This window comes from Halomonas fontilapidosi, from assembly GCF_014192285.1.
GTDB classification, from domain to species: Bacteria; Pseudomonadota; Gammaproteobacteria; order Pseudomonadales; family Halomonadaceae; genus Halomonas; species Halomonas fontilapidosi.
Window position 1 is genome coordinate 1 of sequence record NZ_JACHXQ010000013.1, and the last position, 57671, is coordinate 57671.

At 63.5% G+C, this 57671-nt stretch carries 50 protein-coding genes, 2 tRNA genes and 1 other RNA gene (1 of these 53 running past the window's edge); 31 read left to right on the plus strand and 22 right to left on the minus strand.

All coding sequences use genetic code 11. The features are described from left to right. A partial coding sequence (pyk, locus tag FHR95_RS15200) for a pyruvate kinase (RefSeq protein WP_183315041.1) occupies window positions 1-1061 on the minus strand: 1061 nt, incomplete at its 3' end. 380 nt (window positions 1062-1441) lie between these two features. Here pyk and gap point away from each other — a divergent pair. After that, window positions 1442-2464, plus strand: a complete 1023-nt coding sequence (gap, locus tag FHR95_RS15205; RefSeq protein ID WP_183315042.1) for a type I glyceraldehyde-3-phosphate dehydrogenase — start codon at window positions 1442-1444, stop codon at window positions 2462-2464. Window positions 2465-2600: 136 nt separating this feature from the next. Here the strand turns inward: gap and FHR95_RS15210 are convergent, their stop codons facing one another. Then, window positions 2601-3896, minus strand: a complete 1296-nt coding sequence (locus tag FHR95_RS15210) for an aspartate kinase (RefSeq protein ID WP_183315043.1) — start codon at window positions 3894-3896, stop codon at window positions 2601-2603. A 138-nt stretch (window positions 3897-4034) separates the two neighbouring features. Between FHR95_RS15210 and FHR95_RS15215 the strand changes: the two genes are divergently transcribed. Then, a complete protein-coding gene (locus FHR95_RS15215) occupies window positions 4035-4769 on the plus strand; it encodes a ZIP family metal transporter (RefSeq protein ID WP_183315044.1) in 735 nt (244 codons plus the stop codon). A gap of 88 nt (window positions 4770-4857) precedes the next feature. Here the strand turns inward: FHR95_RS15215 and nspC are convergent, their stop codons facing one another. The 5 genes from nspC to smpB all read right to left on the minus strand — a co-directional run bounded on the left by nspC (window position 4858) and on the right by smpB (window position 9745). Further along, window positions 4858-6030, minus strand: coding sequence for a carboxynorspermidine decarboxylase (gene nspC, locus FHR95_RS15220; RefSeq protein ID WP_183315045.1), 1173 nt, complete (start codon window positions 6028-6030; stop codon window positions 4858-4860). A 7-nt stretch (window positions 6031-6037) separates the two neighbouring features. After that, a complete protein-coding gene (locus tag FHR95_RS15225) occupies window positions 6038-7237 on the minus strand; it encodes a saccharopine dehydrogenase family protein (protein ID WP_183315046.1) in 1200 nt (399 codons plus the stop codon). 213 nt (window positions 7238-7450) lie between these two features. Next, complete coding sequence (locus FHR95_RS15230) at window positions 7451-8620, minus strand: cation diffusion facilitator family transporter (RefSeq protein WP_183315047.1); 1170 nt, start codon at window positions 8618-8620, stop codon at window positions 7451-7453. Window positions 8621-8832: 212 nt separating this feature from the next. Then, window positions 8833-9213: a transfer-messenger RNA gene (ssrA, locus tag FHR95_RS15235) on the minus strand. A 40-nt stretch (window positions 9214-9253) separates the two neighbouring features. Further along, window positions 9254-9745, minus strand: coding sequence for an SsrA-binding protein SmpB (gene smpB / locus FHR95_RS15240; RefSeq protein ID WP_040183871.1), 492 nt, complete (start codon window positions 9743-9745; stop codon window positions 9254-9256). Window positions 9746-9873: 128 nt separating this feature from the next. On the opposite strand from smpB, the gene FHR95_RS15245 reads away from it, so the two are divergent. Further along, the gene (locus FHR95_RS15245) at window positions 9874-10308 is read left to right on the plus strand and encodes a type II toxin-antitoxin system RatA family toxin (RefSeq protein ID WP_040183872.1); all 435 of its coding nucleotides are present in this window, start codon (window positions 9874-9876) and stop codon (window positions 10306-10308) included. Further along, window positions 10298-10612 carry an RnfH family protein gene (locus FHR95_RS15250; protein ID WP_183315048.1) on the plus strand — a complete coding sequence of 105 codons (315 nt, stop codon included), beginning with the start codon at window positions 10298-10300 and terminating at the stop codon, window positions 10610-10612. The genes FHR95_RS15245 and FHR95_RS15250 overlap by 11 nt, the downstream gene beginning before the upstream one ends. Window positions 10613-10667: 55 nt before the next feature. Here the strand turns inward: FHR95_RS15250 and FHR95_RS15255 are convergent, their stop codons facing one another. After that, window positions 10668-11102, minus strand: a complete 435-nt coding sequence (locus tag FHR95_RS15255) for an outer membrane protein assembly factor BamE (protein ID WP_040183874.1) — start codon at window positions 11100-11102, stop codon at window positions 10668-10670. Between the two features lie 72 nt (window positions 11103-11174). Between FHR95_RS15255 and fur the strand changes: the two genes are divergently transcribed. Continuing rightward, window positions 11175-11621, plus strand: a complete 447-nt coding sequence (gene fur, locus FHR95_RS15260; protein ID WP_040183892.1) for a ferric iron uptake transcriptional regulator — start codon at window positions 11175-11177, stop codon at window positions 11619-11621. Here the strand turns inward: fur and recN are convergent. Then, window positions 11609-13426, minus strand: a complete 1818-nt coding sequence (recN, locus tag FHR95_RS15265) for a DNA repair protein RecN (protein ID WP_183315049.1) — start codon at window positions 13424-13426, stop codon at window positions 11609-11611. The two genes, fur and recN, sit on opposite strands and share 13 nt — an antisense overlap. 267 nt (window positions 13427-13693) lie before the next feature. Here recN and grpE point away from each other — a divergent pair, with 267 nt between their 5' ends. From grpE to FHR95_RS15290, 5 genes are all read left to right on the plus strand, one after another. Beyond that, window positions 13694-14335 carry a nucleotide exchange factor GrpE gene (gene grpE, locus FHR95_RS15270; protein ID WP_040183876.1) on the plus strand — a complete coding sequence of 214 codons (642 nt, stop codon included), beginning with the start codon at window positions 13694-13696 and terminating at the stop codon, window positions 14333-14335. A gap of 121 nt (window positions 14336-14456) precedes the next feature. Then, on the plus strand, window positions 14457-16379 hold the full coding sequence (dnaK, locus tag FHR95_RS15275) for a molecular chaperone DnaK (RefSeq protein WP_040183877.1): 1923 nt from the start codon (window positions 14457-14459) through the stop codon (window positions 16377-16379). Window positions 16380-16471: 92 nt separating this feature from the next. Then, a complete protein-coding gene (gene dnaJ, locus FHR95_RS15280) occupies window positions 16472-17623 on the plus strand; it encodes a molecular chaperone DnaJ (RefSeq protein ID WP_040183878.1) in 1152 nt (383 codons plus the stop codon). Between the two features lie 181 nt (window positions 17624-17804). Then, the gene (locus FHR95_RS15285) at window positions 17805-18593 is read left to right on the plus strand and encodes a putative phage abortive infection protein (RefSeq protein WP_183315050.1); all 789 of its coding nucleotides are present in this window, start codon (window positions 17805-17807) and stop codon (window positions 18591-18593) included. Continuing rightward, on the plus strand, window positions 18594-20396 hold the full coding sequence (locus FHR95_RS15290; RefSeq protein WP_183315051.1) for a DUF262 domain-containing protein: 1803 nt from the start codon (window positions 18594-18596) through the stop codon (window positions 20394-20396). 154 nt (window positions 20397-20550) lie between these two features. Here the strand turns inward: FHR95_RS15290 and FHR95_RS15295 are convergent, their stop codons facing one another. The 5 genes from FHR95_RS15295 to corA form a co-directional block, all read right to left on the minus strand. Beyond that, window positions 20551-20850: a DndE family protein gene (locus FHR95_RS15295; RefSeq protein ID WP_183315052.1), complete on the minus strand. Its 300-nt coding sequence runs from the start codon at window positions 20848-20850 to the stop codon at window positions 20551-20553. After that, on the minus strand, window positions 20850-22829 hold the full coding sequence (gene dndD, locus FHR95_RS15300) for a DNA sulfur modification protein DndD (protein ID WP_183315053.1): 1980 nt from the start codon (window positions 22827-22829) through the stop codon (window positions 20850-20852). Before dndD ends, FHR95_RS15295 begins: the two co-directional genes overlap by 1 nt. Further along, complete coding sequence (dndC, locus tag FHR95_RS15305; RefSeq protein WP_183315054.1) at window positions 22826-24433, minus strand: DNA phosphorothioation system sulfurtransferase DndC; 1608 nt, start codon at window positions 24431-24433, stop codon at window positions 22826-22828. Before dndC ends, dndD begins: the two co-directional genes overlap by 4 nt. Further along, on the minus strand, window positions 24430-25539 hold the full coding sequence (gene dndB / locus FHR95_RS15310) for a DNA sulfur modification protein DndB (protein ID WP_183315055.1): 1110 nt from the start codon (window positions 25537-25539) through the stop codon (window positions 24430-24432). Before dndB ends, dndC begins: the two co-directional genes overlap by 4 nt. Before the next feature lie 322 nt (window positions 25540-25861). Continuing rightward, complete coding sequence (corA, locus tag FHR95_RS15315) at window positions 25862-26827, minus strand: magnesium/cobalt transporter CorA (protein ID WP_183315056.1); 966 nt, start codon at window positions 26825-26827, stop codon at window positions 25862-25864. 178 nt (window positions 26828-27005) lie between these two features. On the opposite strand from corA, the gene FHR95_RS15320 reads away from it, so the two are divergent. Next, on the plus strand, window positions 27006-27284 hold the full coding sequence (locus tag FHR95_RS15320; RefSeq protein ID WP_040183881.1) for a DUF2218 domain-containing protein: 279 nt from the start codon (window positions 27006-27008) through the stop codon (window positions 27282-27284). After that, window positions 27281-28186, plus strand: coding sequence for a DMT family transporter (locus tag FHR95_RS15325; protein WP_246378638.1), 906 nt, complete (start codon window positions 27281-27283; stop codon window positions 28184-28186). Before FHR95_RS15320 ends, FHR95_RS15325 begins: the two co-directional genes overlap by 4 nt. Here the strand turns inward: FHR95_RS15325 and FHR95_RS15330 are convergent. Continuing rightward, window positions 28183-30117: an MBL fold metallo-hydrolase gene (locus FHR95_RS15330; RefSeq protein WP_183315057.1), complete on the minus strand. Its 1935-nt coding sequence runs from the start codon at window positions 30115-30117 to the stop codon at window positions 28183-28185. The two genes, FHR95_RS15325 and FHR95_RS15330, sit on opposite strands and share 4 nt — an antisense overlap. 123 nt (window positions 30118-30240) lie before the next feature. On the opposite strand from FHR95_RS15330, the gene dapB reads away from it, so the two are divergent. The 4 genes from dapB (at window position 30241) to greA (ending at window position 36237) form a co-directional block, all read left to right on the plus strand. Then, window positions 30241-31044, plus strand: a complete 804-nt coding sequence (gene dapB / locus FHR95_RS15335; RefSeq protein ID WP_183315058.1) for a 4-hydroxy-tetrahydrodipicolinate reductase — start codon at window positions 30241-30243, stop codon at window positions 31042-31044. A gap of 277 nt (window positions 31045-31321) precedes the next feature. Next, window positions 31322-32467, plus strand: coding sequence for a glutamine-hydrolyzing carbamoyl-phosphate synthase small subunit (gene carA, locus FHR95_RS15340; protein ID WP_183315059.1), 1146 nt, complete (start codon window positions 31322-31324; stop codon window positions 32465-32467). 51 nt (window positions 32468-32518) lie between these two features. Then, entirely contained in the window at window positions 32519-35764 is a 3246-nt protein-coding gene (gene carB, locus FHR95_RS15345) for a carbamoyl-phosphate synthase large subunit (protein ID WP_183315060.1), read from the plus strand. Continuing rightward, window positions 35761-36237, plus strand: coding sequence for a transcription elongation factor GreA (greA, locus tag FHR95_RS15350; protein ID WP_183315061.1), 477 nt, complete (start codon window positions 35761-35763; stop codon window positions 36235-36237). The genes carB and greA overlap by 4 nt, the downstream gene beginning before the upstream one ends. A gap of 124 nt (window positions 36238-36361) precedes the next feature. Here the strand turns inward: greA and FHR95_RS15355 are convergent, their stop codons facing one another. Further along, entirely contained in the window at window positions 36362-36688 is a 327-nt protein-coding gene (locus tag FHR95_RS15355; protein ID WP_183315078.1) for a YhbY family RNA-binding protein, read from the minus strand. Between the two features lie 194 nt (window positions 36689-36882). Between FHR95_RS15355 and rlmE the strand changes: the two genes are divergently transcribed. The 15 genes from rlmE to pnp all read left to right on the plus strand — a co-directional run bounded on the left by rlmE (window position 36883) and on the right by pnp (window position 52453). Beyond that, entirely contained in the window at window positions 36883-37548 is a 666-nt protein-coding gene (gene rlmE, locus FHR95_RS15360; protein WP_040183900.1) for a 23S rRNA (uridine(2552)-2'-O)-methyltransferase RlmE, read from the plus strand. Between the two features lie 193 nt (window positions 37549-37741). Beyond that, entirely contained in the window at window positions 37742-39706 is a 1965-nt protein-coding gene (ftsH, locus tag FHR95_RS15365) for an ATP-dependent zinc metalloprotease FtsH (protein WP_183315062.1), read from the plus strand. A 66-nt stretch (window positions 39707-39772) separates the two neighbouring features. Continuing rightward, on the plus strand, window positions 39773-40636 hold the full coding sequence (folP, locus tag FHR95_RS15370) for a dihydropteroate synthase (protein WP_484494482.1): 864 nt from the start codon (window positions 39773-39775) through the stop codon (window positions 40634-40636). After that, on the plus strand, window positions 40629-41978 hold the full coding sequence (gene glmM, locus FHR95_RS15375) for a phosphoglucosamine mutase (protein ID WP_183315064.1): 1350 nt from the start codon (window positions 40629-40631) through the stop codon (window positions 41976-41978). The genes folP and glmM overlap by 8 nt, the downstream gene beginning before the upstream one ends. 81 nt (window positions 41979-42059) lie before the next feature. Continuing rightward, the gene (tpiA, locus tag FHR95_RS15380; protein WP_183315065.1) at window positions 42060-42809 is read left to right on the plus strand and encodes a triose-phosphate isomerase; all 750 of its coding nucleotides are present in this window, start codon (window positions 42060-42062) and stop codon (window positions 42807-42809) included. A gap of 4 nt (window positions 42810-42813) precedes the next feature. Next, a complete protein-coding gene (gene secG, locus FHR95_RS15385) occupies window positions 42814-43173 on the plus strand; it encodes a preprotein translocase subunit SecG (protein WP_040183905.1) in 360 nt (119 codons plus the stop codon). Between the two features lie 23 nt (window positions 43174-43196). Beyond that, window positions 43197-43283, plus strand: a tRNA-Leu gene (locus FHR95_RS15390). A gap of 111 nt (window positions 43284-43394) precedes the next feature. Next, window positions 43395-43471 (plus strand) — tRNA-Met (locus FHR95_RS15395). Between the two features lie 215 nt (window positions 43472-43686). Further along, entirely contained in the window at window positions 43687-44145 is a 459-nt protein-coding gene (gene rimP, locus FHR95_RS15400; RefSeq protein WP_040183906.1) for a ribosome maturation factor RimP, read from the plus strand. Between the two features lie 43 nt (window positions 44146-44188). Next, window positions 44189-45682, plus strand: coding sequence for a transcription termination factor NusA (gene nusA / locus FHR95_RS15405; protein ID WP_040183907.1), 1494 nt, complete (start codon window positions 44189-44191; stop codon window positions 45680-45682). A gap of 27 nt (window positions 45683-45709) precedes the next feature. After that, window positions 45710-48238 (plus strand): translation initiation factor IF-2, encoded by a 2529-nt coding sequence (gene infB, locus FHR95_RS15410; RefSeq protein ID WP_183315066.1) that lies wholly within the window; start codon window positions 45710-45712, stop codon window positions 48236-48238. 18 nt (window positions 48239-48256) lie between these two features. Then, window positions 48257-48715, plus strand: a complete 459-nt coding sequence (rbfA, locus tag FHR95_RS15415) for a 30S ribosome-binding factor RbfA (RefSeq protein WP_183315067.1) — start codon at window positions 48257-48259, stop codon at window positions 48713-48715. Continuing rightward, window positions 48715-49632, plus strand: coding sequence for a tRNA pseudouridine(55) synthase TruB (truB, locus tag FHR95_RS15420; protein WP_183315068.1), 918 nt, complete (start codon window positions 48715-48717; stop codon window positions 49630-49632). The genes rbfA and truB overlap by 1 nt, the downstream gene beginning before the upstream one ends. Before the next feature lie 79 nt (window positions 49633-49711). Further along, complete coding sequence (gene rpsO, locus FHR95_RS15425) at window positions 49712-49981, plus strand: 30S ribosomal protein S15 (protein WP_040183911.1); 270 nt, start codon at window positions 49712-49714, stop codon at window positions 49979-49981. Between the two features lie 336 nt (window positions 49982-50317). Next, window positions 50318-52453: a polyribonucleotide nucleotidyltransferase gene (pnp, locus tag FHR95_RS15430; protein ID WP_183315069.1), complete on the plus strand. Its 2136-nt coding sequence runs from the start codon at window positions 50318-50320 to the stop codon at window positions 52451-52453. 165 nt (window positions 52454-52618) lie between these two features. Here pnp and FHR95_RS15435 read toward each other — a convergent pair whose 3' ends face one another. The 6 genes from FHR95_RS15435 to pcnB form a co-directional block, all read right to left on the minus strand. Then, complete coding sequence (locus FHR95_RS15435) at window positions 52619-53794, minus strand: acetyl-CoA C-acetyltransferase (protein WP_183315070.1); 1176 nt, start codon at window positions 53792-53794, stop codon at window positions 52619-52621. Window positions 53795-54008: 214 nt separating this feature from the next. After that, window positions 54009-54389: an aspartate 1-decarboxylase gene (panD, locus tag FHR95_RS15440; protein WP_040183914.1), complete on the minus strand. Its 381-nt coding sequence runs from the start codon at window positions 54387-54389 to the stop codon at window positions 54009-54011. Window positions 54390-54424: 35 nt separating this feature from the next. Next, window positions 54425-55273 (minus strand): pantoate--beta-alanine ligase, encoded by an 849-nt coding sequence (gene panC, locus FHR95_RS15445; RefSeq protein ID WP_183315071.1) that lies wholly within the window; start codon window positions 55271-55273, stop codon window positions 54425-54427. A 25-nt stretch (window positions 55274-55298) separates the two neighbouring features. Continuing rightward, window positions 55299-56090 (minus strand): 3-methyl-2-oxobutanoate hydroxymethyltransferase, encoded by a 792-nt coding sequence (panB, locus tag FHR95_RS15450; protein ID WP_040183916.1) that lies wholly within the window; start codon window positions 56088-56090, stop codon window positions 55299-55301. A gap of 116 nt (window positions 56091-56206) precedes the next feature. Continuing rightward, window positions 56207-56704, minus strand: a complete 498-nt coding sequence (gene folK, locus FHR95_RS15455) for a 2-amino-4-hydroxy-6-hydroxymethyldihydropteridine diphosphokinase (RefSeq protein WP_040183917.1) — start codon at window positions 56702-56704, stop codon at window positions 56207-56209. Next, window positions 56701-57671, minus strand: partial view of a polynucleotide adenylyltransferase PcnB gene (gene pcnB, locus FHR95_RS15460; protein WP_183315072.1) — the 3' portion only. It continues 427 nt past the right edge of the window; the window shows 971 of its 1398 coding nt (coding positions 428-1398); its start codon lies off the right edge, out of view — the gene reads right to left on this strand; it ends in the stop codon at window positions 56701-56703. Before pcnB ends, folK begins: the two co-directional genes overlap by 4 nt.

Here is a 57671-nt window from a genome sequence, read left to right on the forward strand (position 1 = left end):
TCCTGGATGCGCCGCTCGCGCTCGGCGCCCAGGCAGACCCGGTCCATGGCTTCCACCGTCTCCACCGGGAAGTCGCCGCTGGCGGTCTCGGCGGAAAGCATCACCGCGTCGGTGCCGTCGAGCACGGCGTTGGCGACGTCGAATACCTCGGCGCGCGTCGGCAGCGGGGCGTCGATCATCGACTCCATCATCTGGGTGGCGGTGATCACCGCGCGATTGAGCGTGCGGGCATGCTTGATGATGCGCTTCTGGGTGCCGATCAGCGCGGCATCGCCGATCTCCACGCCCAGGTCGCCGCGCGCCACCATCACCGCCTCGCTGGCGCGGATGATGGCGTCCAGGGTCTCGTCATCGGCCACCGCCTCGGCGCGCTCGAGCTTGGCCACCAGGCCGATCTCGGCGCCCGCCTCGCCGAGCAGCTCGCGGGCTTCGTGCATGTCGGCGGCGCTGCGCGGGAAGGAGATCGCCAGGTAGTCGACGCCGATCGCCACGGCGGTCTCCAGGTCGGCCTTGTCCTTCTCGGTGAGCGCCGGCGCCGAGAGGCCGCCGCCCTGCTTGTTGATGCCCTTGTTGTTGGAGAGCCTGCCGCCCACCACCACGCTGGTGTGGATCAGGTGGTCGGCGACGCGGTTGACGTCGACCACCACCCGACCGTCGTCGAGCAGCAGGCGGTCGCCGGGGGCGACGTCGTCGGCGAGGGTCTTGTAGTCGCAGCCGACCCGGCTGGCGTCACCCTCGTCGTTGCCCAGGCCCATGTCGAGGATGAAAGACTGCCCCTCCTCGAGTTCCACGGCCCCCGCCTTGAAGCGGGCGATGCGGATCTTGGGGCCCTGCAGGTCGCCCAGCGCGGCGACGCTCTTGCCCAGGCGCTCGGCGATCTCGCGCACCCGCGTGAGACGCTGGCGGTGATCGTCGGGGTTGCCGTGGGAGAAGTTGAGGCGCACCACATCGACGCCAGCCTCGAGCATTGCCTCCAGGGCGCCCTCCCGGTCGCTGGCAGGGCCCAGGGTGGCGACGATCTTGGTGCGACGGATAGGGGTGTGCAGAGGGGTGGTGGACATGTCGAGCTCCTTCGATGTGGACGCTGGTTGTTATTCACTCACGATACCGCTTTCAAGGTAAGTTTACTACATGACGCAGTACTTTCACCCGGCCGCGCTTCTAGCGGATGGTGGAGCCAATCACAGCCATTGGTGCGGCAACTGCGAAGACTGGAGTGGCGACCGAGAGGAAGGAAATAAGGCGTTATGTTGTAAAGTTACTAAAAAATGCTTGAGCCCCGGACGCGACTGGTCCACATTATGGATAGATGAAATGTGGCCATCGCGCAGCGATCGAGATCGCGCACGCAGAAGATGAGCCGGGTGCTCGCCAGGACATTCTCGCCCCCTTGGCTCCGCCACGCCCCCTAGAACGCTACTGGACCGAGGAGAACAACGCCATGACGCTCAAGATTGCCATCAACGGTTTCGGCCGCATCGGCCGCAACGTGCTGCGGGCCCTTTACGAGAACGGCTATCGCAATCGCATCCAGGTGGTCGCCATCAACGATCTCGGCGACCCCTCACTGAATGCGCATCTGTTGCGCCACGACACCGTGCACGGCCATTTTCCCTTCTCCGTCGAACACGACGACGAGAGCTTGAGCGTGGATGGCCAGCGGATTGCCATTCTTTCCGAACGGGACCCTTCAGCTCTCCCCTGGACGTCTCTGGGCGTAGACCTGGTGATGGAGTGCACCGGCCTGTTCACCAAGCGTGAGGCCGCCGCCAAGCACATTGCGGCGGGCGCCGAGCGTGTGCTGATCTCTGCGCCGAGCCCCGATGCCGACGCCACCGTGGTGTTCGGCGTCAATGAGGATGTGCTCACGCCCGAGCACCGGGTGGTCTCCAACGCGTCCTGCACCACCAACTGTCTGGCCCCTGTGGCCCAGGCGCTGCACGAGGCGGTGGGCATCGAGAACGGCCTGATGACCACGGTGCATGCCTACACCAATGATCAGAACCTCTCCGACGTCTACCACAAGGACCCCTACCGGGCCCGCAGCGCGACGCACTCGATGATCCCGACCAAGACTGGTGCCGCGGCGGCGGTGGGGCTGGTGCTGCCGGAACTGGCCGGCAAGTTCGATGGCCTGGCCGTGCGCGTGCCGGTGATCAACGTCTCGCTGGTCGACCTGGTGTTCACCGCCAGTCGCGAGACCACCAAGGAAGAGATCAACGAGATCGTGGCCAGCGCCGCCGAGGCCTCCCCGGTGCTGGCGGTCAACGCCCAGCCGCTGGTCTCCATCGATTTCAACCACGATGCCCACTCCTCGACCTTCGACGCCAACCACACCCGGGTGAACGGCCGCCTGGTCAAGGTGATGGCCTGGTACGACAACGAGTGGGGCTTCTCCAACCGCATGCTGGACACCGCCCTGGCCATGCACACGGCCGCCGGCGGCGAGCGCGACGCAGCCTGACGCGCGGCCATCGCCGATGGCCGACCCCGTCTCCCCTCGCAATACGAGATCGGGCCACTGCGGTGGCCCGAGCTCGTTTCGCGGCTGGTTGGGTGGCACCCAGGGCAGTTCCAGTTCGCTCCCCGGTGTGGCGAGCCTAGCGCGGAATATGCCAGGTCCCCCGGCACTGGCTGCCGGGGAAAAGCCGTTGAGCGGTATCGGCGTTGCGCCGTTCGGCAAGGCTGTCGCGTCCGGCGCTCAGGGCCGCCAGCAGGGCGTCGTCGGCATGGCGCACGTTGAGCAGGGTCAGGTCGTCACAGCGCTCCACTGCATAGTCTTCACACAGCGACGCAACCAGCGGTTCCAGGCGTTCGGGATGGCCATCCAGCGATAGAGAAAGACGCATCGCCCCGGCATCGATCAGGCCGGCATGCAGCCCGGCTTCCACCAGACGGCCGAGAATGTCGTGCTGGCGCGCCTCGTCCATGAAGGTAAAGTCTCGAGTACGTATTTCCAGCAGCGTCTGTGCCTCGCGCAGGATCAGTGACGGCGTCTGGGTGTCGAATCGCGTGTCCTGACCGATGGTGCTGGGCGGTGCCTCCAGGTCCTCGAAGGAGCGCACCGTCAGCGGTATCGATTTCTGCTGCAGCGGGCCCAGGGTCTTGGGGTGGATCACCTTGGCGCCGTGCCAGGCCAGCTCGACGGCCTCGTCGTAGGAGATCTGCTCGAGCTGTACCGCGTTGTCGACGCGTCGCGGATCGGCATTGAAGATCCCCGGCACGTCCTTCCAGATGGTGACCTCCTCCGCGTCCAGGCAGTGGGCGAGGATCGCTGCGCTGAAGTCGGAGCCCTCACGGCCCAAGGTGGTCGAGGTGCCCTCGACCGTGCCGCCGATGAAGCCCTGGGTGATGTGTATCCTGTCGTTGTCTGACGCCATGGCACGCACCCGCTCGGCGGTGGCCTGCCAGTCGACATTGGCCGCCTGGTAGCAGTCATCGGTGACCACCAGATCCCGGGCATCCTGCCACTCGGTCGCCATCCCGATCTCGTCCAGCCAGGCGCTGATGATGGTCGTGGAGAGCAGCTCGCCGAAGCAGACGGTCTGGTCATAGTGGAAGGGGCGCTCACGACGTGCATGGCGGCGATGACGCTGGTCGAGCTCGGTGAGTAGCGACTCGACACGCTTCTTGACCGGGCCGGCCCGGTCGCCGAACAGGGCCTCGACGGTGGTCAGATGCTCCCGGCGCAGAGTCTCGAGGCGCTCCTGGTAGTCGGCCGCTTCGCCTTCTCGGGCCGCGGCCAGCAGCGCCTCCAGGGCGTTGGTGGTCTTGCCCATGGCCGAGACCACCACGATCAGCGGGCGCGCCCGGAAACGGGCCAGCAGCTCGCCCACGCGACGAATGGCCGCGGCGTCCTGGACCGAGGCGCCGCCGAACTTGAAGACCTGGGTCATCGTGCATTCTCCCGCCGTTCGCTGTGGTTACCGGTGCTACCTTGCGTGAAATTTCCGCTCGGGGAAAGTGCGTCGCGCTGCTGCTACCCTGAAGGTTTTCGGCCTGCCTCCTCGGGGGCGTCTCGCTGGGAAGGCGCGATGGATAACACCTTCTGGACGGCTTTGGTCACCAGCCTGCTGGCGGCGCTTGTGACTTCGCTGGGCATCTACACCATCCGCCGTTTTGCTGACTGGGGGGAGCGCAACACTACCTACTTCATGTGCTTCGCCGCGGGGGTGCTGGTCGCCGCCTCCTTCCTGCACATCATTCCCCGCGCGCTGGCGATGAACCCCGACGCCTCGGCGTGGCTGCTGGTCGGGTTCCTCGGGCTGCACCTGTTCAACCGCTTTCTCACCGCCTTCGTCTGCGAGCGCCGGCCCGACGGTCGGGATGTCGCCATTGGCATAGTGCCGATGCTCGGTATCGGCTTCCACTCCTTCATCGACGGCTTCATCTACTCCATCGCCTTCACGGTCAGCGTCCTCACGGGCTACCTGGCAACCGTCGGCATGGTGCTGCACGAGTTTCCCGAGGGGATCATCACCTACCTGCTGCTGCTGCGCGGCGGGATCAAGGAGCGGCGGGCGATGTGGCTGGCCTTCCTGGCCGCGGCGGCGACCACCCCGCTGGGGATGCTGGTCTCCTATCCGCTGGTCAGCCGGATCGATCCCTCGACCCTGGGCGCGCTGCTAGGGCTCTCGGCTGGGGCCCTGGTCTATGTGGGAGCGACCCACCTGCTGCCCCGGGCGGAGCAGGAGCACCGCAAGTACAGCCTGGTGGCGCTGGCGGGCGGGGTGCTGGTGGCCGTGGTCATCGTCGCCTCCAAGGCGTGAGCCACGGTGGCCCGAAACGCGACAGGCACCCGAAGGTGCCTGTCGCGCTCTGCCTGTCATGGAGTGCCTGTCGTACCCGGCGCGGGCGTCAGCTCAGCCGCTGCCGGTAGTCCTCGTAGCCGAAGATCTTCACCGTGCGCACTTCGCGGCTGGCCTCGTCGATCCGGCAGATCGACGGTAGGCGCATGCCGTTGAAGGTGGTGGTCTTCACCATGGTGTAGTGGGCCATGTCGGTGAACACCAGCCGGTCGCCTATCTGAAGCGGTCGGTCGAAGCTGTATTCGCCCACCACGTCGCCGGCCAGGCAGGTCAGCCCGCCTAGCCGGTAGGTATGGGCCTTCTCGCCGGGCTCGCCAGCGCCGATGATCTCCGGCCGGTAGGGCATCTCCAGCACGTCGGGCATATGCGCCGTGGCCGAGGTGTCGAGGATGGCGATGGGGCCATCGTTCTCGACAACGTCCAGCACGCTGCACACCAGGTAGCCGGTGTTGAGCGCGATCGCCTCGCCGGGCTCCAGATACACTTCGAGATGCGGATGGCGCGCCTTGAAGTCGTGGATCAGCCTTACCAGGCGGTCGATATCGTAGTCCGGGCGGGTGATGTGGTGGCCACCGCCGAAGTTCACCCACTTGCGGCCGGCGAGGTGCCGGCCGAAGCGCTCCTCGAAGGCGGCCAGGGTGTGCTCCAGGGCGTCGCTGTTCTGCTCGCAAAGGGTATGGAAATGCAGGCCATCGAGGCCCGCAAGGTCCACGCCCTCCAGGTCCACGGCCCGGGTGCCGAGCCGAGAGCCTGGGGCGCAGGGGTCGTAGAGCGCCACCTTGCCTTCGGAGTACTCCGGGTTGACCCGCAGGCCGCAGGAGACCCGCCGCGGCGCCTGGGCCACATGCTCGCGGAAGCGCTGCCACTGGGCCGGGGAGTTGAAGCTGAGGTGGTCCGCGTACTGCAGCACCACCGCCATCTCCGCCTCGCTGAAGGCCGGCGAGTAGCAGTGCACCTCGCCCCCGAAGGTCTCGGCACCGAGGCGAGCCTCATCCTGCCCGCTCGCCGTGGTGCCTACCAGATACTGGCTGACCAGCGGGAAGGTGTCCCACATGGCGAAGCCCTTGAGTGCCAGCAGGATGCGTGCGCCGCTCTTTTCCTGGACCTGGCGCAGCAGTTCCAGGTTGCGGCGTAGCAGGGCATCGTCCACAACGTAGGCCGGCGACGGGCAGGCCTCAATGTCGAAGGGGTACGCATCGAACGGATCGGCAATCTGGCTCATGACGTGATCAGGCCAGCGGGTCGGCATCGGGGTCGAGCTCGACCATCTGCCAGGGCAGGCCCATGTCGCCAATGCGCTCCATGAAGGGGTCCGGATCGAGCTGTTCGACGTTGAACACGCCGTTGCCCTTCCACAGGCCCTCGAGCATCAGCATGGCGCCGGTGACCGCCGGTACGCCGGTGGTGTAGGAGATCGCCTGGGACTGCACCTCGGCGTAGCACTGCTGGTGGTCGCAGATGTTGTAGATGTGCACCTTACGCCGCTTGCCGTCCTTGATGCCGTCGAGGATCACGCCGATGTTGGTCTTGCCCTTGGTGCGCGGACCGAGCGATGCCGGGTCGGGCAGTACCGCCTTGAGGAACTGCAGCGGGGCGATCTCGCGGCCCTCGAACTCGATCGGCTCGATGCGGGTCATGCCGACGTTCTCGAGCACCTTGAGGTGGGTGATGTACTTCTCGGAGAAGGTCATCCAGAAGCGGATGCGCTTCAGCCCCTTGATGTTCTGGCTGAGGGACTCGAGCTCCTCGTGGTAGAGCAGGTAGAGGTCCTTCTCGCCGATGCCGTCGAAGTCGAAGGTGCGCTTCTCGGCCAGCGGCGCGGTCTCCTTCCACTCGCCCTCTTCCCAGTAGCGACCGTTGGCGGTGATCTCGCGGATGTTGATCTCGGGATTGAAGTTGGTGGCGAACGGGTAGCCATGGTCGCCGCCGTTGGCATCCAGGATGTCGATGCGATGAATCTCGTCGAACAGGTTCTTCTGGCCCCAAGCGCAGTAGATGTTGGTCATGCCCGGGTCGAAGCCGCAGCCCAGGGTGGCCATGTTGCCGGCCTTGGCATAGCGCTCCTGAAAGGCCCACTGCTCCTTGTACTCGAACTTGGCCTCGTCCGGATGCTCGTAGTTGGCGGTGTCCAGATAGGGCACGCCGGTGCGCAGGCAGGCCTCCATGATGGTCAGGTCCTGATAGGGTAGGGCCACGTGGATCAGCACATCGGGCTGGAACGACTCGATCAGTGCAACCAGTGCCTCGACGTCGTCGGCATCCACCTCGGCGGTCTGAATGGGGCGCTCCAGCTGGGCCGCAATGGCGCGGCACTTCGCCTGGTTGCGGCTGGCCAGGCAGATCTCACTGAAGACCTCGGGATGCTGGGCGCACTTGTGGGTGACGACACCGCCGACGCCGCCGGCGCCGATAATCAGGACTTTGCTCATGAGGGTTCGAATCCAGATCGGGAAAGTCAAAATGGTAGGGGATCATGCCACCCCGGTCTTGACCTCGCCCGGCCGCGGGGCCGGCGAGTGGGCGCTGATGATGGCTCCCCCTGAGGCTGGCCGCAAGAGGTTTTCGCGTCAAGGCTAAGACCAAGGTCGGGGGGCGTAGGCGACGTCACAGGTCCTCTCGGGACAAGGCGGCCACCGCGGGCGTCAGGCGGTTGAGGGATGAAACGGCTCGCCCGCCAGGCGGCGCACTTCAACGTGGGAGAGCCATTCGATGTCGCGAGCGGCCGCCTCGAGGCGGTGAATCACCGTATCGCTGTCGAAGGGTGACTGCTCGTCCAGGCAGATCACCACCGTGACCTTGCCGTCCAGATAGTGCAGTCCGATCTCGCGGATCTCCGGCCAGACGTCGAGCGACGCCCAGCGTTCCGCCAGGGCGGCCTCCACGTCGGGACGAAGCGGGAGTCCCGGGAAACGGCTGGGGTCGCCCTCTCCGGTATCGTCTTCGGGGTCGATGTGGAAGGTCAGGTCGGTGAGAGCCGGGAAAGCGTTGCGCAGGCGCCGGCTCACCTCGTTGCCGATCTCGTGGCCCTCGGAGACGCTGATCCGTGGCGACACCACCACGTGCAGGTCGAGCATGGTATGTCCGGCCGACTGGCGAGTGCGCAGGTCGTGGATGCCCTCGACACCGGACACGCTCATCGCCACCTGGCGCATGTCCTCCTGGGTGGACACGGGCAGGGCGGTATCCACCAGCTCGCGGCCCGACTCCCACAGCAGGTCCCAGCCCACCTTGCCGACCATCAGCCCGACGATCACCGCCGCCAGGGTGTCGACCCAGGTGGCGCCGAACTGGCTGCCCACCAGCGCGACCATCACCACGCCCGTGGAGAGCACGTCGCTGCGGTGGTGCCAGGCGTTGGCCTCGAGCATCTTCGAGCCGACACGCTGTGCCACGCGCCGTGTCAGGTGGAAGAGCCACTCTTTGGTCGCCAGTGCCAGGGCGGTCAGCAGAATCGCCCAGATGCCGGGCGGCGGAATCTCGGCAGCAGAGAACAGGCGCTGCAGGCTCGACCAGGCGATACCGCCGGCCACGAAGATCAGCACGCTGCCCAGGAACAGGGTGGCCAGGGTCTCGATGCGGCCGTGGCCGTAGTGATGGTCGTGGTCGGGCCCTTGATGCCCATAGTGTGACGCGGCAAGCACAAAGCCGTCGGTCACCAGATCAGAGAAGGAGTGGATGCCATCGGCGACCAGGGCCGCGGAGCCGACGATGCCGCCGACAATGATCTTGACCACGCCGAGCAGGGTGTTGACCGCCACCGACAACAGCGTGATGCGCTGGGTGGCGTGATGCTTGTTGGGGTTGCTCTGCATGGTCGTACCTCGTCACGCTCCCCGAGTCAGGTTGCCTGGTAAAGTCAGCTTAAATGGTACCGAACAGGTCCAGATTTGCACAAGGCATCACGTCGGCGGTGGCCTCGCACTCCAACGGCGTCGACATCGTTGTCTACCCACTGTGCGTGGTGGGGAGGTGATAGCCCAACAAACGAAAAAAGCGCCCGTAGGCGCTTGATTCGTCGACTGTTTGGTGGAGGCGGCGGGAATTGAACCCGCGTCCGCCGGCACTCACCCATTGGCTCTACATGCTTAGTTTCGTCTTTTGATTTAACGCGACTGGCTCCGACGAGCAGGATCCAGCCACGCGATTCCTCGTCAGTTTTAACGATCGGCGAGAGGACACCACCGATCGCGATCCCATCAGTCTTGGCTCGTATCCCGTCAGCGATGAATGGGCACATCGCCTTCGGGCCGGGCTAGAAGCTAGCGGCGTTTAAGCTGCCAGCGCGCCCTGAGCGTAGTTGTCGTCGTTTGCGACTATTTAATCGTGATGTTGGATTTACGAGATACATCACGCTCTCGGCATGCACCTCAGGGATTGTCACCGGCGTCGAAACCGTGTCGCCCCCGTAACGCGCATCCTAACAGGATGTGCAGTTCTGTGACACCTTAGCCCTTGATTTGTTCCCGCATGATGCGGCCCTTCTGCCGCTGCCAATCGCGGTCCTTCTCGGTGGCCCGCTTGTCATGCAGCTTCTTGCCGGTCACCAGGGCCAGCTCGCACTTCACCCGGTTGTTCTTCCAGTAGAGCTTGAGCGGCACGCAGGTGTGTCCCTTCTCCTGGGTGCGCGAGAAGATCTTGGCGATTTCCTTGCGATGCAGCAGCAGCTTGCGGGTGCGTGTGGGGTCTGCCAGCTCGTGGGTGCTCGCCGTGTTCAGCGGCATGATGTGACTGCCTAGCAGCCAGGCCTCGCCGTTCTTGACCAGAATATAGGTATCGGTCAGCTGCGCCTTGCCGGCCCGCAGGCTCTTGACCTCCCAGCCAGCGAGCACCAGGCCGGCCTCGAAGGTCTCGTCGATGTGATACTCGAAGCGAGCCTTCTTGTTCTGAGCGATGACGTTGTTGCCGGGCCCCTTGCTCTTTCCCTTCTTGTTGGCCATGAAACCTCGTGTCCTGTATCTGCCGATGGCGCTGCCCCTTCGATGTGGGGGGAAGCGTGGTACCATTCAAGGCCTGAAATAACCGCTCATGATACGCCCTGGGCACTGTGAAGTCAGCGGAGAGCTCAATGCCAACGGTCAATCGGTCCGCCATGGTGCGGCACACCCCCCAGGAAATGTTCGATCTGGTCAACGATTTCGAGCGCTATCCGGAGTTCCTGCCCGGATGCCGGCGCTCGCGCCTGCTGGAGCGTGACGAGGCGCACCTGATCGGTGAGATGACGCTGGGTCGGGCAGGCATCGAGCAGAGCTTCACCACCCGCAACGACCTGATCGCGCCCGAGCGCATCGAGATGTCGCTGGTCAGCGGTCCGTTCAAGCGCCTGCGGGGTCGCTGGCTGTTCCTGCCGATGGGCGAGAATGCCTGCAAGGTGAGCCTCGAGCTGGAATTTGAGTTCGCCAACCGCCTGCTGGGCATGGCCTTCGGCAAGCTCTTCCAGCAAGTGGCCGGTCAGCTGGTGGATTCCTTTACCCGTCGGGCAGACGAGCTATATGGCGCCTAGAGAGTCGGCCCTCCTCGATGTCGAGGTAGCCTTTGCGCTGCCCGAACGTCAGCGCATCATTCCGCTCGCGGTGCCCGACGGCACGACGGCCCGCCAGGCGGTGGAGATGGCAAGGCTGGAAGAGGCGTTTCCTGAGTTGCCCCCGGCCACGTTTCGGGAGGCCGATCTGGGGATCTTCGGTCGGCGCTTGCGCGACCAAGATTCCAGGGTGCTTCGCGCCGGGGATCGAGTAGAGGTCTATCGGCCGCTGCAGCTCGATCCCAAGGCGGCGCGCAGCGCGCGGGCCGGCCGCGGAAAGGATTGAACGCCTTGCCGGTATCTGGCCGGCAAGGGTATCGAGCAGGGCTTGTGGCCGTTCGCTACTCGCCGGGGCGATCCGGCGTGACGTTATCGATGGGGTCTTCCTGGACGTCTGAAATGCCTTCGACGCTGGGTCCCACTCCCTGATCATCGGGTAGCGAGATGTCGCGGGAGAAATTGCCGTGACGGTCGACAGCGGCCAGGCGGTTGCCCTGGAAAGTCAGGGTGATGCGTCGCTGCTCCACGCCGGCGTAGGCCTTGTCGAGGCGGTAGACGTAGTCCCACTCGCTGCTGTCAAAGGGCGCCTCGAGCAGGGGGCTGCCCATCAGGTTGACCACCTGCTGTCGACTCATGCCCGGTTGCAGCTGCTCGACCATGGCCTCGGTCACCAGGTTGCCCTGGGGCAGGTCGCGCTTGTATACCCCGAAGTAGCTGCAACCGCTGATCATCAGCAGGGCGACGGAAAGGGTGATGATTCTGGTCAGCTTTTGCATTTGCGCCTGTTCTTCACTATCGTGGTTTCGGTCGATCATAACCGACCCTACCTGATACTGCGAAGAGCGACCATGGCCGACCAGAACCATGAATTGCGCAAGGCCGGTCTAAAAGTGACCCTGCCGCGCGTCAAGATCCTGCAGATCCTCGAAAATGCTTCCGAGCAGCATCACCTGAGTGCCGAGGATGTCTACAAGACCCTGCTGGATGCAGGCGAGGACGTGGGCCTGGCCACCGTCTATCGCGTGCTGACCCAGTTCGAGACCGCCGGCCTGGTGATCCGCCACAACTTCGATGGCGGTCATGCGGTCTTCGAGCTTTCCCAAGAGGAGCATCATGACCACATGGTGTGCCTGGAGAGCGGCGAGATCATCGAATTTTTCGACGAGACCATCGAGCGGCGCCAGCAGGAGATCGCCGAGGAGCACGGCTTCGAACTGGTCGACCACGCCCTGGTGCTCTACGTCCGGCCCCGGGGGTCGCGAGCAACACGCCAGGAAGGCATTCAGAAGAAGTGATCGCTCTCCGCTGAATGTGACAGACAGCTGAACGCGGCCCCGCTCTTAGGAGCGGGGCCGCGTTGCGTCGGGGCGTGGCATTCGAGCACGGCGCGAGTGGCCGGATGCCCCGGTGCGTGTGGCTGGCTGCTTAAGTGGCGGGCGCGCTGGCTGGCGTCGAGCATCTCGCGAGCGTGGGCCAGGGTGCGGTCGGAGAGGTTCACCCCGCCCAGCATGCGGGCCAGTTCGCCGACTCGGCCGGCCTCGTCGAGCAGCGCCATGCGGGTCAGGGTGGAGGCCTCCTCGGCCTGCTTCTCGATGTGCAGGTGATGGTGCGCCTGGGCAGCGACCTGAGGGAGGTGGGTCACGGTCATCACCTGGCCGCTGCCGCCCAGCCGGCGCAGCAGCTGGCCGACGATCTCGGCGGTGGCGCCGGAGACCCCGACATCCACTTCATCGAACACCAGGCTGGCAATGGTGGAGTGCTGGGCCGCCACGACCTGGATCGCCAGGCTGATCCGCGAGAGTTCGCCGCCGGAAGCCACCCTGGCCAACGGCCGGGCCGGCTGGCCGGGATTGGCGCTGATCAGCATGCGCGCGACCTCCAGCCCCTCGGCGGCCGGGGCCTCGCGGGCCTCCAGTTCGACCTCGAAGCTCGCCTTGTCCATGGCCAGGAAGGCCAGCTGCTCCTGGACGGCCTCGCCGAAATGACGGGCGGCCTGCTGGCGGGCCTTGGAAATCACGCTGGCCTGCTCCTGCCAGTGATGCTTCAGTGTCTCGGCCTCGGCGGCTAGCGCTTCCAGGTCGCCGTCGCCACCTTCCAGGCTCTCGAGCTCTTCGCCCAGTCGGCGGTGCAGGGCGAGAAGCTCGTCGGGCAGGACATGGTGCTTGCGAGCGATGCGGTGCACCTCAGCCAGGCGTGTCTCGACCCAGGCCAGCCGTTCCGGGTCCAGCTCGATGCTGCCGGCGAAATGACCGAGCTCGCGGCTGGCCTCTTCGACCTGAATGCGTGCATCGCCGAGCATGGCAAGCGTATCGGCCAGGCTGCCTCGCTCGCTGCCCGGTAACGCCGAAAGGTGCTGGATTGCCTGATTGAGCAGCGACAGGGCACCGCCCTCGTCGCCGTCGCAGCACTCGGCAGCGAACTGGGCCTCGCGCAGCCGTTCCTCGGCATGCGCCAGCTCCTCCTGTTCCTGTTCTAGCCCCTTGAGCTCGTCCTCGGCCAGGGCCAGCTGGTCGAGTTCCTCGACCTGGTAGCGCAGCAGTTGGCGGCGGGCGCGGATCTCGTCGCCGTCCTCCGCCAGGCGTTCGAGGCGGCGGCGGGTGGCTTGCCACTCGCGGAAGGTCTGGCGCATCTGTGCTACCTGCTCGCGGTGGCCGGCGAAGTCGTCGAGCAGGCGCAGGTGGGTATCTTCGTGCAGCAGCGCCTGGTGGGCGTGCTGACCATGGATCTCGATCAGATGCTCGCCCAGCGCGCGCAGGTCGGCCACGGTGGCGGGCTGGCCGTTGATCCAGGCCTTGGAGCGCCCGGCCCGGGTGACGACCCGGCGCAGCAGGCAGTCGTCCGCAGGCAGCTCGCGGGTCTCGAGCCAGGCGCGGGCCGCGGGCAGCTGGTGAATATCGAAGCGGGCGCTGAGGTCGGCGCGTTCGCACCCGTGGCGCACGCTGGCGCTGTCGGCACGCTCCCCCAGGCAGAGCCCCAGGGCGCCCAGCAGGATGGACTTGCCGGCCCCCGTTTCGCCGGTGATGGCGGTCATGCCGCCGGCAAGCTCCAGCTCGAGGTGGTCAACGATGGCGAAGTCACGAATGGCAAGCTCTGTCAGCATGGTGCCTCCCGGGGCCTGTCTGGGACTCTCTGTCAGAATCCGCGCTGTCTGGGGTCACTCGGTGGGTGACGATGGGCGGAGTGACTACTGTCTATCCATACACGTGTTGTGTGTTTATACAGTAGTCAAGGTTTCCCCACAATGCACAGCTGATGACGCCTTGAGTTCGCCACGTCCAGCCCCATATACCCCGCAGATACGCACTCAAGCCATCATTCATGCCTTGCCAGCGGCCATCGCCGCTGATCGTCATTCAGGAGACCCACAATGGCCAAAGAGCCCCAGACGCCGCAGGAAGACGAACTCGCTCGCGAGCTCGCCCGCGAGGAGCAGGAAGCCGAGCCGCAGACCGAGCCCGACACTGTGGAGGGTGAGCTGGAGGACGCCATCGAGGGCGCCGAGCAGGCCGCCACCGACGCTCAGGCGGCGGACAACCCCGAAGCCGAGGTGCTGGCCGCTCGGGTCGAGGAGCTCGAGCAGAGTGTTGCCGACGCCAAGGAGCAGGCCATGCGCGCCGCCGCCGAGGCACAGAACGTGCGCCGCCGGGCCGAGCAGGAGGCCGAGAAGTCGCGCAAGTTCGCCCTCGAGAAGTTCGTCAAGGAACTGCTGCCGGTGGTCGATAGCCTGGAGAAGGCGTTGGAGACCATGCAGGACGGTGCCTCCGAGGCCCACCGCGAGGGTGTCTCCATGACCCTCAAGATGCAGCAGGACGTGCTGGCCAAGTTTGGTGTCGAGGTGATCGAGCCGCACGGCGAGCCCTTCGACCCCCAGTACCACGAAGCCATGACCATGGTGCCCAACCCCGAGATGGAGCCCAACACCGTCATGGAAGTGATGCAGAAGGGCTATCTGCTCAACGGGCGCCTGGTACGCCCGGCCATGGTGGTGGTCAGCCAGGCCGCCAGCTGAGGCCGGTCACACAAAAGCGGCTCTCGGGTCTTGAAAAGGTCGCGAGGGCCCCCAGATACACGGCAACCCCGCGGTGAAAGCCGCACACGACGAATTCAACTGCAAAATTTGAGGATTTCCTATGGGACGCATCATCGGTATTGACCTGGGGACCACCAACTCTTGCGTCGCCGTGCTCGACGGTGACCAGGCCAAGGTGATCGAGAACGCCGAAGGCGCGCGCACCACGCCCTCCATCATCGCCTACACCGAAGACGGCGAGATCCTGGTGGGGCAGGCGGCCAAGCGCCAAGCGGTGACCAACCCCGAGAACACCCTGTACGCCATCAAGCGCCTGATCGGCCGTCGCTTCAAGGACGACGTCGTCCAGAAGGACATCAAGATGGTGCCTTACAAGATCTCTGAGGCCGACAACGGCGATGCCTGGGTGGAAGTGAAGGGCAAGAAGCTCGCGCCGCCGCAGGTCAGCGCTGAAGTGCTCAAGAAGATGAAGAAGACCGCGGAAGACTACCTGGGTGAGGACGTCACCGAGGCAGTCATCACCGTGCCGGCCTACTTCAACGACAGCCAGCGTCAGGCCACCAAGGATGCCGGTCGCATTGCCGGCCTCGAGGTCAAGCGCATCATCAACGAGCCGACCGCAGCCGCACTGGCCTACGGCATGGACAAGGCCCGCGGCGACAAGACCATCGCGGTCTACGACCTGGGCGGCGGTACCTTCGATATCTCCATCATCGAGGTGGCCGATGTCGACGGCGAGACTCAGTTCGAGGTGCTGGCCACCAACGGCGACACCTTCCTGGGCGGCGAGGACTTCGACCTCAAGCTGATCAACTATCTGGTCGACCAGTTCAAGTCCGACAGCGGCATCGACCTGTCCGGCGACAACCTGGCCATGCAACGCCTCAAGGAAGCCGCCGAGAAGGCCAAGATCGAGCTGTCCAGCGCGCAGCAGACCGACGTCAACCTGCCGTACATCACGGCCGACAACACCGGTCCCAAGCACCTTAACGTCAAGGTGACCCGCGCCAAGCTCGAAGCGCTGGTCGAGGACTTGGTCAAGCGCTCCATGGAGCCGTGCAAGACCGCGCTCAAGGATGCCGGCATCTCGGCCTCCGAGGTGGACGACGTCATCCTGGTCGGCGGCCAGACCCGCATGCCCATGGTGCAGAAGTCCGTGGCCGACTTCTTCGGCAAGGACGCCCGCAAGGACGTCAACCCGGATGAAGCCGTGGCCGTGGGTGCTGCCATCCAGGGCGGCGTGCTCGGCGGCGACGTCAAGGACGTGCTGCTGCTCGACGTCACCCCGCTGACCCTGGGCATCGAGACCCTTGGCGGCGTGATGACCCCGCTGATCGAGAAGAACACCACCATCCCGACCAAGAAGACCCAGACCTTCTCGACCGCGGATGACAACCAGACAGCCGTGACCATCCACGTGCTGCAAGGTGAGCGCAAGCAGTCAACCGGCAACAAGTCGCTGGGTCGCTTCGACCTTGCCGACATTCCGCCGGCGCCGCGCGGTGTGCCGCAGATCGAGGTCGCCTTCGACCTGGACGCCAACGGCATCCTCAACGTGTCCGCCAAGGACAAGGCCACCGGCAAGGAGCAGTCGATCGTCATCAAGGCCTCCAGCGGTCTCTCCGAGGAAGAGGTCGAGCAGATGGTCCAGGATGCCGAGGCCCACGCCGACGAGGACAAGAAGTTCGAGGAGCTGGTGCAGCTGCGCAACCAGGCCGATGGCATGGTTCACGCCGCTCGCAAGACCCTCGAAGAGGCCGGCGACAAGGCCAGCGACGAGGAGAAGCAGGCCATCGAGAGCGCCGCGGCCGAGCTCGAAGAAGCGATCAAGGGCGACGACAAGGACGACATCCAGGCCAAGCTCGACAAGCTGACCGAAGCTTCCGGCAACCTGGCGCAGAAGATGTATGCCGAACAGGCCGATGCGGCGGGTGAAGCCGGCGGCGAGGCTGGCGCCAAGCAGGAAGATGACGTGGTCGACGCCGAGTACGAAGAAGTCAACGACGACCAGAAAAAGCAGTAAACCACGACATCTGAACGACGGATGACGCCAGCGCGGGGGCCTGACTCCCGCGTTGGTGTTTCTGCAGAGTCGCTACGGAGGCGGACAGACTCATGTCCAAGCGTGACTACTACGAAGTACTGGGCGTCGAGCGCGGGGCCGATCAGAAAGAGATCAAGAAGGCCTACCGACGCCTTGCCCAGAAATTCCACCCGGATCGCAATCCGGATGATGACAGCGCGGCGGAGAAGTTTCGCGAGGTCTCTGAGGCCTACGAGGTCCTGAGCGACAGCGAGAAACGCGCCGCTTACGACCAGTTCGGCCATGCCGGGGTCGACGAGCAGGCCGGCGGTTTCGGTGGCGGCGGCTTCGGCGGTGCCGGGGCTGGCGGCTTCAGCGACATCTTCGGCGATGTGTTCGGCGACATCTTTGGCGGTGGCGGTGGGCGTCGCCATCCCAATGCGCCGGCCCGTGGCTCCGACCTTCGCTACAACCTCGAGCTCGACCTCGAGGACGCTGTGGCCGGCACCAGCGTGGACATCCGCGTGCCGCGCCACATCGAGTGCGAACGCTGCGACGGCGGCGGTGCCGAGCCGGGCTCCAGCAAGGACACCTGCCCGACCTGTAACGGCATGGGTCAGGTGCGCATGCAGCAGGGCTTCTTCGCCGTGCAGCAGACCTGCCCGACCTGCCACGGCAGCGGCCAGCACATCAAGGTGCCGTGCCACAAGTGCAACGGTGAGGGCCGGGTGCGCGAGACCCGCACCCTCTCGGTGAAGATCCCGGCCGGCGTGGATACCGGCGACCGCATTCGCCTCAACGGCGAGGGCGAGGCCGGCATCAACGGTGGCCCACCGGGCGATCTCTATGTCCAGGTGGCGATCAAGCCGCACCACATCTTCGAACGCGACGGCCGCCACCTGCAGTGCGAGGTGCCGATCAACTTCGTCGATGCGGCACTCGGCGGTGAGCTGGAAGTGCCGACCCTCGACGGCCGGGTCAAGCTCAAGATCCCGCCCGAGACCCAGACCGGCAAGCTGTTCCGGCTCAAGGGCAAGGGCGTCAAGCCGGTGCGCGGCGGCCCGCCGGGCGACCTGCTGTGCAAGGTCGTGGTCGAGACCCCGGTCAAGCTCAACGAGGAGCAGAAGGAACTGCTGCGCAAGTTCCAGGACAGCCTGGGCGGCAGCCACGGCCATCACCACTCGCCGAAGAAGTCGAGCTTCTTCGACGGGGTGAAGAAGTTCTTCGAGGACATGAAGCCTTGAATTAAATCTACGGTGTGCAAAAAAACCCAAACCTCAGTTACAATGTAGCTGAGGTTTTTTGTGCTTTGAAAATAAATTCAATTGTGTCATGAGTTGTAGTTAATGAACTCATATATTTGCCATATGCCAAATGGATTTTTGCTTATTTCATGAGCGCGCAAAGTTTAAAGGAGCTATTGTTTTGAATAAAAAAAGCAATTCGTTTGAGAAGTTTGTAAAAACGGTTGGTATTTGGCTGATATCTGTCGCGTTGCTGATAGCTATTATTGCGTCTTCAGTATATATTTATTATTTTTCGTGGATGCCATCAAGCTCTCATGAAAAGTGGGCGCAGTTTGGCGACTTCATGGGCGGTACATTGAATCCTGTTTTTGGGTTTATTTCATTGCTGGCAATATTGATAACACTGTTTGTGCAAGCCAGAGAGTTGTCGCACTCAACAGAAGCACTTCAAGATCAAGGTGAAAGCTTGCGCGTGCAAGCTTTTGAGAACACTTTTTTTTCTCTGCTAAAGCTTTTTAATGAATCTATATACAACTTCTCGATTGCTGAGAATAACGAGCCTGATTTTAAAGGTTATGCAGTGTTTAGGAAGCTTGGCGAACGTTTGGATCATGCATACAAGCTTTCTAATTCCAGAATGCGGCAGTCAGATGAAATAGAAGTGATAAAGTCTGCGTATTCAAAGTTTTATTCTCATAACCATGAGTATGTAGATATTTACCTCAGGAATGTCAGGCAAATAATGCTTTTTGTTAAAGATAGGTGCCCGTACCATAAAAAGCAATATTTAGATATGTTTCTGGCGCAGCTTTCAAACCATCAGCTTTTGTTAGTTTTTTACCATGCCTATGTTAGCCCAGACTTTGTGTCAAAAGATTTTCTGAAGGAGAATGAATTTTTCTCACCACTCCCAAGCTCGATGTTGCTTAGCAAGCTTCACGCTAATATAAAAGATGAGGTATTTTGAATGGCTATTGATCCAAGCTCTCAGTTGCAAGCAAAGTCAGTTAGTGTCAAAGAGCTGATGAAGTCGGCTTACTTTGAAATCCCGCCTAACCAGCGGGAGTATAGGTGGCAATCGGAACAATTGGAAAAATTGTGGGCTGATCTCCATTCATGTGTTAAAAATGATTTTTCGGAGTCTGCATCAGATACACTTGGTCACTTCCTCGGCGCTGTTGTAGTCATTGGAGATGAGCACTCTCTACCACAGCGTAGATGGGAGGTCATTGATGGTCAGCAACGCCTTACAACTTTAACAATCTTGGCGTCTTCTATTCTTCCCTACGTTTATCTGCATAGCCAAAGGAAGGTACAGCAAAAACTACTTCATGTTCTTACTGATTGTATATACTCACCAGGTGCTGATGATGCAGTTAGGATGAAGCTCAACAGGGAAGATGAGTTTTATCAAGAGACTATTATGAACTATGACTCTATCCAGGAAAGGAAGCAGTTTTGGCAAGGCTCCTATAATAAAAAATCTGAAGTTCAGACTAACATAAGGCGTGCCTTTGAATACTTCGATGGTGAAGTTTGTGATTATGTGAGTGCCTTCGGGGAAGACGAAGTCGAGCAGCGTGATGAAGCCATTAGGGAGCTGGTTGAGGCCCTAACGGAGAACTTTTATATTCTCAATGTTAGAACGCAAAGCTTTATGTTGGCTTATCGTCTTTTTGAAACGCTAAATGAAAGGGGGCTAGACCTCTCACAAGCAGATCTGATTAGAAATGTTCTGCTAGAGAGCGCTAAGATATCAGGTGATAGATCCTTCAATAACGTTTTTTCTAACTGGACCTCTTTAATAGATAGTTATGAAGACCAGCCAACTAAAAAACTGACTATACCACAGATCATACAGTTTTCTTATACATTCAGGCATGAAATGGTCAAGGGCGAGGAGATATTTGATGATATTTCATCTGCTTTGGATGATGGCCAGCATACTCCCACAGAGCTAAGTAGGGAGTTTTCTATTGACTCCCAAAACTGGGTTTCATTCCTTTTAGGTGATTTGGTCAACTGGGATAGGAAACTTGCAGCACACCAGTATGCTATAATTGATCCATTGTGGAAAGCCCATGCAGCGCCGGTAATTTTTTCCGCAATGGATTTGTTCAAGGAAGATGACGACAATCTTAGAAGCTGCTTAATGTTAATCGAACATTATCTCTTCAGAAGAGGCTTGGTTGCACGAGATTCAGTTGGTAGCCTTCAAGAGGTATTTGCAGAAGCAGCATTTGTATTGAGGGTTTCTAAAAGCCCGGGGGATCTCTCAGATCTTCTGCTTAGCAAAAGTCCTGATAAAGTTTTTGTAGAAGATTTTAAGCAAGCATCTGTAAGGAACATGAAGCAAGCATATTATGCCATTTGGAAGATAGAGAATTATCTACAAAAGAGCTTTAATTTGGAGCTGGAAAGCCAGAGTGCTGCACAGCATCTTGAGCATATTATGCCGAGAAAGCCAGGCGCTGAATGGAATGGGGTTGAACAAGAGGACTCATTTAACGCTTATGTAAATAGGCTTGGAAACTTTCTCGTTCTTCCTAGGGAGGTTAATCAGCATATTAAAAACAAATCCATAAGTTATAAAATATCTAATAGTTCAGGAAATGATTACTCAAATACAGGCTATAAGCTAGTTGAAGAGTTTTTGGCTCAATACCCGAATTGGAGCCAAAGTGATACCTGGTCGTTTGACGCGATTGACTCTCGCCAAAAGTATATGGCGGAGAAGTATGCCTTAAATGTCTGGCCGTTAAAAATTTAACAACGTTTGGGGGCGTCCTTATGCCCCCTTTTTTGTCGCTATCATTCTGGTAGCCGTGCTCAATCCATATTGAATAAGTAAAGCTTCGTTAATGGATTGTGTGTTTATTCGCAATCTTACAAGACTCCTTTTTGGGATAAATTATTTGTTTTTCTTATATAGCAGATTGAACATGAAGAGCCCAAATTCTTGCAGCCCGGTTTTTTTCTAATTGGCCATAATAATGCTTAAGCATTTCTTCAGTTATTTTCTCAAGCTCTCCAAGCCACACTGTCTTTTCCAGCACCATTTTCCCAAACGTTATCTCATTGTTTGGCTCTGAGACTAGTCCTTTCTCAATAGATCTGAAGAATAATTCCCTAGCCAATATGTTAGGTGAAACGCCTGTCCGTAGCTTTTCTCGCTTTAGCTTTTCTTCTGTCTGCTGGGTTAGTGCGAATCTATTAGGCAGCATTAAAAGTAACCTCTTTGAACGGAAGTACCGCCATTTAGGCTATTGAAAGTCAATGCGTATAGCTTGGATACTGAGTCTTTGAAGTTTTGTGGTGTTTTCTCTAATTCTATTTCCGTGTCGGTGGAAAGAAGAACGACCTGATGGCTCGCATTGGTAAAGTAGTTATCTACTATGTTTGATCTGTGCTTTGAGTCTAAACGCCCAAGAGGTGTGTCAATGATGACAGGGAGGCGGAGGCCCGAGGCCTTCCCTAACGCTTCCAGCATTGCTGTGGCGTAAATTTGTTTCTCACCAGCCGATAATTGTTCCCGCTCTAGGACCTTTCCATCAGAGTAAGCCAGCTCAACGCCAAAAGTATTGGGATCAATTTTCGGTGTAAGTTCTTCATGGTCTTTACGCGAAAGTCGCTTGAATGACTCACTGAAGTGATTTTCAAGCTCGCTAATTTTGCTAGCTTTTGCTCTATTAGAGTAGCCTGTTAGCATTTCTCTGACTGTTTTGGCCATGCCGATTGCATGCACATTGTCGGATTGATGCTGGTGTTCAGCTTCTAGCTTGCGAAGTTTTCGAATGCAGTCCATGGCGGAGCGCAGCTCGCGTTTTGCATTTTCACGTTGTTCTTCAATTCGACTATTTAAGCGGCCTTGCTTGAGCTGTGCTTCGTGCAGCTTTTCATAGAGCGGCTTGATGCGTTGTTCATCCGGCGCTCGCTCCAGGTTTGCTGCACACTCACTGATCTCGTGCCGCAGGCCTTCGAGCCTCTTTTCTAGCTCATCGACTTCCTGCTTTTGTTTTGGTGCCTCTACGGTGATCTGATGGCGTAACTGTTCTATCTCGCTATCAGACAAGTCATGCACCATTTCCACCCTCTTGGGCGGCTTCAGGCTCTTGCCAAATGCTTTTTCGATAGCACCCTCAAGCAGTGCTTCCTGGCCCTGTAGAGCGCTTTCCAACTCCTTTCTCAGAGCTTTTGCTTGGCGTTTAGCAGCCTGGTGGGTTACTCGCTGCTTGCGATAGTTGCTCTCGGCATCGAGCTGAGCCAGTAAGCCATCTAACGCTGTCGGAGCCAGCGCTAACGGGTAGAGAGAGCCTTTCAATGATCGTATCCGCCCCCTGATAGCTTCCTGATCAGCCAGCTGGCGCTCCATTCGCTCCCTTTCGGCTGCCTGGTTTTCGTACCAGGCACCGCCGTGCGCTTCTATCTTCTGTTCCAGTTGGGCAATATCGGCTCTCAGGTTGTGTAGCTGGTCCTCCAGTGCCTCTTTTCCCTCGAGCTCATGCTGGTAACGCGAATAGCAGCGCTCATAGTCAGCCTCTAATGCTTCGGCTTCCCGGCGAATCGCCTCCGGTAACCTGCCCTTCGAGTGATTGCGAATATAGACACCCAGGTCAGCCCGCAACCTGTTGACCAGGTCCAGGCCCAGTAGCCGCTGGATGGCATCGGCAAGTGCTGCATTGCCTTTTGACTCCGCTAGCTCGGCGATCTTCTCTCCATCGAAGAAGAAAAGGTCAGCAATACCCAGGGGAATCAGGTCGTTCAGAAAGCTTTGGGCCTGATCATGCGAGAGGTGAGAGAGAACCTCGTCGTCACGCGTGATCTGCAGGTTTTCCGTGACAGCGCCACTCGTATCGCGGAACCAACTGCGCACCACATCGTACTCGTGCTGTCGGCCACCACGGCTATCGCTAAAGTTCAGCCGTACATAGGCGCTATTCGGAATGCGCTCCGAACCAGCCGGTTTGTGAATGCAATCACTCAGATAGCGGTGATACTCTTCACTTGGTACCTTAGCCCCCAGGATACGGCGACCATAGAGGGTTAGACGCACAGCCGTGAGGATTGACGTCTTGCCGGCACCATTCAGGCCACCAAACAGGATAATGGGTTTTGCCCCACTTGGCCCTTCTGGCCTGAGGTCGATCTCATGATCGCCCCGATAGACCCTGAAATTGCCCATCTTCAGCGTATTCAGGATCATTTGCTTAGCTCCTCGTACTGAATTTCTAGCCCTGCCAGCAGCTCGTCATAGACGCTTTTTGCGTTACGGGTCTTTCCCTGGTAGCCAATATTTTCCTGGAAGATATCCTGCATCTTTCCCTTGGCCGCCTGCATTCCCTCGAGTGCCATGCTGGCGTCCTGTTTCTTGGTATGAAGCGTATCGAGATCTCCCCAGTCTTGGTTCAAGAGGGAGTCAATCCGCTTGAAAACGCCATGGCGCTTGCTCAAGCCATCAAGCGACTGTTCAAGCTGGAGGAGTTTGACGGCCAGGTCGACGGGAGTGCCGTGCTCCAGGCAGGCGCTGTTCAGGGCAGCTGCGTCCTGTTGGCTCAAGACTCCCGCGGAGTCCTGCATCCACTCAAGCTTGTGGCCATATATGCTGGCGTAGATGGCAGGAAGCGCATCCAGGGCGTCTGGCTCATTGGGGTCACTCAACCACTCCAGGCGAATGTGCTTCAACTCGTCTTCATGGATGAGAACGATCGGGTTTCCGCCGTCGTTGAGATTCTTCTGAATTTCCAGAAGCTTTTTCAGCCAGGCTTGCCGATAAGCCATCCAGTAAGGGCCGGGGATATGCTTCTTTTCGACGTCGCTGTCATCGGTGATATGCCCACGAGCATAATGCACCTTCCCGGTGCGCCGCTTGTGGTTACGGTACTTTGTCTTGTTATGTGGCAGCGTTGTCCGGTAGAGCAGGTCACGAAAGGCCTTCAGGCGTTTCATCCACAGCTCGCCCGACTCGATCAACCCTTCCATCGCCCGGTCCTTGGTAACGACGGTGCAGGTCCAGCAGCCAAACCGCGAATTACCGCAAGAGGGTGTCTTCGTATCGATGACGACGGGGCACTCCCCGGCATTCGAGTCCTTGTAAAGGTCGAATAACTGGTGGTGTGTGCCTCCCCAGGGGGTAGGAGCACCCAGCAGGTACATCCACACTTCATCGAAGGTCCAGTCCTCGATGGGCATATAGGTGTAGGCGCCCGGCAGCGATGAGTGCTTGGAGAGCAGAGAGCCATCGACCTTGTGCTTGGCGATCACCTGGGCCCGTGAAGCGCTTTCCTGGCTCCTGGCACCAAGCACAACGACGACCTCACCGTGGCGTGTCACCTTGTCCAGGATGAAGCTGCTCACGGGGTCAATCTTCATTCGCTCGGTACACCAGCGAAAGCTCTGTGTCGGTGCGGGATAGCCCTTGCCGAGGAGGTTGACCCAGAACGTCTCGTTGGGCTTTGGCACTACCTGGTGACCGGAGAACGGCAACCCCTGCTCTTCGGCATTCTTGTTAATGCGTTCGAGCGTCGAGGACACCATGTCAACGACGATGGGCGTTTCCACGAGGGTATCCGAGCTGACGACATAGATGTGCTTGTGTCGCTGCGATGCGGGGAGCTTTTCGATCGCCGTGTAGATCAGCGACAGCACGGCTGTCGAATCCTTGCCACCGCTAAAGCCGATGACCCAAGGACGCTCATCTTCAAGGTAGAGCGACTGGACCTCGGAAAGCAGGTCCGGCAGTGGTCTGCCAGCGACACTTTGTTCCGCCAGCATCTCGTCTTGCGTCGCAAAAAGGGTGGCTTCGCTCATTGTGAGAACATGTCCTCGAGTTGGCGCTGGTCTTCGCTTAGAGAAATCCCCAGGCGCTGCTTGAGATAGCAAGCCAGTAGCTCTACTGATGTGTGTGACTTGGAGATCCGGGCATCGCGCAGGCAACGTCCTTCCCACTCGGGGTTGGAGCGCTGCCAATCGATCTCCATAAGGGGGGTCAGCCGGCCGATGTACCAGTCGATGTCGCGCTCGGCTGCTTCGCGACGCAGCGAGCTGCAGCTCACCGCCAGGGCCTGGAGAAAGACACCGTGGGCATGAATAGAGCCTTGGCGAAGCTGCATGGGCAGGCTGGGGTCGCGAAGCGATTCCAACCAATCCGGCATGACCTTGCAGACGGCCGCCCAAAAGGTGATGCATTCGACATGGTCATCGATGCTGGCGTCGTCGCGCTTGCGCTTCTCCAGGAACCGCCAGCTGGCGTTCTTGATCGCGCTCAGGGTGAACAGCTTCCTGGATTTCTGCGGTAACGAGCTCTTCTCGACCTCGGTAAGCTCCTGAAAGCAGGGTACCTCCTGCATGATGCAGCGGGCCAAGGTGGAGGCGGCATCGCGCTTATCGAAATAGGTGTTGAGCGAGGTGCTGGGGCGTATCGCATGCCGGTTCAAGTCGGCAAACATCTGCTGGCTGCGCTTCAGGCCTTCATCGATAAACAGCAGGACGGGAATGCTGTCATGGCCCAGCTCGCGCTTTCTGGTGACCGCGCGCTCAATAGCGGCGCGCCGGTGCTGCCCGTCGTTGATCAGCAATCGCGCCTCACGGGGGATGCGCAGCATGCCCACCAGCGGGACGAGCTCTTCGCCTGTTGGGACGAATTCGGCCTCCTGGTCGAGGGAGGCCGTGATGGCCGGCAGGATGTAGCTATCAGGGTTTTGTGTCAGGTAGTCCGCGATCTCGGGGATGCGGCCAGGGTTGATGGCGCGCTGGGCACGCTCCTCAGGCGGGAGCCCTGTATCGTCGTAGTGAAACAGCCTGGGGATCAGGCGCAGCGGGCACATGATCGTGTAGCATGCGCGTCCACCCTGCATCCCTCGCAGCGCGGGGAAGTCATGGGTGCTGTGGGCTGCCTGTTGCGTCGCTTGGGCCATCGGTACGTGTTCTTAGGCGTAAGGGTACGTTAATTTTAACGTAAGGGGCGCCTCAATGCAGTAGTGCGTTGTTGCATTAACGCCTCCGTTAGAGGCCGGAACGAGTCCGCGCAGGTGCTGTTCTTTTGTACAGTGTAGTGGCTCACTGCCTTTGGATGCCACCGGTTGCCATGCTTGCAGCCTGCTGACTCGCCTGCCATCCGGCGAAAGCGCCGGTGGTGCAGGCGGCGAGGGTGTATGGCGATTTGTGGGCTGTTTGAAAAATGCGGCGCCCTAGCCCCAGCAGTGAGAAGCATTTTGTGCTGGCTTTAGCAAGTCCTGGCTACAGCCACCCGGCGCGCCGGAAGCGCCAGAAGAGCCACCCGCAGGCACTGCCCATCACCAGCAGCGCCAGGGGGTAGCCCAGGCGCCAGTCGAGCTCGGGCATGTGGGTGAAGTTCATGCCCCAGACCCCGGCGAGGATGGTGGCCACCGCGAAGATGGCGGCCCAGGCGGCTAGCCGCTTGTGCACTTCGCCTTCGTCGATTGCTACCATGGAGAGGTTCACCTGGATCGCGGTGATGGTCATCTCGCGGATGGTATCCACCGCCGACTCGATGCGATTCAGGTGGTCGTACACGTCGCGGAAGTATTCCCGGGTCTTGCGGCACAGCGCCGGGACCCGGCCGCCGAACAGGTGGCTGGCGGCCTGGCCCAGGGGCATGGCGGCATGCTTGAGCCGCATGGTCTGGCGCTTGAGCTGGTAGAGGCGCTCCAGGCTCTGGCGGGCCGTTCCCCTGACGAAGATCTGGTCCTCGATGCTCTCGAGCTCGGCCTGCAGGGCCTCGACTACCGGGAAGTAGCGGTCGACGATGGTGTCCATCAGGGCATAAAGCACGAAAGCGGGGCCGTGCTTGAGCAGCTTCGGCTCGTGCTCACAGCGCTGGCGAACCTCGCTGAAGCCTCGGCCCGGGTGCAGCCGCACCGACAGGACATAGCCGGGGCCGGCAAACACCGCCACCTGACCGGTCTCCAGCTGCTCGTCACGCATGGTGACCATGTGCATGATCACGAACAGCGCATCGCCATACTCCTCGAGTTTGGGACGCTGGCGTCCGTTCAGGGCATCCTCTACGGCTAACTCATGCAGGCCGAAGATCTCCTGGAAGTGGATCATTTCCGTTTCGTCGGGCTCGTGGAGTGCCACCCACACGAAACGGTCGGGCTGCCCCAGGTAGTCGCCGATCTCATTGCTCTGGATGTCGCGTAGACGGTGTCCCTTTTCGTAGGCCACGCAGTTGATGATCATTGCCGAGCTCTCCCGTTCAGTCGTGGTGCACTGTGCAACAGCATAGTGCCTGGCGGTAAGCCTCTGCCGCCCCGCCGGGGATCGGCTTTCCGGTCGAGATGCACCGGGTGCGGGGGTAGCGTTCATCGGGGCGTCGTCATAGTCTGGGCGTTCACCCAATGAAGACGCGGAGGCCGCCATGCCGATTTCACGAGCCGAGATTCCCGCCGAGGATGCCAAGGGGCTGGTTGAGCGCCTTTGCCGGGACTGGGCCGACGCCCAGCCGATTGACCGCGAGGAGACCCAGGCGCGAGTGAAGTTCGACGAGGGCAGCTGCCTGCTCCAGGCCGAACCGGACCGGCTGGTGGTCGCCGTCGAGACCCTGGATGACGAGACGCTGGACCGCCTGGAAGGCAAGGTGAATGCTGCACTTGAGGGGCTGACGGGCGTGACACTGGAGATCGTCTGGGAAAATTGAGCGAGGGACTCTCGCCCCGTGCCGCCCACCTCGGCATGTTGCTGTGGGCGGTACTGGTGGGGCTCTCGTTTCCCGCGGTGAGGGTGATGAGTGAGCTGCCGCCGTTCTCGCTCACCTCGCTGCGTTTCTTTATCGCCTGCGGTGGGTTGTGGTGGCTGGCACGGCGTTCACCTTTCTTCCTGCCGCGCTGGCGCCAGCTTCCGCTCTATAGCCTGATGGGGCTCTGCCTGGCCGGCTTCTTCGGTGCCATGTTCTGGGCGGCGCACCATGCCACGGCGCTCTCCATGGCCACCCTCTTCGTCACGGTACCGCTGCTGGCCTTCCTGCTGGGTCTCGGGTTTGGCGTCGAGCGGCTGGCGTGGCGTCTGCCGGCGATTCTGGCGCTGGGCGCCACCGGGGCCCTTGGCCTGGCCTTCGCGGAATCCGTGGGGCAGGCCGGACGCCTGCAGTTTGGTATCGGCGAGGCGGTGTTCTTCCTGGGTTGTCTCTCCACGGCGCTCTACCCGGTGCTCAGCAAATGGGGACTGGCGACCGGCCGCCTGCCGGCGTCCGCGGCGGTACGCACTTTCTGGAGCCTGGGGCTGGGCGCCGTGCTGATCGGGCTGCTGGGGCTGGCCGTCGAGCCGGTGGCAGGCCTGGCCAGCATGACCGGCCGCGACCTGTGGCTGCTGCTTTTCCTGGGGCTGTTATCCACGGCCCTCACCTTCTGGCTACTGCAGCGTGCTACTGCCGTGCTGACGCCGGGCGCGGTCACCGCCTACAGCTACCTGGTGCCCTTCGTCTCGATGCTGCTGCTGTTCGTCCGCGAGCCCGAGCGGATCGGCTGGGTCTGGCTGCCGGGTAGCCTGCTGGTGATCGTAGCCATTGCGCTGCTGTTGCGTAACGGCCGGGCGGCCGGCTAACCGGTCTCGTCCGTCCCTGCGGGCTCGTCGGGAAAGGCCTGGCGGATTTCGTCATGCAGCTGAGCGGGGTCGCTGACGTGCCGACGCGAGAAGTGGAAGGGCACCAGTCGCGCCACGCCGGCCGCCGCGGCGATCTCGCCGCAGGCCCGGGCGGTTAGGTGGCCGGTACGCCGGGCCTGATCCGCCTCCGCCTCCAGAAAAGGCGCCTCGCAGAAGAGCAGCCGGGCGTCCCGCGCCAGCGCGACCAGGCGATGGCGGTTCTCTGCGGTGTCACCCAGGTCGGTGGCATAGACCAGCCGTTCTCCCGGCCGAATCATCAGCAGCAGCCCCGCCAGCTCCGACGCCCCCCGGGCGGTGCCGTCCGGCAAGCGGACCTGCGCCTCGCTCTCGCCCGCCAGCACACGACGCTTGAGCTCGCCAAGCCAGGGGCCCGGCGGCCAGCCGTGCGCGCCCAGTTGCTCCTTGCGCACCGCGACCTGGCGGTCGGGCTCCAGGGCAAAGGCCAGTACCGGCGTACCATGGTCGAGGGTCGTGGCGCGTACGCGAAAGCCGAGCTCGTGATGCAACAGGCCGTCGGGAGCCGCGCGCTCGGGCAGGGGCGCGGGGCGCGCCTTGCCGGCGACGATGCGCCAGCGCAGGAGGCGTTCGCCATGCAGCTCGCCGACCTCGAAGCGGGGCGCCTTGTCGCCGACGCGGTCCCAGAGGATGCCGCGCACCAGGCCTTGCAGGTGGTCTGCCAGCCCCGGTGGGCCGAAGACGCGGCAGGTCGGATAGTCGCCGATGCGTGAGCGCAGCAGCCAGGGAAAGCCGCCGATGTGGTCGAAGTGGGCGTGGCTGATGAAGACGTCGCTGACCTGATGGGCAAGACGCGCCGACAGCCGGCCGGGGTCGCCCAGGTCGAACAGCAGGCTGCGCGACTGATGGCGCAGCCGCAGGTGAAGCAGCGGGTCGCCGAAGACGCCGTTGACCAGGGTCGCGGTGAACGCGCCGAGGTTGGCTTGGGGCGGCGTGCCGTCACGGCTTTCCACAAGCGCGGCGGTGGCGTCCGGCTGGGCCGTCGCCCGGGCAGGCGAGGAGGGCCGGGCGGTGACCAGCTGGCCGTTGAGGTCGCGGCAGGCATCACGAACCACCAGGGTATGCGGTCTGCCGGTCGGTGCGGGCGTGCGAACCCGCAACTGATTGCCTTCCAGGGCCACGATCTCGCCCAGCCCCAGGGTGTCGCCCCGAGCGTCGAGCAGCCCGACCTGGCGCCTCGCCCAGGCATCGGGGGCGCAGCGTGGTGGAGCCGCGCCGATCAGCGCCAGCTCGGCCAGCGAGAACTCGGTCTCGCGGGCGGTGGCCAGCCAGGCGTTCCAGTCGTCGCGGCGGCGTTCGCGGCGTTGCGCCTTGCCGGGCGGACGGGCTCGCGGGTCCGGCGCCAGGGTAAGGGTCTCCAGGTGCAGGGCGCGACACTCCTCCTGCAGCGGAAAAGGGGCGTCCTCAGTGGCCAGCACCAGCAGGGCGCTGACGCTGCCGGCCTCGGCGAGTGCCGGCAGCAGTTCGGCCCCGGCAGCGCCACGCACCACCCCGGGGCTATCCAGCAGCAGCGGCCCGGCCGGGGCCTGTTCGGCCAGGCGTTGCACCGCCTGCACCAGTGGCAAGCGGAAGCGGGCGGCATCCAGGGTGGCCAGGGCGGCCAGGGCCTCGAGCTGCCAGCCCTCCGCCTGCCAGCGACCTAGACAGGCCGCGCCCGGTGGGCCGACGGCGGGCAGCCCCGGGTCGGCGCTCAGGCAGTGGCAGGCCTGGCCTCGGGCGGCCAGGCTCGCCGCGGTGGCGCGTATCAGGGTGGTCTTGCCGCTGCCCGGCACGCCGGCCACCAGCACGCGCTCGTGACGCTGCAGCAGGGCCAGCAGGGGGTGGTCGGCGGGGAGGTGCTCGCTCGGGTCTGGCATGGCGGAAGCCCTTGGCATTGACAGGCCCAGTGTGAGGGGAGTGGCCGGGAGGCGGCCACCCCCGGCGGTTGGCCTCTGGTATACTGCCGGTATTCTGTCGCCATCGAATTTGCAGGAGTCCGCATGACCCGTATCGCCATCGTCGGTGTCGCCGGCCGCATGGGCCGCACCCTGGTCAACGCCGTGCAGCAGGACGACAACGCTACCCTGGCCGGCGGCATCGTCGAGCCGGGCAGCTCGCTGGTGGGCGCCGATATCGGCGAGCTGGCGGGGGTCGGCAAGCTGGACGTGGCCGCCATGGATTCCCTCGAGGACCTTGCCGCGGACGTCGAGGTGCTGATCGATTTCACGACGCCGCAGGTGACCCTGGCCAACCTGGCGTTCTGCGCCGAGCATGGCAAGCGCATCGTGATTGGCACCACCGGCCTGAACGACGAGGAGCTCGGCGCCCTGGATGGCTATCGGGATCGCGTGCCGATGGTCTTCGCCCCCAACATGAGCGTGGGCGTCAACCTGACGCTCAAGCTGCTCGAGACCGCGGCCAAGGCGCTGGGCGACGAGGGCTACGACATCGAGGTGATCGAGGCCCACCACCGCCACAAGGTGGATGCGCCGTCCGGGACGGCGCTGAAGATGGGCGAGGTGGTGGCCGAGAGCCTGGACCGCTCCCTCAAGGAGCACGGTGTCTTCGCCCGCGAAGGCCAGTGCGGACCCCGCGACCCCAAGGAGATCGGCTTCGCCACCGTGCGCGCTGGCGACATCGTCGGCGAGCACACGGTGATGTTCGCCACCGAAGGCGAGCGCATCGAGATCACCCACAAGGCCTCGAGCCGCATGACCTTCGCCAAGGGCGCGGTCCGTGCCGCGCGCTGGGTGGCCGGGCAGGCCAACGGCCGCTACTCGATGCAGGATGTGCTCGGGCTCTGAATCCCCGGGGTAGCCGCAGGAGGTCATTTCCTGTAATATCCCCAAAATTTTGGCCGGGCGCGCGGGCACACAGCCCTCTCGAGCGCTTGTTGCTTCGGCCCAGGCATTCCGAGCGAATGACAACAAGCGGGATGAAACCGGTCTTACATCGGGTTTCGTCCCGCTTTTTTACGGGTCGGCCATGCGTGGGCCGGCCACTCGCAGCCCGGCCATGGCCCCGCAGTATTCCTTGACGAGCTGTCTCGATAGCTCTCTAAACACCTGGGAGGACGTTGCATTGAACAGACCCGCGATACTGGCCCTGGAAGACGGAAGTGTATTCCACGGCACGGCCATCGGTGCCGATGGACAAACCAGCGGTGAGGTGGTGTTCAATACGGCCATGACCGGTTACCAGGAAATCCTGACCGACCCCTCCTACACCCGTCAGATCGTCACCCTCACCTATCCGCATATCGGCAACACCGGCGTCAACGCTGAGGACGTCGAGTCCGGTGCCATCGCCGCCGCGGGTCTGGTGATCCGTGACCTCCCCCTGCTGGCCAGCAGTTTTCGTAGCGAGCAGACGCTCTCCGACTACCTCAAGGGCCAGAACGTGCTGGGTATCGCCGACATCGATACCCGCCGCCTGACGCGCATCCTGCGCGACAAGGGCGCCCAGAACGGCGCGATCCTCGCCGGTGCTGATGCCGAGGGCGACGATGCCGTGGAGCGGGCCCTGGCCGCGGCCCGCGGCTTTCCGGGTCTCAAGGGCATGGACCTGGCCAAGGTGGTCTCCTGCCAGACCCCTTACGAGTGGAGCGAGGGCGAGTGGGCGCTAGGCGCCGGCTATGCCGATACGGCGGCCGCCGAACGTCCCTTCCACGTGGTCGCCTACGACTACGGGGTTAAGCGCAACATCCTGCGCATGCTCGCCTCCCGCGGCTGCCGCCTGACCGTGGTGCCGGCCCAGACCCCGGCCGCCGAGGTGCTTGCCATGGCTCCCGATGGCGTCTTCCTGGCCAACGGCCCCGGCGACCCCGAGCCCTGCGACTACGCCATCAAGGCGATCCAGGCGCTCCTCGAGACCGAGATCCCGGTGTTCGGCATCTGCCTGGGCCACCAGCTGCTGGCGCTGGCCAGCGGAGCGAAGACGGTCAAGATGGGGCACGGCCACCATGGCGCCAACCACCCGGTGCAGGACCTCGACACCGGCAAGGTGATGATCACCAGCCAGAACCACGGTTTCGCCGCCGACGAAGCGAGCCTGCCGGCCAACCTGCGGGCCACCCATCGCTCGCTGTTCGACGGCACCCTGCAGGGCGTCGAGCGTACCGACCGCCCGGCCTTCAGCTTCCAGGGCCACCCCGAGGCCAGCCCGGGGCCGCGCGACGTGTCGCCTCTGTTCGACCGTTTCGTCGACATGATGAAGGCCCGCCGCTAGGCAGGCCCCCGATTCGTCGTCCTTCGTCACCCTCATTCTGCGGGAAGCACCATGCCCAAGCGTACCGACATCCAGAGCATCCTGATCATTGGCGCCGGCCCCATCGTCATCGGCCAGGCGTGCGAATTCGACTACTCCGGCGCCCAGGCCTGCAAGGCGCTGCGCGAGGAGGGCTACCGGGTCATCCTGGTCAACTCCAACCCGGCCACCATCATGACCGACCCGGTGATGGCCGACGCCACCTATATCGAGCCGATCACCTGGCAGGCGGTGGAAAAGATCATCGAGGCCGAGCGCCCGGATGCCATCCTGCCGACGATGGGCGGCCAGACCGCGCTCAACTGCGCCCTGGACCTGGACAAGCACGGCGTGCTCGCAAAGTACGGCGTAGAGATGATCGGCGCCAATGCCGATGCCATCAACAAGGCCGAGGATCGCGACCTCTTCGACCAGGCCATGAAGCGCATCGGCCTGGAGTGCCCCAAGGCCGAGGTGGCGCACAGCATGGAGGAGGCCTGGCGCATCCAGGCGTCGCTGGGCTTTCCGGTGATCATTCGTCCCTCCTACACCATGGGGGGCTCCGGCGGCGGCGTGGCCTACAACAAGGAGGAGTTCGAGGAGATCTGTACCCGCGGCTTCGAGCTCTCCAACAACCACGAGCTGCTGATCGACGAGTCGCTGCTGGGGTGGAAGGAGTATGAGATGGAGGTCGTTCGCGACAAGAACGACAACTGCATCATCGTCTGCGCCATCGAGAACTTCGACCCGATGGGCGTGCACACCGGCGACTCTATCACCGTGGCCCCGGCCCAGACGCTGACCGACAAGGAATACCAGATCATGCGCGACGCCTCGCTGGCGGTGCTGCGCGAGATCGGCGTCGAGACCGGCGGCTCCAACGTGCAGTTCGGCGTCGACCCCGACAGCGGGCGCGTGGTGGTGATCGAGATGAACCCGCGGGTGTCGCGCTCCTCGGCGCTGGCCTCCAAGGCCACCGGCTTTCCGATCGCCAAGATCGCCGCCAAGCTGGCGGTGGGTTACACCCTCGATGAGCTGCAGAACGACATCACCGGCGGACGTACCCCGGCCTCCTTCGAGCCGTCCATCGACTATGTCGTCACCAAGATCCCGCGCTTCACCTTCGAGAAGTTCCCCCAGGCCAACGACCGCCTGACCACCCAGATGAAGTCGGTGGGCGAGGTGATGGCCATCGGCCGCACCTTCCAGGAGTCGCTGCAGAAGGCGCTGCGTGGCCTGGAGACCGGCAACGACGGCCTCGACCCCAAGTTTCCCGAGTTCAAGCCCGGGGAGTTTTCTGACGAGGCCATGGCGCACCTCAAGGGCGAGCTGCAGGCTGCCGGCGCCGAGCGCATCTTCTTCGTCGCCGACGCCATGCGCGCGGGGATGAGCGTCGACAAGATCTTCGCGCTGACCAACATCGACCGCTGGTACCTGGTGCAGATCGAGGACCTGGTGAAGACCGAGCAGGCGGTGGCCAAGCGCTCGCTCTCCGAGTTCAGCCCCCGCGAACTGTTCGCCCTCAAGCGCAAGGGCTTCTCGGATGCTCGCCTGGCGAGCCTGCTGGGGGTCGCCGAGAAGGAGTTTCGCAAGACCCGTCAGCGGGCTGGCATCCGCCCGGTCTACAAGCGGGTGGATACCTGTGCCGCCGAGTTCGCCTCGGACACCGCCTACATGTACTCCACCTACGAGGAGGAGTGCGAGGCGGAGGTCTCCGACCGGAAGAAGATTATGGTGCTGGGCGGCGGACCCAATCGGATCGGCCAGGGCATCGAGTTTGACTACTGCTGCGTCCATGCCGCCTTCGCCATGCATGACGACGGCTATGAGACCATCATGGTCAACTGCAACCCGGAGACGGTCTCCACCGACTACGATACCTCGGACCGCCTCTACTTCGAGCCGGTGACCTTGGAGGACGTGCTGGAGATCGCCGACAAGGAGCAGCCGGTCGGCGTGATCGTGCAGTTCGGCGGCCAGACCCCGCTGAAGTTGGCCCGCGAGCTCGAGGCCGCCGGCGTGCCGATCATCGGCACCACCCCGGACGCCATCGACCGCGCCGAGGACCGCGAGCGCTTCCAGCAGATGATCGACAAGCTGGGCCTCAAGCAGCCGCCCAACGCCACCGCGCGTAGCTTCGAGGAGGCCTTCGCCAAGGCCGAGGCGATCGGCTATCCGCTGGTGGTGCGCCCCAGCTACGTGCTGGGCGGGCGCGCCATGGAGATCGTCTACGACGCCTCCGAGCTGGAGAACTACATGACCCATGCGGTCAAGGTCTCCAACGACTCCCCGGTGCTGCTCGACCACTTCCTCAACGCGGCCGTCGAGATCGACATCGATGCGGTCAGCGACGGCAGCCAGGTGATCATCGGCGGCATCATGCAGCATATCGAGCAGGCCGGCGTGCATTCCGGCGACTCGGCCTGCTCGCTGCCGCCCTACTCGCTGCCCGCCGAGGTGCAGGATGCGATGCGCGAGCAGGTCAAGAAGATGGCCGTGGAACTCGGCGTCAAGGGCCTGATGAACGTACAGCTGGCCTGGCAGGATGGCGAGATCTACGTCATCGAGGTCAACCCGCGCGCCTCGCGCACCGTGCCCTTCGTCTCCAAGTGCATCGGTACCTCACTGGCCCAGGTCGCCGCGCGCTGCATGGCCGGCACCACCCTGGCCGATCAGGGCTTCACTCGCGAGATCGTGCCGCACTTCTTCAGCGTCAAGGAGGCCGTCTTCCCGTTCAACAAGTTCCCGGGGGTCGACCCGATCCTCTCGCCGGAGATGAAGTCCACCGGCGAGGTGATGGGTAGTGGCGACACCTTCGCCGAGGCCTTCTATAAGGCGCAGCTGGGCGCCGGCGAGGCGATTCCGCCGCTCGAGGGCGAGCGCAAGGCGTTCCTTTCGGTGCGCGACCCGGACAAGGCGGGCGTTATCGAAGTGGCGCGTTCTCTGGTAACATTGGGCTTCACTCTGTGCGCGACCCGTGGCACGGCGGAGGCCCTGGAGGCCGCCGACCTGCCGGTGGAGATCGTCAACAAGGTCTATGAGGGCCGTCCGCATATCGTCGATCTGCTCAAGAACGACGAGGTCGCCTATATCGTCAACACCACCGAGGGCCGCCAGGCGATCAATGACTCCTCGGTGATCCGCCGCACCGCACTTGCCCGCAAGGTTCCCTATGCCACCACCCTGGCAGGGGCCAGTGCTGTTTGCATGGCACTCGAGTACGGCAATGCCATTACCGTGCGGCGGCTACAGGAACTGCATGCAGGAGCTACGCAATGAACAAGGTCCCGATGACCGTCGCCGGTGAAAAGCGGCTTCGCAAGGAGCTTGAGGAGCTTAAGGGCGAGGCGCGGCCGAGGGTGATTGCCGCCATCGCCGAGGCTCGCGAGCACGGCGACCTGAAGGAGAACGCCGAATACCATGCGGCCCGCGAGCAGCAGGGGTTCATTGAGGGGCGGATCCAGGAGATCGAGGGCAAGCTCTCGAATGCCCAGGTGATCGACGTCACCAAGCTGCCCCAGACCGGCAAGGTCATCTTCGGCGTGACCGTGGGGCTGATCAATCTGGAAACCGACGAGGAAGTGACCTATCGCATCGTTGGTGAGGACGAGGCCGACATCAAGTCCGGCCGTATCTCGGTGACTTCACCCATCGCCCGTGCCCTGATCGGCAAGGAGGAGGGCGATGTGGTGGTGGTACGCACCCCCGGCGGCGAGGTCGAGTACGAGATCTCCAGCGTCGAGCACCTGTGACCTTCGGTCAGCTGTAAGCCATAAGCTTTAAGCTGTAAGAAAACACCCCCGAGGCACAGCCTCGGGGGTGTTTCGGTTTGACTTATAGCTTACGGCTTAGCGCTTCCAGCTCGCGCGAAGCGCGTCAGTGCCGCCCGTGGTGGTTCTCGAAGCGCGTGATGTTGGAGAGCTTCGGGTTGGCCCGGGGGTTGTGGCGATAGAGCAGGGCCATCTTGCCGATCTTCTGCACCAGCTCGGCATTGCTCGCCGCGACCAGCTCATCGAGCATGGCGGCACGGTCATCACGGTCGGGCAGGGCGAACTTGACCTTGACCAGCTCATGGTCGCCCAGAGCGCGGTCGAGCTCGGCGAGGACGCCTTCGGAGGCGCCGTTCTCGGAGACGGTCACCACGGGGTCGAGGTGGTGTCCGATGCTGCGAAATGCTTTCTTTTGTGCCTGTGACAAGCTCATGGTATCTTGCTTCTTCCGGTTGGCGCGCAACGCATCATGGTACGGTGAATCGCCGCGCGGCGAAAGCTCGCCGCCGTGCTCCTGCCAGGTTTTCTCCGGCCGGTCCCGCAGGTCAGCACCCCGTCGCACCTCCACCAGGTCTTCCCGGAATCCGCTCGACTGCCTGTCATTCATGATCATTCACAGGTGATGCCGTGGCCCGTTCCAACGCTTCCCGCTCCAAGGGCGCTGCCGCCAAGGCGGCGGCCAGCAAGACCAGCAAGGGCTGGCTGAAGGAGCACTTCGACGACCGCTTCGTGCAGCAGAGCTGGCAGGATGGCTACCGCAGCCGCGCCAGTTACAAGCTGCTGGCGCTGGACGACAAGGACCGCCTGCTGCGCCGTGGCATGACGGTGATCGACCTGGGTGCCGCACCGGGCGGCTGGAGCCAGGTGGCGGCCGAGAAGGTCGGCTCCGAGGGCGCGGTGATCGCTTCCGATATTCTCGAGATGGATGCCTTGGCCGACGTCGACTTCATTCAGGGCGATTTCACCGAGGAGCCCGTGCTCGAGGCGATCCTCGCGGCCCTCGGCGATCGGCCGGTAGACCTTGTGATGTCCGACATGGCCCCCAATATGAGTGGTATGGCAGCCATCGACCAGCCACAGGCGATGTATCTTGTCGAGCTGGCGCTGGACCTGGCGCGGCAGACGCTCTCACCCGGGGGCACCTTCCTGGCCAAGGTGTTCCAGGGCGAGGGGTTTGATCCGTTCCTCAAGGAGCTGCGCAGTAGCTTTACGCGGGTGGTAACCCGCAAGCCGGAGGCCTCCCGGGCGCGGTCGCGCGAGGTCTACCTGCTGGCGGAAGGGTTTCGCGGCTGAAGGATGCCTTCGGTCGCACTGGAACGCGGCCGCGATAGGCCGCGGCTAATGAGCCGATTGCCGGACAGGGCGGTGCCACTGTGTCACAGTGGTAGCCGTCTCTGGTCCCAAGCTGGCTGAACATATGCCGCTCATGTAGTGTCGAATGACCAGGCATTTTCGGCCAACAGATTCTTGCAATGAGGGTAGTCCCTTGAACGACATGGCGAAGAACCTGATTCTGTGGTTGGTCATCGCGGCGGTATTGCTGACGGTGTTCAATAATTTCAGCGTCGACAGCTCCCCGCAGGCGATGAACTACTCTCAGTTCGTCCAGCAGGTGCAGAACGAACAGATCCGTAACGTCACCATCGATGGTTACACCATCACCGGTGAGCGTGCGGACGGTTCCCAGTTCCGGACCATCCGCCCCGCGGCGGAGGATCCCAAGTTGATGGACGACCTGCTCTCCAACAACGTCACCGTGGTGGGTAAGGAGCCCGAACAGCAGAGCCTGTGGATGCGCTTGCTGATCGCCAGTTTCCCGATCCTGCTGATCCTTGCGATCTTCATGTTCTTCATGCGTCAGATGCAGGGCGGTGGTGCCGGCAAGGGCGGTCCGATGAGCTTTGGCAAGTCCAAGGCCAAGCTGCTCTCCCAGGATCAGATCAAGACCACCTTCTCTGATGTGGCCGGCTGCGATGAGGCCAAGGAGGAGGTAGAGGAGCTGGTCGACTTCCTGCGCGACCCGACCAAGTTCCAGCGCCTGGGCGGCACCATTCCGCGCGGCGTGTTGATGGTCGGCCCGCCCGGTACAGGTAAAACGCTGCTGGCCAAGTCGATCGCCGGTGAGGCCAAGGTGCCGTTCTTCTCGATCTCCGGCTCCGACTTCGTCGAGATGTTCGTGGGTGTCGGTGCCTCGCGCGTGCGTGACATGTTCGAGCAGGCCAAGAAGCAGGCGCCCTGCATCATCTTTATCGACGAGATCGATGCGGTGGGCCGCTCGCGTGGTGCTGGCATGGGCGGCGGCAACGACGAGCGCGAGCAGACGCTCAACCAGCTGCTGGTAGAGATGGATGGCTTCGAGGCCAACGAGGGCATCATCGTCATCGCCGCGACGAACCGTCCTGACGTCCTCGACCCCGCGCTGCTGCGCCCGGGCCGCTTCGACCGCCAGGTGGTGGTGCCGCTGCCGGATATCCGCGGCCGCGAGCATATCCTCAACGTCCATCTGCGCAAGGTGCCGTTGGCCGACGACGTCAAGCCGTCGCTGATCGCCCGCGGCACGCCCGGTTTCTCGGGTGCCGACTTGGCCAATCTGGTCAACGAGGCCGCGCTGTTTGCTGCACGCCGCAACAAGCGTCTGGTGGGCATGGAAGAGCTCGACATGGCCAAGGACAAGATCATGATGGGCGCCGAGCGCAAGTCCATGGTCATGACCGACAAGGAGAAGCTCAATACGGCCTACCATGAGTCGGGCCACGCCATCATCGGTCTGGTGATGCCGGAACATGATCCGGTCTATAAGGTGACCATCATTCCCCGCGGCCGCGCGCTGGGGGTGACCATGTTCCTGCCGGAGGAGGATCGCTACAGCCTCTCGCGTCAGCAGATCATCAGTCAGATCTGTTCGCTGTTCGGCGGCCGGATTGCCGAGGAGATGACGCTCGGGCCGAACGGTGTCACGACCGGTGCCTCCAACGACATCAAGCGGGCCACTGAGCTGGCGCATAACATGGTCGCCAAGTGGGGTCTCTCCGAGGAGATGGGACCGATCATGTACGATGAGGACGAGTCGCACCAGTTCATGGGTGGCCCGGGTCAGGGTGGTAAGCTCAAGTCTGGCGAAACGACCTCCAAGCTGGACAAGGAGGTGCGCAAGATCATCGACGGCTGCTACGAGCAGGCCAAAACCATCCTCGAGGAGAACCGCGACAAGCTCGATGCCATGGCCGATGCGCTGATGAAGTACGAGACCATCGACTCTCATCAGCTCAAGGACATTATGAACGGACAGGATCCGCGTCCCCCCGAAGGCTGGGATGATCCGAGCAGTGGGGCGCCCTCGGGCGGTGAGCCGCGCGCCGAGTCTGCGCCTGAGTCGAGCGACGATGCCGAGGACGATGAGACGCCTACGCGCCGGCCCTCCGACCCGCTGGGTGGCCCGGCCGGCGGCTGATAACGGTTCGCTTGCAATTCTGGGCGCCCTGCGGGGCGCCCTTGCCGTTCGATCAACAGGAAGATGATGGATACCCGCACTCCGACGCCTCTGCCGTGTGGCCGACACCGGCTCGACCTCTCGTTCCCCCGCATCATGGGGGTTCTCAACGTCACCCCCGATTCCTTCTCCGATGGTGGTCGTCATGCGGTGCCGGATGACGCGTTGCGTCATGCCGAGCAGATGCTGGCCGAGGGGGCCGCGATCATCGACGTGGGCGGCGAGTCCACGCGCCCCGGCGCCGAGCCGGTCTCGGTCCAGCAGGAGCTGGATCGGGTGGTGCCGGTGGTGGAGGCGCTGGTGCGCGAGTTCGATGCCCTGGTGTCGGTCGACACCAGTACCCCCGAGGTAATGCAGGCGACGGCGCAGGCCGGTGCCGGCATGCTCAACGACGTGCGCAACCTGCGCCGCGAGGGCGCGCTCTCGGCGGCGGTCGCCAGCGGCCTCCCGGTGTGCCTGATGCACATGGTCGGGGAGCCCGGCGACATGCAGGACGACCCCCGCTACGACGTTCCGGTCGAGGAGGCCGTGGCGACGTTCCTGGCTGAGCGGGTGGCGGCCTGCGAGGCTGCCGGGCTGCATCGTGAGCGCATGCTGCTCGATCCGGGCTTCGGCTTTGCCAAGACGGTGGAGCATAACCTACGGTTGCTCAGGAACATGGACCGTCTTGAGGCGCTTGGCCTGCCGCTGCTGGTGGGCATGTCGCGCAAGAGCATGATCGGCAAGGTGCTGGGTCGGCCGGTGGAGGAGCGCCTCTCCGGTGGTCTGGCCCTCTCCGCACTGGCAGTGGAGCGCGGCGCGCGTATCCTGCGCGTCCACGATGTGGGGCCCCACGTGGATGCGGTGAACATGACCTGGGCTGTACTCGAGGAAGGCAGTACGCATGACTAGACGCTATTTCGGTACTGATGGCATCCGTGGCACCGTGGGAGAGCCCCCCATCACCGCCGACTTCATGCTCAAGCTGGGCTGGGCCACCGGCCGGGTGCTGACGCGAGACAAGGCGCACGCGAGGGTGATGATCGGCAAGGACACGCGGATCTCGGGCTACATGTTCGAGTCGGCCCTGGAGGCTGGCCTCTCTGCGGCTGGCGTCGATGTGATGCTGCTCGGCCCCATGCCCACGCCGGCGATCGCCTACCTGACGCGTACCTTCCGCGCCGATGCCGGTATCGTCATTTCGGCCTCTCACAACCCCTTTCAGGACAATGGCATCAAGTTCTTCTCCGCCACCGGCACCAAGCTTGCCGATGAGGTCGAGGCGCGTATCGAGGCCGCGCTGGAGGAGGCGCTGACTACCGTGGCGCCGGATCGCCTGGGCAAGGCGACGCGGGTCGATGATGCCCCCGGTCGTTATATCGAATTCTGCAAGTCGACCATCCCCGACCGGGTCAGCCTGCACGGCTTGAAGATGGTCGTCGACTGCGCCCACGGTGCCACCTACCACATCGCGCCCAGCGTGTTTCGCGAGCTGGGCGCCAGCGTCAGCCTGATCGGCGCCGCCCCGGACGGCCTGAACATCAATCAGGAGGTGGGTTCGACCCATCCGGCCGCGTTGCGTGCCGCCGTGATCCAGCAGGGCGCCGACCTCGGCGTCGCCTTCGACGGCGACGGCGACCGGGTGCTGCTGGTGGATGCCGACGGCCGAGAGATCGACGGCGATGACATCCTCTACCTGATCGCCAGGGATCGCCATGCGCGTGGTGATCTCGGCGGCGGCGTGGTGGGCACCCTGATGTCGAACTTCGGGCTGGCGGCCGCGATGGAAGCGCTCGACATTCCCTTCGAGCGGTCCAGGGTCGGCGATCGTTACGTGATGGAGCGCCTGGCGGCCAATGGCTGGCAGCTGGGCGGCGAGTCCTCCGGCCATATCGTCTGCGGCCACGTACAGACCACCGGTGACGGTATCGTCTCCGCGCTGCAGGTGCTGGCGATCATGGTTCGCGAGCAGCAGTCATTGGGACGCCTGCTGTCTGGCCTGCAGAAGGCACCCCAGGCGCTGGTCAACGTGCGCCTGACGCCGGGCAGCGATGCCAAGGCGCTGCTGGAGCGTGCCTCGCTCAAGCAGGCCGTCGACACCCTGGAGACGGAGCTTGGCGACCAGGGGCGTGTGCTGTTGCGGGCCTCGGGCACCGAGCCGCTGATCCGGGTCATGGTCGAGGGGCGTCCCCACCTGGATGTCGATGCGCTGGCGCGGCGCCTGGCCGATGACGTCGAGTCGCTGCTCGGCTGACGTGAGCAGGCGGTACGCGGCCGGTTGTCTTGGCTGAGCCCCTCCTATACCATTTCGCACCACCTTGAAAGAGGAACCTCCATGCGCATGCCGCTGATCGCCGGAAACTGGAAGATGAACGGCTCTCTGGCCCTGGTCGAGGAGTTCGGTCAGGCCTTTGCCGATGTTTCTCTGCCCGTCAACGTCGAAGTGGCGCTGATGGTGCCCTTCCCCTTCCTTGACGCGGCCGGCCGAGCGCTCGGCGAGACGTCGGTGACGGTCGGCGCCCAGACCCTCAGCGACCGTCCTTCGGGGGCCTTTACCGGCGAGGTCAGCGCAGCGATGCTGCGCGAGTGCGGTACCCGATTGGTGCTGGTCGGCCACTCGGAGCGGCGGACCCTCTTCGGGGAGGACGATGCCGCGGTCCTGGCGCGTGTGAAGGCGGCCTTGAGTGAGCGGCTCACCCCGGTGCTGTGTATCGGCGAGACGCTTGAAGAGCGCGAGGCCGAGCGCACCGAGTCAGTGGTGCTGGGCCAGCTCGAGTCGGTGCTCGATGCATTGGCCCCCGCGGAGCGCGCTCGGCTGGTGATCGCCTATGAGCCTGTCTGGGCGATCGGCACCGGGCGCACGGCGAGTCCCGAACAGGCGCAGGCGGTGCATGCGGCCATCCGCGAGCGCCTGGCGCGCTATGAACAGGCGCTGGCCGATGGCATGCGTCTGCTGTACGGCGGCAGCATGAAAGCGGATAATGCCGCCGAGCTGCTTGCCCAGCCCGATATCGACGGCGGCCTGGTGGGCGGTGCCTCGCTCAAGGTCGACGATTTCCTAGCCATTTGTCAGTCAGCAGGTTGAATCCATGCAAGTTGCCATTCTCATGACCCATGTGGCGATCGCCATCGCCCTGGTCGTCCTGATCCTGCTGCAGCAGGGCAAGGGCGCCGAAGCCGGTGCCGCCTTTGGTGGCGGTGCCTCTCAGACCGTATTCGGCTCGCAGGGTAGCGGTAGCTTCCTGGCGAAGTTCACCGGACTGCTGGCCGCTGCCTTTTTCGCCACCTCCCTGACCCTGGCGTGGTTTGCCTCCCAGGCCGGTGAAGCGCCCGAGGCTGGCATTCCCGATGCCGAGCTGATCGAGCAGCAGAATGCCGTGCCGACCCTTGACGATGGCGGTCGGGATGTGGATAATACTGCGCCAGCGCTGGAGGAAAGCGGCGACTGACGTCGTCATCCAGTCTCCCCTATGCCGAAGTGGTGGAATTGGTAGACACGCTATCTTGAGGGGGTAGTGGCCTTATGGCCGTGCGGGTTCAAGTCCCGCCTTCGGCACCATATGCGAAGTGGTCGACAGCGTCGTCGAGGCTTCGAAGCAGGATTGGCAGAATGCGGTGAAGCCGCTTGACGAAGCCGTCATGCGGGCTTAGAATCACCGACCTAGATTGATGCGGGGTGGAGCAGTCTGGTAGCTCGTCGGGCTCATAACCCGAAGGTCATCGGTTCAAATCCGGTCCCCGCTACCATCTTCCTGGCAGGCATGCAGATTTCAGGGGCATGCCAGAGAGCCGAAGTGGTATACAGGTTTCTTGTGAAAGCCCCTTCCTGTGAAGGGGCTTTTTGTTAGCAGCTTGCCAGCCGGCGACGGCGGCGCTGTTCCGGGCAACGCCAATCAGCCACCTGACTCTTCTCTTTACTCCCGGCCAGGTGCCTGATGCAACGGCTGTAGGAGCTTTCTTCCGTGGCAATCAAGGATGCTGCGCTACATGCGCTGATCGAGCCGGTGGTCTCCGCCATGGGGTTCGAGCTGTGGGGCATCGATCATCTGTCCCAGGGCAAACACTCGCGCCTGGTGATCTATATCGATCATGATGACGGAGTGAGCGTGGACGATTGCGCTGACGTCAGTCGACAGGTCAGCGCGGTGCTCGATGTCGAGGATCCGGTGCCCGGTGAGTATCGACTGGAAGTCTCCTCGCCGGGCATGGACCGGCCGCTGTTCACCCTTGAGCAGTTCGGTCGCTACGCTGGCCATGTGGTCGCCGTGAAGCTGCGCGTGCCGTTCGACGGACGGCGCAAGTTCCAGGGACTGCTGGCCGGCGTCGAGAGCGATGAAGTGCTGCTGCAGGTCGGCGAAGAGGAGTATTGCTTTCCCATCGAGAGCATCGATCAGGCGCGGGTCGTTCCGCAGTTCACATGATCAGCTCGGTGTATAAGGACAGGTTCACTGGCGAGGCTAAGGCATGAGTAAAGAAATTCTGGCGGTCGTCGACGCGATCTCCAACGAGAAGGGGGTCTCCCGCGAGGTGATCTTCGAGGCCGTCGAGGCGGCCCTGGCCAGTGCATCGCGCAAGCGCTTCGAGAACGAGGAAGCCAGCGTGCGCGTGCACATCGATCGTGAGACCGGCGACTACGAGACGTTCCGTCGCTGGGTCGTGGTCGAGGACGATGACTTCGACGGGCCCGATGCCCAGATCAAGCTCTCCTTTGCCGAGCGTCGCGACCCGCCCCTGGGGCTGGGCGACGTGGTCGAGGAGCGCATCGAGAATGCCGCCTTTGGCCGTATTGCCGCCCAGACTGCCAAGCAAGTGATCGTGCAGAAGGTGCGCGAGGCCGAGCGGGCCGAGGTGGTGCGCCAGTATGCCGAGCGTGAGGGTGAACTGGTCGCCGGCATCGTCAAGAAGACCACGCGCGACGGGCTGATCATCGACCTCGGCGATAATGCAGAGGCATTCCTGCCGCGCAGCGAGATGATTCCCGGCGAGCGCTACCGCATGAACGAGCGCGTCCGTGCGCTGCTGGTCAAGGTCGACCCCGAGGCACGCGGTGCCCAGCTGATCCTGTCGCGCACCTGCCCCGAGTTGATCATCGAGCTGTTCAGCATCGAAGTGCCGGAGATCGCCGAGCAGCTCATCGAGATCAAGGGCGCGGCACGCGATCCGGGCTCTCGCGCCAAGATCGCGGTCAAGACCAACGATCGCCGTATCGATCCGGTGGGTGCCTGTGTTGGCATGCGTGGTTCTCGGGTGCAGGCGGTGTCCACGGAGCTACAGAACGAGCGCGTGGACATCGTGCTGTGGGACGACAACCCGGCCCAGCTGGTGATCAACGCCATGGCGCCGGCCGACGTCGCCTCGATTCTTGTCGATGAGGAAGCCCACGCCATGGATGTGGCCGTCGCCGAGGATAATCTCGCCCAGGCTATCGGTCGCAGTGGCCAGAACGTGCGCCTGGCCTCTGAACTCACCGGCTGGCGTCTCAACGTCATGACCGAGGAGGAGGCCGAGGACAAGCGCGACCAGGAGATCGACAGCCTGGTCGAGCATTTCATCCAGCACCTGGAGGTCGACGAAGACGTGGCGCGCCTGCTGGTCGAAGAGGGCTTCACCTCACTGGAGGAAGTCGCCTACGTGCCGGTCGAGGAGATGCTGGAGATCGAGGAGTTCGACGAGGAGCTCATCGAGGAGCTGCGCGCTCGTGCCAAGGATGAACTACTGAACCTGGCCATCGCCTCCGAGGAGGAACTCGATGGCGCCCAGCCGGCCGACGACCTGCTGGAGATGGACGGTATGGACCGCCACCTGGCCTTTATCCTGGCCAGCCGAGGCATTGTCACCATGGAAGACCTGGCCGAGCAGTCCGTCGATGATCTGCTGGACATCGAGGGTATCGACGAGGAGCGCGCCGCGGCACTGATCATGACTGCCCGTGCGCCATGGTTCGAGAACGAACAGTAAACGGGTCACGGGCTGAGGAGGGTCGTAATGTCAGAAATGACCGTTAAGGATTTTGCAGCGAAGGTGGGGCGCGATGTGCCCCGCCTGCTGGAGCAGATGAAAGAAGCCGGGCTCGGCCAGAAGTCCGAGAGCGACGTGGTGTCCGAGGAGGACAAGCGTCAGCTGCTCGACTATCTCACCAAGAGCCACGGCGGCAGCGGCACAGGGGCGAAGAATCGCATCACCCTGACGCGCAAGACGCGCAGCCGCATCAAGACCGGCGAGCGCGGCAAGAGCATCGAGGTGCAGGTTCGCAAGAAGCGCACCTACGTCAAGCGCGCCGAGGAAGAAACCAAGCCCGAGCCGACAGAAGAGGCCGGACCCCGCCAGCTGGTGGGCGACATGGCCGATTCCCAGCAGGCCCAGGCTGCCAAGGATGCCCGCGAGGCCGAGGAAGCCAAGGCGCGCGCCGCCGAGGAGTCCGCTCGCGAGGCAGCCGCCAAGCTTGAGGCCGAGAAAGCGGCCGCCGAGCCTGAGATTCCGGTGCCGGAACTCGACACCGCACCGCCCGCGGAGGAGCCTCCGGCGCCGCCCAAGGAGGGTCGCCCCGAGCCGCGCCGTGCCGCGGTCAAGAAGGCTACGACCAAGTCCGGCGCTGGCAAGAAGGGCCGTGGCGAGCGGGATGACGACGATCGCGGTGATCGCGAGGAGCGTCGCCGTGGTGGCAAGAAGGCCAAGCGCGCCGAACGTCGTGGTGGTCGCCGCGGTGGCGTCGGCCAGGGCGGTGGCGGCAAGCACGGCTTCCAGAAGCCGACACAGCCGATCGTCCGTGAGGTCTCCATCCCCGAGTCGATCAGTGTCGCCGACCTGGCCGACAAGATGTCGATCAAGGCGAACGAGGTCATCAAGGCCATGTTCACCATGGGCGCGGCCGTGACCATCAACCAGACCATCGACCAGGATACCGCGGCCATCGTGGTCGAGGAGATGGGCCACAAGCCCAAGCTGGTCAAGGACGATGCGCTGGAGACCGAGGTCCTCGAGGGCATCTCCTACGAGGGCGACGAGATCACTCGCTCGCCGGTGGTGACGGTCATGGGTCACGTCGACCACGGCAAGACCTCGCTGCTCGACTACATCCGCAAGGCCAAGGTGGCCACTGGCGAAGCCGGCGGCATCACCCAGCATATCGGCGCCTACCATGTGGAAGATGACCACGGTGGGGTGACCTTCCTGGATACTCCGGGCCACGCGGCGTTTACCGCCATGCGTGCCCGCGGTGCCAAGGCCACCGACGTGGTCGTGCTGGTGGTGGCCGCCGATGACGGCGTCATGCCCCAGACCATCGAGGCGATTGAGCACTCGAAGGCTGCCGAGGTGCCGATGGTGGTCGCGGTCAACAAGATCGACAAGGCCGGCGCGGATCCGGACCGGGTCAAGAACGAGCTATCCCAGCACGGCGTGATCTCCGAGCAGTGGGGTGGCGACACCCAGTTCGTGCATGTGTCGGCGCACACTGGCGAAGGCATCGAGGAGCTGCTGGAATCCATCCAGCTGGTCTCCGAGGTGCTCGAGCTCAAGGCCGTGCCCGAGGCGCCCGGCAAGGGCGTGGTGGTCGAGTCGCGCCTGGACAAGGGACGCGGCCCGGTGGCCACGGTGCTGGTCCAGAACGGCACCCTCAAGAAGGGCGACATCGTGCTCGCCGGCCTGCACTACGGCCGTGTGCGAGCGCTGACCAACGAGCTGGGCAAGCAGGTCGATGAGGCCGGTCCCTCCACCCCGGTGGAGATCCAGGGTCTCGACGGCACCCCCGAGGCGGGTGACGACTTCATGGTGCTGGCCGACGAGAAGAAGGCCCGCGAGGTCGCCAACTTCCGTCAGGGCAAGTACCGCGAGGTGCGCCTGGCGCGTCAGCAGAAGGCCAAGCTGGAGAACATGTTCAGCCAGATGGGCCAGGATGTCGCCGCCAAGCTCAACATCGTGCTCAAGGCCGACGTCCAGGGTTCCCTGGAAGCGATCAAGGGCGCCCTGGAAGAGCTCTCCACCGACGAGGTGGAAGTGGCTGTGGTCTCCTCCGGCGTGGGCGGTATCACCGGTACCGATGCCAACCTGGCGCTGGCCAGTGATGCCATCGTGGTCGGCTTCAACGTGCGTGCCGATGCCGCGGCCCGCGAGATCATCGAGCGTGAAGGCCTGGATCTGCGCTACTACAGCGTCATCTACCAGCTGATCGACGAGGTCAAGCAGGCGATGAGCGGCATGCTGGCGCCGGAGTGGAAGGAAGAGATCGTCGGCGTGGCCGAAGTCCGCGACGTCTTCCGCGCGCCGAAGATCGGCGCCGTGGCCGGCTGCATGGTCGTCGAGGGCACCGTGCATCGCAACAAGAAGATCCGCGTGCTGCGTGACAACGTGGTGATCTACGAGGGCGAGCTCGAGTCGCTGCGCCGCTTCAAGGACGACGTCCAGGAAGTACGCAACGGCATGGAGTGCGGCATCGGCGTGAAGAACTACAACGATGTCCAGGTCGGCGACAAGATCGAGGTCTTCGATCAGGTCAAGGTCGAGCGGACGCTCTAAGGGCCCCAGGAGTCGACCATGCGGGAATTCAAGCGTACCGACCGGGTAGCCGACCAGCTCCAGAAGGAGCTGGCGGTGCTCATCCAGCGCGAGGTCAAGGACCCGCGCCTGGGCATGGTCACGGTCAGCGGCGTCGAGGTCAGTCGCGACCTCGGCTATGCCGATGTCCACGTGACCCTGCTGGGCGAGCAGAGCCCGGAGCGCATCAAGGAGAACCTGGCGGTGCTCAAGCGGGCCGCCGGTTTCCTGCGCAGCCAGATCGCCCGTCGCATCAAGCTGCGTCATGTGCCGGAACTGCGCTTCCACTATGACGAGAGCGTGGTGCGCGGTCAGCGACTCTCCTCGTTGATCGACGAGGCCGTCGCCAGCGATCAGGCCCAGCATGACGAGGAGTCCGACCGCCATCCGCAAGACGGTTCGGTCGACGATGGTTCGGCAGAAGACGGTGACTCGCCAGAAACAGGTGAGCGCGACTGATGGCACGGCGGCGTCGTGGACTGCCGGTGAACGGCGTGCTGCTGCTGGACAAGCCTGCGGGCCTGTCCAGCAACCATGCCCTGCAGCGGGCCCGGCGCCTGTTCCAGGCGCAGAAAGCCGGTCACACGGGAACGCTGGACCCCATGGCCACCGGCCTGCTGCCGGTATGCTTCGGCGAGGCGACCAAGTTCTCTGCCCACCTGTTGGAGGCCGACAAGGTCTACCGCACTCGGGTGGAGCTCGGCGCGATCACCGATACCGGCGATGCCGAGGGCGAGGTGGTTGAGCGCCGTAAGGTGCCCCGGTTGACCGAGCCCGACATCGAGGGCGTGCTGACGCGCTTTCGCGGCGAGATCGAGCAGGTGCCGCCGATGTACTCGGCCCTCAAGCACCAGGGGCGCAAGCTCTATGAACTGGCTCGCGAGGGCAAGTCGATCGAGCGTGCAGCGAGGCGCGTGACGGTGTATGATGCGCGCCTTCTTTCCCTTGCCGACACCGCCTTCGACCTTGAAGCGCGCGTCAGCAAGGGGACCTATATCCGGACCCTGGCCGAGGACATCGGTCAGGCGCTGGGCTGCGGAGCGCATATCAGCGCGCTGCGCCGCCTGGCAACGGGCCCCTTCACGAGCGAGGGCATGTTGACCCTCGACGCGTTGGAGGCCCTGCCCGGCCAGCCCGAGCGCGAGGCGGTGCTGCTGCCCGTCGACGTGCTGGTCGACCACCTGCCGCGGCTCGAGGTCGATGCCACGGCGGCCAGCCGGCTGACCCATGGCCAGCCGGCCCAGGTCGATGCCGGCGAACTGGCCGAGGGCGAGGCGGCAAGACTCTACTGCGACGAGGCCTTTCTGGGCCTCGGCGTGGTGGCGGGGCCACAGGAGGTGGCGCCGAAACGGCTGTTGAGCAGCGCAGCCGAGTGAAGGGAGAGACGCCCGAGACTGCAAATATGCGTGGTCTCACACACTCATCATTCAGGCATATTGCTTACTGGAGAGACAGATGGCACTGACAGCCGAGCAGAAGTCCACAATCGTCAATGAGTACGGTCGTGGCGAGAACGACACCGGTTCCCCCGAAGTGCAGGTGGCCCTGCTGAGCGCCAACATCGATGGCCTGCAGGACCACTTCAAGACCAACAAGCAGGATCACCACTCCCGTCGTGGCCTGATCCGCATGGTCAACCAGCGCCGCAAGCTGCTGGACTACCTGAAGCGCAAGGACTTCGAGCGCTATCAGTCGCTGATCCAGCGTCTGGGCCTGCGCCGCTAAGCGACGCATCCCATGCGGTTATGAAACGGGCAGCCTTCGGGCTGCCCGTTTTGTATTGGTAAGTGTGCGATTTCAAATAGTTATTGGAGTCATGAAAAGCGAGGGGCGCTGGGGGCAAGTCGAAGAGAAGGTCCTACGCCATGGATGGCGTCGGTAGCGTACAGGGAAGTATTCACAGCGCCTCCTCGAAGGCTTGCCGCCAGATCAGGCCCGAGCGACGAATGCTGATGCGATAGCCAGGAAATGCCGCCAACCGGTGGCCGCCGCGGGCGTCAACCCCTAAAATGGTCGCCGAGTCAAAACGACCCAAACACAGAAAAGTTGAAGGAAGTCGCCGTGAATCCGGTCAAGAAAACGTTTCAGTACGGTCGCAGCACCGTCACCCTGGAAACCGGGCGCATCGCCCGCCAGGCCAGCGGTGCCGTGATGGTCACCATGGACGACACCGTGGTGCTGTGCACTGTGGTGGCCAGGAAGGAGGCTAACCCTGCGCAGCCCTTCTTCCCGCTCTCCGTCCACTATCAGGAGAAGACCTACGCGGTCGGCAAGATTCCCGGCGGCTTCTTCAAGCGCGAGGGGCGTCCCACCGAGAAGGAGACCCTGACCTCGCGGCTGATCGATCGCCCGATCCGCCCGCTCTTCCCCAAGGGCTTCATGAACGAGGTGCAGGTGGTCTGCTCGGTGCTCTCCACCGACCGCAACCATGATCCGGACATTGCCGCGATGCTTGGCACCTCCGCTGCCCTGGCCATCTCCGGTGTGCCCTTCAATGGCCCGATTGCGGCCGCGCGGGTGGGCTTCACCGAGGACAACGGCTACTTCCTCAACCCCACTGTCGAGGAACTGAGCGACTCCGAGCTCAACATGGTCGTCGCCGGCACCGAGAAGGCGGTGCTGATGGTCGAGTCCGAGGCCAACGAACTGCTCGAGGACGAGATGCTCGGTGCGGTGCTCTACGCCCATCAGGAGATGCAGGTGGCCATCCAGGCCATCAACGAGCTGACCGCCGAGGCTGGCAAGCCGAAGTGGGAGTGGCAGGCGCCGGCCGAGAATGCCGCGCTCAAGGCCGCCATGGCCGATGCCTACGAGCAGAAGGTCGGCGAAGCCTATCGCATCACCGACAAGATGGCCCGCCAGGACGCCCTCGCGGCGCTCAAGGATCAGGCCGTCGAGCAGCTCGCCGGCGAGGAAGAGGGAAAGTTCGACGCCGATGAGGTCAAGGGCGCCTTTGCCGGTCTGGAGAAGCGCGTGGTGCGTTCGCGCGTGGTCAAGGGCGAGCCGCGCATCGACGGCCGCGATCACAAGACCGTGCGTCCGCTCTCCATCGAGGTCGGCACCCTGCCCAAGACCCACGGCTCGGCGATCTTCACGCGCGGCGAGACCCAGGCGATCGTGGTGGCGACGCTGGGCACCCTGCGTGATTCCCAGCTGATCGAGTCGCTGGAGGGCGAGCGCAAGGACCGCTTCTTGCTGCACTACAACTTCCCGCCTTACAGCGTGGGCGAGGCCGGTTTCATGGGCGGCCCAAAGCGCCGCGAGATCGGCCACGGACGCCTGGCGCGGCGCGGCGTGCAAGCAATGCTGCCCGACGACGCGGATTTCCCCTATACCATCCGCGTGGTCTCGGAGATCACCGAGTCCAATGGCTCGAGCTCCATGGCCTCCGTATGCGGCTCGTCGCTGGCGCTGATGGATGCCGGCGTGCCGATGAAGGCGCCGGTGGCCGGCATCGCCATGGGCCTGGTCAAGGACGAGGATGGCTTCGCCGTACTCACCGATATCCTGGGTGACGAGGATCATCTCGGCGACATGGACTTCAAGGTGGCCGGCTCGGCCTCTGGCGTGACGGCCCTGCAGATGGACATCAAGATCGAGGGCATCAACGAGGAGATCATGGAGGTGGCCCTGCAGCAGGCCTATGAGGCCCGCCAGCAGATCCTCGAGCAGATGAACGAGGTGATCGGCAAGAGCCGTGCCGAGGTCTCCGAGAATGCGCCCTCCATGGCGACCATCAAGATCGATCCGGAGAAGATCCGCGACGTCATCGGCAAGGGCGGCGCGACGATTCGCAAGATCTGCGAGGATACCGGTGCCTCCATCGACCTGGACGACGACGGTACCGTGCGCATCTACGCCGAGGACAAGTCGGCGGCCAAGGCGGCCATCGACACCGTGCTGGCGATCACCGCCGAGCCCGAGATCGGCAAGCTCTATCGCGGCAAGGTGGTGCGCATCGCCGACTTCGGTGCCTTCGTCAACATCATGCCGGGCACCGACGGCCTGGTGCACATCTCCCAGATCGTGCCGGAGCGGGTCAACGACGTGCGTGACTTCCTCAACGAGGGCGACGAGCCCATCGTCAAGGTGCTCGACATCGACAACCGCAACCGAGTGAAGCTCACCATCAAGGAGATCACGCCGGAAGAGAAAGCGGCATTCGAGGCCGAGGAGGCCGCTGAGCCAGCGCTGTAAGCGACCGCCTTTGGCGAGCCGCAAGCGCCAAGGAACAAGGCGCAAGGAAAACCGCCGCGGGGGCTACCCCCCGCGGCGGTTTCTTGTGTAGGCAGGTCGAAACGAACATGCCCCGGGAGCCAATCCCGGGGCATGCTGTCAGCTTGGCGCTTGGCGCTTGGCGCTTTAGCGCTCGATGGCCAGGGCCACGCCCTGTCCGCCGCCGATGCAGAGGGTGGCGAGGCCCTTCTTGGCATCGCGGGCGATCATTTCGTGGACCAGGGTCACCAGGATGCGGCAGCCGGAAGCGCCGATCGGGTGGCCGATGGCGATCGCGCCACCGTTGACGTTGATTTTGGAGGCATCCCAGCCCAGTTCCTTGTTCACCGACAGGGCCTGGGCGGCGAAGGCCTCATTGGCTTCGATCAGGTCCAACTCATCCAGGCTCCAGCCGGCCTTCTCCAGGCAGCGGCGGGTTGCCGGCGCCGGACCGATACCCATGATCGACGGGTCGACGCCGGCATTGCTGTAGGCCTTGATGCGGGCCAGCGGCTCGAGGCCCAGCGCCTTGGCCTTGTCGGCGGAACAGAGCATCACCACGGCGGCGCCATCATTGATGGAGGAGGCATTGCCGGCGGTGACGGAGCCGTCCTTCTTGAAGGCGGGGCGCATGCCGCCAAGCTTCTCGGCGGTCACGTCGCGCGGGCCCTCATCGGTATCGAAGACCACCGGGTCACCCTTGCGCTGGGGGATTTCCACCGGAACGATCTGCCCCTTGAACCTGCCCTCCCTGATGGCGGCAGCGGCCTTCTGCTGGGAGCCGGCGGCGAACTCGTCCATCTCCTCGCGGGTGATGCCGTACTTTTCGGCCAGGTTCTCGGCGGTGATGCCCATGTGGTAGTTGTTGAAGGCGTCCCACAGGCCGTCGTGGACCATGGTGTCAATGGCCTTCCAGTCGCCCATGCGCTGGCCGGTGCGAGAGTTGGGCAGCACGTGAGGCGAGGCGGACATGTTCTCCTGGCCGCCGGCCAGCACCACGTCGGCATCGCCGAGCATGATGGCCTGGGCACCCAGGTGCAGCGCCTTGAGGCCCGACCCGCACACCTTGTTGATGGTCATGGCCGGCACCGCATCCGGTAGGCCCGCCTTGATGGAGGCCTGTCGGGCGGGGTTCTGGCCGACCCCGGCGGTGAGCACTTGGCCGAGCAGTACCTCGTCGATCTGGTCTCCGGCGACGCCGGTGGTGGAGAGGATGTCCTTGATGACATGGGCACCCAGGTCGCTGGCCGGGATGCCGGCCAGGGAGCCGCCGAAGGTGCCGACGGCAGTGCGGCGAGCGGCAACAATCACCACGTCTTGCATGGGAGATACTCCTGAAGAATGACTAGCGGGCTTGCGGCCATGTCTAGAGGACAACCTGAGCTCTCGGCGGTCTCAGACAGAGCCGGGTCCTTCAGCATAGGGGACGCTTGTGCGTCGCGGCAATGCTTCCATGGCCCAAAGCGCAGGGAAGCGCTGGGTAAGCGGCATGAGAAGGGGGATATGGCACCCCGCCGGGTGCCATGACGGCCGGATGTCAGGCCAGCTGAACGGGGATGGCGTTGCTGGTGTGACTGACCACATTGCCTTCCTGTAGATAGACCAGGGCCGGCGCATGCGCCTCGAGTTCGGCCTCGCTGTAATGGGCATAGCTGCAGATGATCACGCGCTGTCCGGCACTGGCCAGGTGCGCCGCCGCGCCGTTCACCGAGATGACTCTGGAGCCCTCTTCCGCGCGTATGGCGTAGGTGGTGAAACGCTGGCCATTCTCGACGTTGTAGATCTGGATCTGTTCATTCTCGCGGATGCCGGACATATCGAGCAGCTCACCGTCGATGGCGCAGGAGCCCTCGTAGTTGAGTACGGCATGGGTAACGCGGGCCATGTGCAGCTTGGCCTTGAGCATGATGGTATGCATGAAGCAGGGTTCCTCTGGTTGACGGCGCCACGCCCTCAGCGTGGCAGGGTCAGGCTCAGGTTATCGATCAGTCGGGTTGGGCCAAGACGCGCCGCGGCAAGCAGCACGGCGTCGCGGGTGCTGGTGGTGACGGGCCCCAGGTCGGCATCGCGAAGCTCGAGGTAGTCCGGCGCGAAGCCGGCCTCCCTCAGCCGGGCAAGGCCATCATCAAGGGCCGGCGCGACCTCGCCGCCGGCCTCCAGGGCATCGCGCAGGGTGCACAGCGTGCCGTAGAGCGTCGGCGCTGCGGCGCGCTGAGAAGCGTCAAGGTAGCCGTTGCGCGAGGAGAGGGCCAGGCCGTCCGCAGCGCGCACGATGGGCACGCCGACGACCTCTACGGGGAGATGCAGATCGGCCACCAGGCGCCGGATCACCGCCAGCTGCTGGTAGTCCTTTTCGCCGAAGCAGGCCACGTCGGGCTGCACCAGACTGAAAAGCATGGTGACGATGGTCGCCACGCCGTCAAAATGGCCGGGGCGGTCGCCACCGCATAGCCCCTCGCTGACATCGGGCACGCAGACTCGGGTCTGGGCTTCAAGGCCGCGCGGGTAGACGGTCGTGGTCTCGGGGGCGAACAGCAGGTCGCAGCCAGCGTCTTCGAGCTTCGCCTGATCCTCGGCCAGGGTGCGCGGATAGGCATCCAGATCCTCGCCGGCACCGAACTGCAGAGGGTTGACGAAGATGGTCGCCACGACGACGTCGCCCCGGCGGCGCGCCTCCGCCACCAGCGCCAGGTGGCCGTCGTGCAGGTTGCCCATGGTCGGTACCAGGGCGATGCGCTGGCCTCGGCGCCGGCACTCGTCCAGGGCCTCGCGCAGGGGGGAAATCTCTCGCAGGGTACGCATCGCGGCGAGCTCCTCGAAACGCGGCTTAGAAACAGTGCTCTTGGGCGGGGAAGTGACGTGCCTTGACGTCCTCGTGGTAGCGGCGGAAGGCGCCCGTGATGTCCTCGGCCTCGGTCATGAAGTTCTTCACAAAACGTGGCGTACGACCGTGGGTCACGCCCAGCACGTCATGCATCACCAGGATCTGGCCATCCGCGTCAGGGCCTGCGCCGATGCCGATCACCGGTACCTCCAGCGCCTCGCTCACCGCCCGGCCCAGGCTTGCCGGCACGCACTCGAGCAGGATCACCGAGGCGCCGGCCTCAACCAGCGTGCGGGCGTCCTCGAGGATCCGGGTCGCCTGCTCGGCCTCGCGTCCCTGCACCTTGTAACCGCCCAGCTGGTAAACCGACTGGGGCGTCAGGCCCAGGTGGGCACAGACCGGCACGCCACGTCGGGTCAGCTCGCGGATGCCATCGGCCATCCAGGCCTCGCCCTCGACCTTGACCAGCTCGGCCCCGGCGCGCATCAGCGCACCGGCATCCTGGAGCAGACGCTCGGTGCTCGAGTTGCTCATAAAGGGCAGGTCGACCATCAGCAGGCTCGCCCTCTTGCCGCGGGCGACGCAGCGGGTGTGGTAGCAGATCTCGTCGAGGGTCACCGGCAGGGTGCTGGCGTGGCCTTGCAGGACCATGCCGAGGGAGTCGCCTACCAGCAGCACCTCGATGCCTGCCTCACCAGCCGCCCGGGCGAAGGAGGCGTCGTAGGCGGTCAGGCAACTGAACGGCTCACCGGCGCGCTTGAAGGCCTGCAGCGTGCTCAGGGTGACGGTTTTCATGGCGTGCTCTCGTCGTCTTAGTCGTGGGAGGCCTCTGTCGGGCCGTCCTCGGTGTAACCTGTGATTGTTACCCGAGTCATGCCGAAGTGTCGATAGGTAACAGTTCCCGGTGTTTCTCAGTTGTCCGGTAACACTGGCCGCAGATCCTCGGTGTCGAGCCCGGCGGCCAGTCGTGCCAGGGAGTGGCCATCGACAGTCAGGCTAGGAGAAAGCTCGGCCAGCGGGACCAGCACGAAGGCGCGCCGGACCATCTCCGGGTGGGGTAGCGTCAGCCGTGGCTGCTTAACCCGCTGGTCATCGAAGAGTAGCAGATCCAGATCCAGCGTCCGGGGCCCCCAGCGGCGACCGCGCAGGCGGCCGTGGCGCTGCTCGAGGGCCTGCAGCTGGTCGAGCAGCGCGAGCGGCGAAAGCCATGTCTCCAGCAGCGCCACGGCATTGATGTAGTCGGGCTGGTCGGCGGGCCCCACCGGCGCGCTGGCATAGAGCCGCGAGGCGGCGACACGGCGCGTCAGTGGCAAACGGTCGAGCTCGTCAACGGCGCGCTCGACGTGTTCCCGCGGGCCATCGAGGTTACTGCCCAGCCCAATCCACGCCTGGTGGCGTTGCGGGCTCATGTGTCGCTCGCGGAGCCCCGCGGCTTGCGGCGGCGACGGCGGCGCTTGCGCGGCGCTCCGCTGCCCGCCGGGTCGGCACCCACCTTGCCCAGCAGGCGGCGCTGCTCGTGTTCGTCAGCTTGCTGGAAGGCAGTCCACCAGTCGCCCAGGCCGGGTTCGAGCTCGCCGGCGCCCTCGCGCAGCAGCAGGAAGTCGTAGGCGGCCCGGAAGCGCGGGTGCTCGCGGGTCTGGAACACGCGCTTGCCTCGGCGCAGCGGCAGCCGCTGCTGTAGATCCCAGATGTCGCGCATTGGCAGACTGAAGCGCTTGGGGATCGAAACATGCTGGAGCTGGCGCGACACCACCTGCTGAGACGCCGCCTGGAGCGCGGGGATGGGCGGCATGCCCTCGGCCTCCAGCGTCGCCTGGCGCTGCTGGACGGGACCCCAGAGCAGGGCGGCGAACAGGAAAGCCGGGGTCACCGGCCGATCCTCGGCGATGCGCCGATCGGTGCTCTCCAGCGCCAATTCGACCAGTCGCTCGGCCCAGGGCAGCTCTTCCATGGCTTCGTCGGCCTCGGGGAAAAGCATTGCGAACAGCCCGTAGTGGCGCAGCATATGGAAGGTGGTCACGCCCTGGCCGGACATGAACAGCTTGAGGACCTCATCGAACAGCCGCGCCGGGGGAATCTGCAGCAGCAGCGGCGCGGCATCATGGATGGGGGCTTCGGTGCCCGGGTCGAGGTGGAAGTCGAGCTTGGCGGCGAAGCGCACCGCCCTGAGCATCCTCACCGGGTCCTCTCGATAGCGGGTTACCGGGTCGCCGATCAGCCGCAAGGTGTGGGTCTCGATATCGCGGACCCCGTCGGCGAAGTCGTGGATCGAGAAATCGGCGATATTGTAGTACAGGGCGTTGACCGTGAAGTCGCGGCGCAGGGCGTCTTCCTCGATATTGCCCCAGACATTGTCGCGCAGCAGCAGGCCATCGT

Bases quoted from the DNA above. Each gene is read 5' to 3' on its own strand.
- glmM (WP_183315064.1), top strand. From the start codon at position 40,629: ATGACTAGACGCTATTTCGGTACTGATGGCATCCGTGGCACCGTGGGA.
- smpB (WP_040183871.1), bottom strand. From the start codon at position 9,745: ATGGCCAACAAGAAGGGAAAGAGCAAGGGGCCCGGCAACAACGTCATC.
- FHR95_RS15330 (WP_183315057.1), bottom strand. From the start codon at position 30,117: ATGCCAGACCCGAGCGAGCACCTCCCCGCCGACCACCCCCTGCTGGCC.
- FHR95_RS15230 (WP_183315047.1), bottom strand. From the start codon at position 8,620: ATGCAGAGCAACCCCAACAAGCATCACGCCACCCAGCGCATCACGCTG.
- folK (WP_040183917.1), bottom strand. From the start codon at position 56,704: ATGAGCCCGCAACGCCACCAGGCGTGGATTGGGCTGGGCAGTAACCTC.
- nusA (WP_040183907.1), top strand. From the start codon at position 44,189: ATGAGTAAAGAAATTCTGGCGGTCGTCGACGCGATCTCCAACGAGAAG.
- FHR95_RS15225 (WP_183315046.1), bottom strand. From the start codon at position 7,237: ATGAGCAAAGTCCTGATTATCGGCGCCGGCGGCGTCGGCGGTGTCGTC.
- grpE (WP_040183876.1), top strand. From the start codon at position 13,694: ATGGCCAAAGAGCCCCAGACGCCGCAGGAAGACGAACTCGCTCGCGAG.
- panD (WP_040183914.1), bottom strand. From the start codon at position 54,389: ATGCATACCATCATGCTCAAGGCCAAGCTGCACATGGCCCGCGTTACC.
- infB (WP_183315066.1), top strand. From the start codon at position 45,710: ATGTCAGAAATGACCGTTAAGGATTTTGCAGCGAAGGTGGGGCGCGAT.
- FHR95_RS15295 (WP_183315052.1), bottom strand. From the start codon at position 20,850: ATGCTGCCTAATAGATTCGCACTAACCCAGCAGACAGAAGAAAAGCTA.
- dndC (WP_183315054.1), bottom strand. From the start codon at position 24,433: ATGAGCGAAGCCACCCTTTTTGCGACGCAAGACGAGATGCTGGCGGAA.
- folP (WP_484494482.1), top strand. From the start codon at position 39,773: ATGGATACCCGCACTCCGACGCCTCTGCCGTGTGGCCGACACCGGCTC.
- FHR95_RS15215 (WP_183315044.1), top strand. From the start codon at position 4,035: ATGGATAACACCTTCTGGACGGCTTTGGTCACCAGCCTGCTGGCGGCG.
- fur (WP_040183892.1), top strand. From the start codon at position 11,175: ATGGCCGACCAGAACCATGAATTGCGCAAGGCCGGTCTAAAAGTGACC.
- rbfA (WP_183315067.1), top strand. From the start codon at position 48,257: ATGCGGGAATTCAAGCGTACCGACCGGGTAGCCGACCAGCTCCAGAAG.
- dndD (WP_183315053.1), bottom strand. From the start codon at position 22,829: ATGATCCTGAATACGCTGAAGATGGGCAATTTCAGGGTCTATCGGGGC.
- FHR95_RS15250 (WP_183315048.1), top strand. From the start codon at position 10,298: ATGGCGCCTAGAGAGTCGGCCCTCCTCGATGTCGAGGTAGCCTTTGCG.
- FHR95_RS15290 (WP_183315051.1), top strand. From the start codon at position 18,594: ATGGCTATTGATCCAAGCTCTCAGTTGCAAGCAAAGTCAGTTAGTGTC.
- FHR95_RS15355 (WP_183315078.1), bottom strand. From the start codon at position 36,688: ATGAGCTTGTCACAGGCACAAAAGAAAGCATTTCGCAGCATCGGACAC.
- panB (WP_040183916.1), bottom strand. From the start codon at position 56,090: ATGAAAACCGTCACCCTGAGCACGCTGCAGGCCTTCAAGCGCGCCGGT.
- recN (WP_183315049.1), bottom strand. From the start codon at position 13,426: ATGCTGACAGAGCTTGCCATTCGTGACTTCGCCATCGTTGACCACCTC.
- FHR95_RS15245 (WP_040183872.1), top strand. From the start codon at position 9,874: ATGCCAACGGTCAATCGGTCCGCCATGGTGCGGCACACCCCCCAGGAA.
- dapB (WP_183315058.1), top strand. From the start codon at position 30,241: ATGACCCGTATCGCCATCGTCGGTGTCGCCGGCCGCATGGGCCGCACC.
- FHR95_RS15210 (WP_183315043.1), bottom strand. From the start codon at position 3,896: ATGACCCAGGTCTTCAAGTTCGGCGGCGCCTCGGTCCAGGACGCCGCG.
- truB (WP_183315068.1), top strand. From the start codon at position 48,715: ATGGCACGGCGGCGTCGTGGACTGCCGGTGAACGGCGTGCTGCTGCTG.
- secG (WP_040183905.1), top strand. From the start codon at position 42,814: ATGCAAGTTGCCATTCTCATGACCCATGTGGCGATCGCCATCGCCCTG.
- greA (WP_183315061.1), top strand. From the start codon at position 35,761: ATGAACAAGGTCCCGATGACCGTCGCCGGTGAAAAGCGGCTTCGCAAG.
- nspC (WP_183315045.1), bottom strand. From the start codon at position 6,030: ATGAGCCAGATTGCCGATCCGTTCGATGCGTACCCCTTCGACATTGAG.
- tpiA (WP_183315065.1), top strand. From the start codon at position 42,060: ATGCGCATGCCGCTGATCGCCGGAAACTGGAAGATGAACGGCTCTCTG.
- gap (WP_183315042.1), top strand. From the start codon at position 1,442: ATGACGCTCAAGATTGCCATCAACGGTTTCGGCCGCATCGGCCGCAAC.
- corA (WP_183315056.1), bottom strand. From the start codon at position 26,827: ATGATCATCAACTGCGTGGCCTACGAAAAGGGACACCGTCTACGCGAC.
- FHR95_RS15255 (WP_040183874.1), bottom strand. From the start codon at position 11,102: ATGCAAAAGCTGACCAGAATCATCACCCTTTCCGTCGCCCTGCTGATG.
- FHR95_RS15320 (WP_040183881.1), top strand. From the start codon at position 27,006: ATGCCGATTTCACGAGCCGAGATTCCCGCCGAGGATGCCAAGGGGCTG.
- FHR95_RS15435 (WP_183315070.1), bottom strand. From the start codon at position 53,794: ATGCAAGACGTGGTGATTGTTGCCGCTCGCCGCACTGCCGTCGGCACC.
- carB (WP_183315060.1), top strand. From the start codon at position 32,519: ATGCCCAAGCGTACCGACATCCAGAGCATCCTGATCATTGGCGCCGGC.
- rpsO (WP_040183911.1), top strand. From the start codon at position 49,712: ATGGCACTGACAGCCGAGCAGAAGTCCACAATCGTCAATGAGTACGGT.
- dnaK (WP_040183877.1), top strand. From the start codon at position 14,457: ATGGGACGCATCATCGGTATTGACCTGGGGACCACCAACTCTTGCGTC.
- panC (WP_183315071.1), bottom strand. From the start codon at position 55,273: ATGCGTACCCTGCGAGAGATTTCCCCCCTGCGCGAGGCCCTGGACGAG.
- dnaJ (WP_040183878.1), top strand. From the start codon at position 16,472: ATGTCCAAGCGTGACTACTACGAAGTACTGGGCGTCGAGCGCGGGGCC.
- dndB (WP_183315055.1), bottom strand. From the start codon at position 25,539: ATGGCCCAAGCGACGCAACAGGCAGCCCACAGCACCCATGACTTCCCC.